The sequence below is a fragment of the Pandoraea apista genome, assembly GCF_001465595.2.
In the GTDB taxonomy this organism is placed as follows: Bacteria; Pseudomonadota; Gammaproteobacteria; order Burkholderiales; family Burkholderiaceae; genus Pandoraea; species Pandoraea apista.
In genome coordinates, this window is record NZ_CP013481.2 from 57,672 (window position 1) to 115,342 (window position 57,671).

Genomic DNA, 57,671 nt, shown 5'->3' on the forward strand with positions numbered 1-57,671 from the left:
CGCCGCCGAGCAGATCGGCATTCCCAGGACAGACGACTTCAATCGCGGCGATAACTTCGGCATTGGCTATTTCGAAGTGAACCAGCGGCGCGGTGTGCGCTGGAGCGCCGCGAAGGGCTTTTTGCGTCCTGCGTCGCAGCGGCCCAATCTGACCGTTATCACGGGGGCGAGTGTGAGCCGTTTGATGTTCGAAGGCACGCGCTGCACCGGCGTGGCCTATCGCGGTGGCAACGAAGACTTCACGGCGCTCGCGCTCGCCGAGGTGATTCTCGCGGCGGGCGCGGTGAATTCGCCGCATCTGCTGGAGGTCTCCGGCGTTGGCAATGGCGAGCGGCTGCGCGGTTTCGGTATCGATGTCGTGGCCGACCTGCCGGGCGTTGGCGAGAACCTTCAGGACCATTTGCAATTGCGCACGGTGTACAAACTGCGCGGCGTCACGACGCTGAATCTCACGGCCAATAGTCTGTTCGGCAAGCTCAAGATCGGCATGCAATACGCATTCGCGCAGCGCGGGCCGATGAGCATGGCGCCCTCGCAATTGGGGGCGTTTGCCCGCAGTCGCGAAGACATGGCACGCCCTGATCTCGAATACCACGTTCAGCCCTTGTCGCTCGATCGCTTCGGCGAGCCGTTGCACAAGTTCAATGCGTTCACGGCGTCGGTGTGCAACCTGCGCCCCACGTCGCGCGGGAGTGTGCATCTGACGTCGCCCGATGTGCGTGTCGCTCCGAACATTGCGCCGCATTATCTGTCGACGCAAGCGGACTTGCGCGTTGCGGCGGATGCCATCAAGTTGACGCGCCGCATTGTCGGCGCACCGGCATTTGCGCGTTACGAGCCGCGCGAGTATCTGCCGGGGCCTGCGTTTCAGAGCGACGAAGATCTGATGCGCGCGGCGGGCGAGATCGGCACGACGATTTTCCATCCGGTGGGCACTTGCCGCATGGGACGCGCCGACGACCCCGATGCTGTCGTCGATGCGCAACTACGTGTGCGCGGCGTGCAGAACCTGCGCGTGGTCGACGCCTCCGTCATGCCGGTGATCACGTCGGGCAACACGAACTCGCCGACGATCATGATTGCCGAGCGTGCGAGCGACATGATTCGGGCTGCACGAAAAGCGAGGCGATAACGAAGGCGCTCGGGCAGGTTTTCCTCTGGAAGGAATCGACGACGTCGATGCTAGTTGCTAAAGAAGGGAAACATAGATGCCGCTAGCGTCGTCTCTTCTTTTGCCGCTCGTTTCACCGGCAGGAATCGTTGCCTCGTGATTTCTAAGGATATTGAGCAGTGTGGATAACCCGGATCGTGCGACCAATTCTATGGCTTGCTCACGGGGTATCAGATTGTATGTTTCCCAAATGCGTGACAGGCCATCGGTACCAAGGAGAATGTGAGCAGGGGTGTGGATCGTCAGATGCTCTTCCGCGGCGTTTAGCGCACTTTTTGGATTTAACGTGAGTGCAGTACTGAATTCGTTTCGCTGCTGTTGGCGTCTTCGTTGTAGTAATTGCTCAAGTGGTTGTCCCTCGAACCCTGAGCAGGGCTTCCATGCGTCATAGGATAGACACTGTGGTACCGATGGTTTTTCCCTCTTTGAATGAGGCAGCGCCCCCTGATGAACCAGGTCAAAGCAGTCCGCATAACGATAAATGGAGACTGTCAATGTTGTTCCAACGCTGAAATCTGTCTCGACGATAGTTGCTGCTGCAACCGGCCAATTTTCCAACGGGGGGATATGTTTTGACATGGCGCAATACTCTTGCCGAAGTCTATCCAGGCCGTCATGAAAATTTGATTTGCGGAAGGCGGTGGTTTCGAGTTGCCGCAGCAAATCGGCCAGTCTGCGTGCAAACCACCCCGCGTCCGAGATGTAGTCAAATGTCGTGAATGGCGATTCGGTGAGGGTGGACGCGCCGTCGATGGCCCATGCAAGAATTGAGCGCTCACGCTGAAGGTATCCGACGACGTCCTCGGACGGAATATCCTTATAAATGCCTTGTGAAATCGATTCGACATTGACCCTCATCACGACCTCCCCTTGACCGACATGGCGATCTGCAAGGTGCGCAAGCCTCCGGAAATAACGAGGTCGTCCATGTACTCGCTATCAAGTGACTGCTCGATACGCTTCGCCTGATGTTCTTCGAGAATTCCATGCGCAACGAGTCGAGGCGAAAGTTGCTGAAATGACAGCTTTACAAGCGCCTTGTGCTCCTTTTTCCAGACGGTGGGTTGACTGAATCTGGCATCCCTGATTTGAACGTTCATCTTCGTGATGATTGACCAAATGTCCTCGATGCAGTTGTAGTTGACGCCCCTGCTTTCTCCATATGCGCTAATTGCCGCATTGGCTTGTTCGAAACCTGCCACATGGGGTATGCAGAATAAGCTCCCGAGTGACGGCTCTTCGACGACTAATACGCCGAGCGGCGTTAAAAGACCCAGTAGTGCTTCTACAACTGGGCGGCGTTGCCCGATATGCAGGAGGGTAAACCGGCAGGTAATGAGTTCGAATTTTCTCTTGAGTTGAGAGATACTCGCCAAATCACTCAGATCGCCGACTCGAAAGGAAAGATTGTTGATTCCGTGTGCCGATGCGGCCGATTTGGCCAGAGAGATTTGTTCAGCATCGTTGTCGAGACCGATGACAGTGGCTTCTGGGGCGTTGGCGGCAAGCCATTGAGCGATTTGTCCGTGGCCGCAACCGACCTCAAGGATACGACCGGTTTTCGGCAAGAACTTGCGGAGGAACTCGGTCGTGGCGGCGTTGTACACCTCCGCAGTGACCATGAGCCGTTGCCTGTCCGCTTCGCCTGTGTGTAGAGGGTATTCGGGCCGTGCCGCGGCAGCGTATTCCGATGCGTTGTGATCATTTCTCAACTGCGAGCAGAATTCCCAGTAGAAGCTCGGCATGTTGTGGGGCGGCTCGGCGTCGAGATCGACCCATTCGTAGGCGGTGTGCTCGTCACTCAGTACGAGGCGCCCTTCAGGGAGCGTGCAGTAAAAAAAAACTAGCAGAACACTCCTCCCGGGTACGATTTCGCAGGATTGACTTCCCATGTAAGTTGCCGAGGTGATGTTGAGGCCGCATTCTTCCTCTATCTCTCGAGTCAAGGCGAGCTCGAGCGTTTCTCGATGGTTAGGTCTGCCTCCCGGTAACTCAAGTTCGTTGCGTGGATTTTTTAGGAAAAGAATTCCTTGCGGTCCCCGAATGACAGCTTTAACGCTGACTGGATCCATATATGTTCAGCTCTTTACGGGCGCGTGGCCTCGTGCATAAGCAGGTTCAACGACCAGCTGCCGCTGCCTGGGCGTCAAATCCCTTGTTGAGAAGATCTGCGCTTCAGATGATGCGGAATGGTTCGGCGTGGGGGGGAGGGATGCGATATCGCGATGTGCCAGCGGTCTTCTGAAGTACGAGTGATTGTTCATGTACCTCGCGAACACGCTTCGCCGCAGGCCTGAGTTTGCGACTTTGAACGTTCCGTGAACGAGCGCTTCCGAGAAGACCACTGCGTCTCCGGCCTGGAGAAAGACGTGGCGTAGCAATAAATTGTCCGAGAGGCCGCGGTACCTGTCTGGAACCGGGAAGTTGGCCCGATGTGACCCGGGGATGCAGCAGAAGTGGTTCGTCGTTTCCCCGATGTCCGATATTGCGTACTGAACCGCGACAAGGCCGCTGTGAATGCGTCGATTTCGCACCCAGTAATAGATGCCTTCGTCGAACATGTCTGCCTGATGGTGCAGTTGACCGCCGCTGCTGACGAAGCGCTCGTCGACACAAAACATATGGTCCAGTCGAAATTTCGATCGGTAGACTATATCTAGGAACGAATAGACGGATTCAACATCGATAAGGCCTCGCCAATCGTCTCCCCAGTCGAAATTTACGTCGTGTAGTTGGAGCCCGATGAGGTTCGCGGACCAGTAGTCTTGTAGGCGTTGAAGATGCGGCTGCGATATCGCTGCGGGAATAACGACGTAGCCATTGATATCGAACTGATAAACGAATTCCTGGCTCATTTTCTTCTCTCCATGGATCGTTAGCCGAACACCGAATTTGTCATGCCGATGGCGGATGACAAATCGTGGCACGAGAATGGGGGAAGGGACTTTGGAGATTTTCTGATTTCTTGCCGTATTTGGGACCTGCGCCGGAAGACGAAGAAAAAAGCGGACTGGAACGACGATAGTGCTTTCCGGAATTCCAGACAGGTCGCTTAAAACTTACGTAGTAATACCTAATGTTGGATGCGCGAACGACGAAAGCTCATCGCCGAAAGCTATCGAACGCGCATTTGCGTGTGCCGCAAAAGCCTTGTGCCATAAGGGCTTCGGGCACGTTGGAAGCATGTGACAGAACGTTCTGCAACCCGTGTGAGCATGCGTGTTTCGGGGGCTGCGAAGCTAAGTGCAAATCCCAATGATCGCGTTGCAGCAAACCACACACAATAACGATTCCCTATGTGCGACCGAACCAAGAATTCGGCGCCACATGCGGGACGCGGGGCATTTCGCTGACGACGCAAACCAGAGCGTCATCTGCCTGCCTCGCGGTTGTCACAGACGATGGTGCCGTGGCGCATACCTGCCTCGCACCGCCAACCAGGAATGTGGCAGGAGACATGGCGAACAACGATTACATTCTCGAGACCCGCGGACTCACGAAAGAGTTTCGCGGCTTCACCGCCGTGAACGGGGTCGACCTGCGCGTTGCGCGCGGCACCATTCATGCACTCATCGGACCGAATGGCGCAGGCAAGACCACCTGCTTCAACCTGCTCACCAAGTTCCTGGTGCCCAGCGCGGGGACAATTACCTTCAACGGTGAAGACATCACCCGCGAAGCGCCTGCGCAAATCGCGCGACGCGGCATCATCCGCTCGTTCCAGATCTCTGCCGTGTTTCCGCACCTCACCGTGCTTGAGAACGTGCGCATCGGTCTGCAACGCAACCTTGGCACCGCGTTCCACTTCTGGAGCAGCAGCCGCACGTTGCGCAAGCTCGACGACCGCGCGATGGATCTGCTCGCCGAGGTCGGCCTCACCGAATTCGCCCATACGCTTACCGTGGAACTGCCGTACGGGCGCAAGCGCGCGCTCGAAATCGCGACCACACTTGCTATGGAACCCGAACTAATGTTGCTCGACGAGCCCACGCAAGGCATGGGGCACGAAGACGTCGATCGCGTGACGGCTCTCATCAAGAAGGTGTCGGCCGGTCGAACGATTCTGATGGTCGAGCACAACATGAACGTGATCGCGGGTATCTCCGACACCATCACTGTGCTTCAGCGCGGCGAGGTGCTCGCTGAAGGCCCGTATCACGAAGTTTCGAAGAATCCGCAGGTGATGGAAGCCTACATGGGCACCGCGGACGGTGAAATGCAGGGGGCCCACGGGTGAGGACGGCTATGTACGGGAATGGGGGCGGTAACGGTAACGGTAACGGTAACGGCAAGGGCGGTGCGAACATCCCGGCACTGGAAGTCGAGGGACTTCAGGCCTGGTACGGCGAATCGCACATCCTGCACGGCGTGGACCTGACGGTGGGCCGTGGCGAAGTCGTCACGCTGCTCGGGCGCAACGGCGCCGGGCGTACCACGACGCTGCGCGCCATCATGGGGCTGACCGGACAGCGTCAGGGTTCGATACGCATTGGCGGTGAAGAAACCATTCACTTGCCGACGTACAAGGTTGCGCACCACGGCGTGGGCTACTGCCCCGAAGAGCGCGGTATTTTCGCGAGCCTGTCGTGCGAGGAAAACCTGTTGCTGCCGCCGTATATCGGCATGAGCGGCAATCGTCGCGAAGACGGCGGACTCGGCATGTCGCTCGAAGAGATCTACGACATGTTCCCCAACCTGAAGGAGCGGCGCCACAGTCAGGGCACGCGTTTGTCGGGCGGCGAACAACAGATGCTGGCCGTGGCGCGCATTCTGCGCACGGGCGCCAATTTGTTGCTGCTTGACGAGATTTCCGAAGGTCTTGCGCCGGTGATCGTGCAGACGTTGGCACGCATGATTACCACGCTCAAGGCGCGGGGCTACACCATCGTGATGGTGGAACAGAATTTCCGTTTTGCGGCTCCGCTGGCCGATCGCTTCTATGTGATGGAGCACGGCAAGATCGTGGAGCGCTTCGGCGCTCAGGAGCTGGAAACGAAGATGCCGGTGCTGCACGAGTTGTTGGGCGTATGAGGTGAGCTACCCGGTGCGTACGCGTGCCGGGCGATGGACCCAGGCGATCAAATCCACGAAGGAGACGAAGATGACGATGCGGATGAAGGCGTTGGCCGTTGCGGCTGCGTTCGGTTTTGCGGCAATGGCCTCGCAGGCCCATGCCGATGGCAATACGGTGAAGATCGGTTTCATTACCGATATGTCGGGCCTTTACACCGACATCGACGGGCAGGGTGGTGCGGAAGCCATCAAGATGGCCATCGCCGATTTCGGCGGCAAGGTCCTCGGCAAGCCGGTCGAACTGGTCACCGCCGATCACCAGAACAAAGCGGACGTCGCAGCGTCGAAGGCGCGCGAATGGTTCGATCGCGGCGGCGTCGATATGCTCATCGGCGGTACCAATTCGGGTACCGGTCTGGCGATGAACAAGGTCTCGGCCGAGAAGAAGAAGGTCTACATCAACGTCGGCGCCGGTTCGGACGCGCTGACCAACGATCAATGCCAGCCGTATGGCGTGCACTACGCCTATGACACCGTCGCGCTCGCACGCGGCACGGGCTCGGCCGTCGTGAAGGCGGGCGGCAAGTCGTGGTTCTTCCTGACGGCCGACTACGCGTTCGGTCACGCGCTGGAAAAAGCCACGGCCGATGTGGTCAAGGCCAACGGCGGCACCGTGAAGGGGCAGGTACGTCACCCGCTCTCGGCGTCGGACTTCTCGTCGTATCTGCTTCAGGCACAGTCCTCGGGCGCGCAAGTGCTGGGTCTGGCCAACGCCGGTGGCGACACCATCAACGCGATCAAGGCCGCGAAGGAGTTCGGTATCAAGGGCAAGATGCAGATCGCCGGCCTGCTCGTGTTCATCAACGACATTCACTCGCTCGGTCTGGATAACACCGAGGGCATGTATCTGACCGATAGCTGGTACTGGGACAAGGACGAGAAGACCCGCGCCTTCGCCAAGCGCTACTTCGACAAGATGAAGAAGATGCCGTCGAGCCTGCAAGCCGGCGACTATTCGGCCACGATGACTTATCTGAAGGCCGTGCAGGCGGCAGGTACGACCGATGCCGACAAGGTCATGGATCAACTGCACAAGATCAAGATCGACGACATGTTCAGCAAGGGCTACATCCGGAAGGACGGCACGATGGTCCACGACATGTACCTGATGCAGGTGAAGTCGAAGGCGGAATCGAAGTCGCCGTGGGACTACTACAAGGTTGTCGCCACGATCCCGGGCGAGAAGGCGTTCACCACCGAGGCGGAATCGACCTGCAAGCTCCCGAAGTAATCGGCGCGATCTGAAAGCGATGCAACGAAAGCGGCGGGACGTGTGTCCCGTCGCGACCTTTCTCCCAGAGAATCGATTTCGATGGAATTTCTAGGCATCCCCCTGCCGGCGCTGTTGAGCCAACTGCTGCTGGGACTGGTGAACGGCTCGTTCTACGCCATGCTGAGCCTCGGCCTGGCGGTGATTTTCGGTTTGCTCAACGTGATCAACTTTGCGCACGGCGCGTTGTTCATGCTGGGTGCAATGCTCGCCTGGATGGGCGGCAATTATCTCGGCCTCAATTATTGGGTCATGCTGATTCTCGCCCCCGTTGTGGTGGGTCTCATCGGCATTGTCATCGAGCGCACCATGCTGCGCTGGATCTATAAACTCGATCACCTCTACGGCCTGCTGCTTACGTTTGGTATCACGCTGGTGCTCGAGGGGGTGTTCCGCTCGATCTACGGCGTATCGGGTCAACCGTTCGACGCTCCCGAAGCGCTGTCCGGCGCGACCAATCTCGGCTTCATGTTCATGCCGAATTACCGCGCGTGGGTCGTGGTGGCGTCGCTCATCGTGTGCTTTGCCACATGGTTCGTGATCGAGAAGACGAAGATCGGTGCGTATCTGCGCGCCGGTACCGAGAACCCGAAACTGGTGGAAGCGTTCGGTGTGAACGTGCCGCTCATGATCACGCTGACGTATGGCTTCGGGGTCGCGCTCGCCGCGTTCGCCGGGGTGCTCGCCGCGCCCGTCATCCAGATCTCGCCGCTCATGGGGCAGTCGATGATCATCACCGTATTCGCGGTGGTCGTGATCGGTGGCATGGGCTCCATCATGGGCTCGATCGTCACCGGTCTGATGCTCGGCGTGATCGAAGGCTTTACCAAGGTGTTCTACCCGGAAGCGTCTGCGACCGTGGTGTTCGTCATCATGGTGATCGTGTTGCTGCTGCGCCCGGCTGGGCTGTTCGGCAAACAAAAGTAAGGGGCAGAACCATGCAACAACAGATGCAACAACGGGTGCTTTATTCCCTTCTGCTTCTCGCGCTGATCGTGGCGCCGTTCGCGGGCGCCTATCCGGTCTTCGTCATGAAGGTGCTGTGCTTCGCACTGTTCGCCTGCGCGTTCAATCTGCTGCTCGGTTTCACGGGGCTGCTGTCGTTCGGTCACGCCGCGTTTTTCGGCAGCGCGGGCTATATCACCGGCTACGCCATCCGCAATCTGGGCTTTACGCCAGAGATCGGCATTCTCGCGGGCGTGATCGCCGGGGCCGTGTTGGGGCTCGTCATCGGCCTGCTGGCGATTCGGCGTCAGGGCATCTACTTCGCAATGATTACGCTGGCATTGGCGCAGATGCTGTACTTCCTCTGTCTGCAAGCGCCGTTCACGGGCGGGGAAGATGGCCTGCAAGGCGTGCCGCGCGGCAGTCTTTTCGGGGTCTTGCCGCTGGATTCGGACCTCACGCTGTATTACGTGGTGCTGGCCATTTGCGCGCTGGGCTTCCTGCTCATCATGCGTATCGTGCACTCGCCGTTCGGTCAGGTGCTCAAGGCGATCAAGGAGAACGAGCCGCGTGCGATTTCGCTCGGTTACGACGTCGATCGCTTCAAGCTGCTGGCGTTCGTGCTGTCGGCCACGCTGGCGGCATTGGCCGGATCGACCAAGACCGTGGTGCTGGGCTTCGAGACGCTCACCGACGTGCACTGGACAATGTCGGGCATGGTGATCCTGATGACGCTCGTGGGCGGTCTGGGGACGATGCTCGGGCCGGTCGTCGGCGCGGTGGTCATCATTGTGCTGGAGAACAAGCTCGGCGACATCGGCAACTGGCTGGCAACGGTCACGGGAGTGCCTTGGTTCCAGACGCTAGGCGAGTCGGTGACGATCGTGATCGGCGCCATCTTCATCATCTGTGTGCTGGCTTTCCGGCGCGGCCTGGTGGGTGAGTTGGTGGCGCGCAGCCGGTTCTTCCGGACCATGTCGCAAGCGTCGTGATCGCAGAGTGCGCGCACCGGTTTGGGGCGCGCACTCGTCACTCTGGCGCATGTATGTCGGAAAAAACCTAATTCATAGGGGTAAATGCTGACTTGTGGTGCATCGGGTGCTCCTTTATTCTCTCTCTCAGTTCGCGTCACGGCAGGATATAGGGGCGAGGAACGAGGAGACAATAAGCGCGATAACGCGCACCGCCAAAAAGGAAGCGCTGTTGGAGAATGCTCCAACAGCGCTTTTTATATTGCGCTTCGCCATCGCGCGAAGCCGCCTGCTGCCAAGGTCCGGCAGTCTGCACGACATCCCTTTGCCCAGTGTTTTCCGTGCGATTCTCGCCATGTTGCGAGAATCGCTTCGCTTAAATATGCGCAATGCGGCCTAAAAACGCTATGCTCGCCGTTTCATTCTGCGCATTCGATTGTTTCGTCCCATTCGGTCCATTCCGTCGATGTGCCAGTTTTATTCCGTCGGCCCGTTTTGTTCGGCCCTTTCGATGACCCGGTAGTCGCAGTCGTATGTCCAGCACGCTTTACATTTTGCAATGCGCGCCCTCGCGCTTTAAAGCCGGTGAGTTCGCCCGGTTGCCGTCACGGGTCCGACGGGGCTGTCTTGCGAAGACGGCCGGTTCGGCCCGGGCGGCATGTATGGGGAATGTATGTTGACGGGCTGGGCGATAACCGATTTGCTGATGCTCGCGGGCGGCGCGTTCCTCGCTGGTCTGGTCGACGCCGTGGTTGGCGGCGGCGGGTTGATCTCCGTGCCGACACTGTTTGCCGTTTTCCCGAACGCTGCGCCGCCGGTGCTGTTCGGCACCAACAAAATGGCCGGTATCTGGGGAACGGCGTCGGCCGCATTGCGCTACGCGCGCGGCGTCCAGCTTCGTTGGGCGATTCTGGTGCCGGCCACGATTGCGGCATTCGTGTTTTCGTTCTGCGGCGCTTATGCCGTCACGCATATTCCTGCCGACGTGCTGCGCAAGCTGTTGCCGTTCGTACTCGCCGGGGTCGCGGTGTACACATTGCGCAAAAAGGATTTCGGCACGGTTCACGCCCCTGTGAAGGGTGGGGCGGGGGTCACCCTCATGGCGATCGCCGTGGGCGGCGCCATCGGCTTCTACGACGGGTTCTTCGGCCCGGGCACGGGCAGCTTCCTCGTGTTTTTGTTTGTGCGGTTGTTCGGGCAGGATTTCGTCAACGCGTCGGCATCGTCGAAGATCGTGAACGTGGCAACCAATCTGGCCGCACTGCTGCTGTTCGGCATGGGCGGGCACGTGTGGTGGCAGGTCGGCATTGGCATGGCGGTCATGAACGTGCTTGGCAGTCAGGTGGGCAGCCGCCTCGCGCTCAAACATGGCGTGGGCTTCGTGCGGCGCATGTTTCTGGGGGTGCTTGCCGTGCTTATCGTGAAGACGGGTTACGACGCGTTCTTGCGCGTCTGAGTGGGGGCGTCGAGACGGATCGGGTGAGACAAGGCAGGGCAGGGCAGGGCAGCGCTGTGCGGGCCCGGTGATGACACATGCGGCTGAAACCACATGTGGGGAAACCGCACTTTACGAGAAGGTACAGGTGCCCGTAAGATGGGCGACAATTTACCGACTGAGCGGTCGGTTAATGTCAAAAAAACGAATTCGAAATTTTTGTGAGGAGACCCAAATGAAACTGAAGTTGCTGTGCATGGCATCGGCGATGATGCTGGCCGCGGGCGTCGCGAACGCTCAGGTGAAGATTGGCGTGTCGCTGTCGGCGACCGGTCCGGCGGCTTCGCTGGGCATTCCCGAGAAGAACACCATTGCGCTGATGCCGAAGACGATCGGCGGTCAGTCCGTGCAGTACATCGTGCTCGACGACGCCACCGATACCACCACGGCCGTCAAGAACATGCGCAAGCTGATTACCGAGGATCACGTCGACGCCGTGCTCGGCTCGACCGTCACGCCGAACTCGCTGGCGATGGTCGACGTGGCTGCCGAGACGCAGACACCGGTGATTTCGATGGCCGCAGGCGCCGCTATTGTCGAGCCGGTCGACGCCAAGCGCACGTGGGCGTTCAAGACGCCGCAGAACGACATTCTGATGGCGACCGCCATTGCCAAGCACATGGCCGATCATGGTGTGAAGACCGTGGCGTTCATCGGTTTCTCGGATGCATACGGCGAAGGCTGGTACAAGGAATTCCAGAAGGCTGCCGATCTGAACAAGATCAAGATCGTGGCGAATGAGCGCTTCAACCGTGCCGACACGTCGGTGACGGGCCAGGCGCTCAAGATCATGGGCGCGAACCCGGATGCCGTGCTGATCGCCGGTTCGGGCACGCCGGCAGCATTGCCGCAGCGCACGCTCAAGGAGCGCGGCTACAAGGGCAAGCTGTATCAGACCCACGGTGTGGCCAACAACGACTTCCTGCGCGTTTGCGGTAAGGACTGCGAAGGCACGTATCTGCCGGCCGGCCCGCTGCTCGTGGTCGAGCAACTGCCTGCCGACAACCCGGTGAAGAAGTCGGCGGCTGTCTACAAGGCGGCATACGAGAAGGCGTACGGCGCAGGTTCGATCTCGACCTTCGGCGGTCACGCCTGGGACGGCGGCCTGCTGCTGCAGGCGACGATTCCGGTCGCGCTGAAGAAGGCCAAGCCGGGCACCGCCGAATTCCGTGCCGCGTTGCGCGATGCGCTCGAGAACGTGAAGGACATGCCGGGTACCGCCGGTATCTTCAATATGAGCAAGAACGACCACAACGGTCTGGACCAACGCTCGCGCGTGATGGTGCAAATCGTCGACGGCAAGTGGAAATTGGCGAACTGATACGCGCCGGGGCTGCCTATAGCACCTGTAGTCCACAGGCATGCCCCGTTGTCGTATCTGCGGTATCTGGCCCGGTCGGTTTCGGCCGGGCAGGAAGAACGGGCGTTCACGCCCGTTTTTTTTGAGCGCGTGGTAGTTTGGCGCTTCGCAAAGAGACGGCAGGACATGCGATGCGAGCGGCACATGAGAGGCCGCACTGTCCCAACCTGATTGCCGCAGCCGGGGGGCTGACCGGGCAATCCTTTCGAGCGTAAATCCATGACGGGTGAATTCGAACACCGCAACCTATCTCTGGTGTTGCTGCAGTCGCGTGAGGCGGTGATGGGGCTGTTCCGGCCGCTGCTCAATTGTTACGACATCACGGAACAACAATGGCGTGTCATACGGGCCGTCAACGATAGCGAATCCGGGGAAATGGAAATCGGACAGGTCGCGCGCGAGTGCTGCATTCTCAGCCCGAGCCTGTCGGGCATGCTCGAGCGCATGGAGGCCTCCGGTCTAATCTTGCGCCGTCGTGTGGTCGCCGATCAGCGTCGCGTGATGGTGTCGCTCACGGCGTCGAGCCGCGCGCTGTGCAAGAAGCTCGGCCCCCTGGTCGAGGAACGTTATCGCTATCTGGAAGACAAGGTCGGGCGCGATACGCTCGCCGAAATCTACCGATTGCTCGACGTGGTGCGTGAGGCGTTACCGCCTGAAGTCGTGGCGGAAGCGCCTTCGTTGCCGGCCAAGCCGCGCCGTCGTCGCAAGTCGGCCGCGTAAGGCGGCGGCAGGCCACGCGAAGGCTGCTGAGGGCCGTTGAAGGTTCGCGAAGGGTCAGCCTGATGCTTGTCGACAAGGGTGTCGTGAAGCGCGGGCAGCAAGCTTGAGCAGGCGCGGGCGATAGGTGTGCGCCGAGTCGGGCGCGGCACGCGGGACAGTGCAGATGGCGAAGTGGCAGGAGACAAGATTTCGCCAACTCAGTAGTCGCCCGGGTTTTACCAATGCATAACGATTTATACAATTCATAATTCGCTGCGCTGCGTCACGGGGAACGTGCGGGGTGTATCGATGTGAAGGGGAACGGGGCGGCGGCGCGCCGCACCGTGCATCACACCGGCTGTCTCGCCAGCCGGTTCAAGAAGTACTCAAACGAAGTGAGAGGAGCATGGATCTTTCGATTGCAGCCATCCTGGCGCAGGACGGCATCACCACGGGTGCGATTTATGCCTTGCTGGCATTGGCGCTCGTGCTGGTGTTCTCCGTTACCCGCGTCATCTTCATTCCGCAGGGCGAGTTCGTGTCGTATGGCGCGCTCACGTTAGCGGCACTGCAAACCCAGAAGTTTCCGCTTACGAGCTGGTTGCTCGTGGCGATGGGCGTCTGCACGTTCGTCGTGGAGACGGCTAGCGTGCTGCGCCATAGCGAGCGCCGCAAACTGGCGGGCCGTCTGGTACCAGTGTTTGCGGGCAAATATCTGGTCTTTCCGATCGCCGTGTTCTTCGTCGTCAAGGCGCTTGCCCCGATGACGTTGCCGATGCTCGTGCAGATCGCCGTCACGATGCTGTTGGTCGTGCCGATGGGGCCGATGCTCTATCGTCTGGCCTATCAGCCGTTGGCCGAGGCCAGCACGTTGCTGCTGCTCATCGTCTCGGTGGGGGTGCACTTCGCGCTGACCGGGCTTGGGCTGGTGATGTTCGGCGCCGAGGGTTCGCGCACGCAGCCGTTCTCGGACGCGAGCTTCAACATCGGGTCCGTGATGGTGTCCGGTCAGAGTCTGTGGGTGCTTGGCGTGTCGATCGTGATGATTCTGGCGCTGTATTTCTACTTCGACCGCTCGCTCTCGGGCAAGGCCTTGCGGGCCACGGCCGTGAACCGGCTGGGCGCGCGTCTGGTGGGCATCGGCACGGTGCAGGCCGGGCGTCTGGCCTTCACGCTGGCGGCCGTGCTGGGGGTGCTGTGCGGCATTCTGATCGCACCGATCACGACCATCTATTACGAGTCGGGCTTCCTGATCGGCCTGAAGGGTTTTGTGGGCGCGATCATCGGCGGGCTGGTGAGCTACCCGGTCGCAGCGTTGGGCGCCATTCTGGTGGGCCTGCTGGAGTCGTACTCGTCGTTCTGGGCGAGTGCATACAAAGAGGTCATCGTCTTCACGCTGATCCTTCCTGTGCTGCTGTGGCTCTCGCTCACAAGCAAGCATGTCGAAGAAGACGAGGAATAAGCCGGGGCGGACCACAGAATGAAAAACAAATACTTCCTGATTTTCCTGGTGGTGCTGGCCGTGTTGCCGGTATTGCCTGCACCGGTGCGTTTGCCTGAGTACTGGGTGACGCTGCTCAACTACATCGGTCTGTACAGCATTGTGGCTATCGGTCTCGTGCTGCTCACAGGCGTGGCCGGCATGACCTCGTTCGGGCAGGCGGCGTTCGTCGGTCTGGGCGCGTATGCGACCGCGTATCTGACGACTGCCTACGGGGCTTCGCCGTGGCTGGGCCTGATCGTCGGCGTGGCCATCACGGCCGCCGCGGCGCTCGTCATCGGCGCGATCACCATGCGGTTGTCCGGGCACTTCTTGCCGCTGGGCACGATTGCCTGGGGGCTGGCACTGTATTACCTGTTCGGCAACCTTGAGTTCCTCGGCAAGTACGATGGCCTGAACGACATCCCGACGATCAACCTCTTCGGCATCGAGTTGGCGAGCGGACGTCAGATGTTCTATCTGATCTGGATCGTGGTGGTGCTGGCGGTGGTGTCGATCAAGAACCTGCTCGATTCGCGTCCGGGCCGCGCCATTCGCGCGCTCAAGGGTGGTGGCGTGATGGCCGAGGCCATGGGCGTGAACACCGCGTGGATGAAGGTCGTGGTGTTCGTATATGCCGCCGTGCTTGCGTCGATTTCGGGCTGGCTCTATGCGCATTTGCAGCGTGCCGTGAACCCGACGCCGTTCAATCTGAACCACGGCATCGAATACCTCTTCATGGCGGTGGTCGGCGGGGTGTCGCATGTGTGGGGCGCGGTGCTCGGCGCGGCGATCCTGACGGTGCTCAAGGACTACCTGCAGAACATTCTGCCGGTGCTGCTGGGGGCCAACGGCAACTTCGAGACCATCGTGTTCGGCGTGCTGCTCGTGCTGCTGCTGCAATATGCCCGTGACGGCGTGTGGCCGTTCTTCGGCAAGATCTTCCCGGCACGACGCGTGGCGAAAGCGCCCGAGCAAGCCGAGCCGCTGGGGCATCGTGTGAAGCCGGCGGTGGGTGAAGTCGTGCTCAAGCTCGAGAAGGCACGCAAGGAGTTCGGCGGTCTGGTGGCGGTGAACGACGTGTCGTTCGAGGTGAAGGCTGGCGAGATCGTGGGCCTGATCGGTCCGAACGGTGCGGGCAAGTCGACCACGTTCAATCTGGTGACGGGGGTGCTGCAAGCCACGCGCGGCGAGATTTCATTCCTCGGCGAGCGCATCGATCGCCTGGCTTCGCGCGAGATCGTCAAGCGCGGCATTGGCCGCACTTTCCAGCACGTGCGCCTGATGCCGCATATGAGCGTGCTCGAGAACGTGGCGATTGGTGCGTATCTGCGTGACAAGAACGGGCTGCGCCGCCGTCCGCAAGGCGGTGTGTGGTCGAGTGTGTTGCGTCTGGATCGTCGAGAAGAAGCGATGCTGCTGCATGAAGCAAAGATGCAGATCGAGCGCGTGGGTCTGGGTGCGCACATGTACGACGAAGCGGGCAGCCTGGCGCTGGGGCAGCAACGTATTCTGGAAATTGCGCGCGCGCTGGCGTGCGACCCGACGCTGTTGCTGCTCGACGAGCCGGCGGCAGGCCTGCGTTACAAAGAGAAGCAGGCGCTGGGCGATCTGCTCAGAAAGCTCAAGGACGAGGGAATGAGCGTGCTGCTGGTTGAGCACGACATGGACTTCGTGATGAATCTGACCGATCACCTGGTGGTGATGGAGTTCGGCACCAAGATCGCTGAGGGGCTGCCCGAAGACGTGCAGAAGAACCCGGCGGTGCTCGAAGCGTACCTTGGAGGAGTGGAGTGATGGCGGACGCGATTCTTGAGGTCAAAGACCTCGCCGTTGCATACGGCAAAGTCGAGGCGGTGCATGGCGCGCATCTGCGGGTAGGGGCGGGCCAGATCGTCACGGTGATTGGTCCCAATGGGGCGGGCAAGTCGTCCATGCTCAACGCGATCATGGGGGCGCTGCCGCACAATGGTTCCAGCCGTGGGAGCGTGGCGTATCTCGGTCAGGAGATGTCGGCGCTGACCATCGAAGCGCGCGTGTCGCGTGGTATGTGTCTGGTGCCGGAGAAGCGCGAACTGTTTTCCACGATGACGGTGGAGGATAACCTGCTGCTTGGCGCCTATCGTCGCAAGCGGGCTGGCGAGAAGAACTTCCTGGACCAGATGGAAGTCGTCTACGAGTTGTTCCCGCGCCTCAAGGAGCGTCGTGTACAGCAGGCGGGTACGCTTTCGGGCGGTGAGCGTCAGATGCTGGCGGTGGGGCGAGCGCTGATGGCTAAACCCCAGTTGTTGATGCTCGACGAGCCGAGTCTTGGGCTGGCGCCGCTGATCGTGAAGGAAATCTTCCATATCATCAACGACTTGCGTAAGACGGGCGTCGCTACGTTGCTGATTGAGCAGAACGCACGTGCAGCGTTGCAGGTGGCCGACTACGGCTACGTGATCGAGACTGGCGAACTGGCACTGGAAGGCCCGGCGCAGGAGCTGGCGAGCAATCCCAAGGTTATCGAGACCTATCTGGGGTTGGCGAAGAAGGCTGCCTGAGGGACGTTGCTCGTCAAGTTTGTTGTTACGGAAAAGCCTGCCAGTATGGCGGGCTTTTTCTTTTGTCTGGGGACATGACGGTGGTGCGGTTGGTCGGTATCCGTCCCCAATTTTCTGGGATGACATCGACTTGTTTCCACGGGGTGGGTGAACTCACTTATTCACAGTTGCTTGTGGATAGTTGTGGATATCCAAAATCTATGGCGCACTGCCGCAATAAGGGGTTGCGCGATTTTTTGCAAAATCTCTCGAAATTTCTGCCTGAGGTTATCCACAGAAAAGCAAATTCCCGAATGCAGTTGATCGCCATGACGTGGGTGTGTGGATAAGCTGATTTCCGTGCGGTTCGATGCGGCGTGTTTCGGGTTTCGTGGCCTTGGCTTTTGTTTTTTGGTTTCACGTGGAACGTAGGTTTTTTTGGGGGGCGTTGGAACGCCACGTCCTTCGAATCAGGCGACGTGCTTTCATCCGTCCGGGCAGTGGGGGTTGGCGGTGCCCTGACTGCGCTCCAGCTAAAAGTCGCTCCGTCAGGGCACCACCAACCCCCACCCATCGAATGCCCCAGTTTCCCGCCCAGGTTTGGCTCGCCCATCCCCAGAGAATCCTTCCACATTCATCTGTTATGTCCGCGTCGGCAATGCACCGCCGCGGGGCATCGAGCGTTAGCGCTTGAGGGCAGGCTTATGGCGGGGGAGACAGGCTCAAGCAGAGAATGCCGCACCTCGTAGGCTAGCGATCAACGCCAAGGGATGCGGTGCAGTCTGGTGTTCCGCTAACGCTGCCTGTTCGGAATCATCTGGATCTGTTTGCCGCGCGCGTCGAACCTGTTTCGCGTGAAATGCACGCCAGTACGCATTCGTGATCTTCGCCGCCCGGAAGCGTGGGAGGGCGTGGCGGGAATGTCTAGGGGTTGGTTGTGGAGATGTCCGCTCCGTCGAGGTCAGACGAGGCATCGATCGTCACTCGCCAGCGTTTCACTTGAAACACGTCCGTCGATCTTGCGAAGGCCATCTCGGGCATAAACTTGGCAGAGATTGCCGATGCATCGACGTAACGACCTCCAGGTGGAGCGCAGTCAGGGCGCTGATGATCTTTGCTGCCCGGAATGACGAGAGGGCGAGGGGGTGTCACGGGGTTTGGTTGGGGGGGATGATTGATCCGTCGTGGCGACCCGAAGTTCGATACTCCGCGACAGGCGTTTCACGTGAAACACGCCGTCGATCTTGCGAAGGTTATTCCGGACATAAACTTGGCGAAGATTGCCGGTGCATTGACGGAACGACTTCCAGGTAGGAGCGCAGTCAGGGCACTGATGATCTTCGCTGCCCGGGATGACGAGAGGGTGAGGGAATGTCTCGGGGCGTGGTTGGTTGGGGAGATGATTGCCCCGTCGTGGCGAATCGAAGCCCGATACTCCGCCGCCGGCGTTTCACGTGAAACACGCCCGTCGATCTTGCGAAGGTTATTCCGGACATAAACTTGGCGAAGATTGCCGGTGCATTGACGGAACGACTTCCAGGTGGGAGCGCAGTCAGGGCACTGATGATCTTCGCCGCCCGGAATGACGAGAGGGCGAGGGAATGTCTCGGGGCGTGTTGGGGAAGATGATTGATCCGCCGTGGCGACCCGAAGCTCGATACTCCACCGCCAGCGTTTCACGTGAAACACGCCTGTCGATCTTGCGAGGGTTGTCTCAGGTATTAACTTGGCGAAGATTGTCGGTGCCCTGACGGAGCGACTTCCAAGTGGAGCACAATCAGGGCGCAGGTGATCTTTGCTGCCCGAAAGGAGGCGAGAGCGACGGGGATATGTGGGGAAATGATTGTGGGCGGTGGGGGTGACCCGTTGTGGTGAGTCGAAACATCGCTCGTCCTCGTCAAACGTTTCACGTGGAACAGTCTCCAAAACCGTAGTTTTCCACTCATGTTCCACGTGAAACACCAGGCGGTTACAAATGATGCACCGCAATGCCGCTATAATTCCGCATTACCGAATCCAGAGAGTTTGCCCGCGCGGCAAAATTGCGATGCTTTATCCAACCGAGTTCGACGTGATCGTGGTGGGTGGCGGCCATGCCGGCACCGAGGCTGCGCTCGCCTCGGCCCGCATGGGCTGTAAAACACTTCTGCTCACCCACAACATCGAGACGCTCGGCCAGATGAGCTGCAATCCCTCCATCGGTGGGATCGGCAAAGGTCACCTCGTCAAAGAAGTCGATGCGCTGGGCGGTGCCATGGCAGCGGCAACCGACGAGGGGGGAATTCAGTTCCGTATTCTGAATTCGTCCAAGGGCCCGGCTGTCCGTGCCACCCGGGCACAGGCCGATCGCCTTCTGTACAAGCAAGCCATTCGCCATCGCCTCGAGAATCAACCCAACCTTTGGTTGTTCCAGCAGGCCGTTGAGGACCTCATCGTTGAAGGCGAACGCGTTGTCGGTGCCATCACGCAGGTGGGACTGCGCTTCCGTGCCCACGCCGTTGTTCTGACCGCAGGTACCTTCCTCGACGGTAAGATTCACGTCGGACTGAACAACTATGTGGGCGGTCGTGCCGGAGATCCGGCTGCCGTTAGTTTGTCTGCTCGCCTGAAAGAGTTGAAGTTGCCGCAAGGCCGGTTGAAGACAGGTACGCCACCGCGTATCGACGGTCGCTCCATTGACTTCTCTGTCCTCGAAGAACAGCCCGGCGATCTCGATCCGGTACCCGTTTTTTCGTTCCTCGGTCGCCCCGAACAGCATCCGCGCCAGGTGCCATGCTGGGTCACGCACACCAACGAGCGTACGCACGACATCATCCGTGGCGGGCTCGACCGATCACCGATGTACACCGGCGTCATCGAAGGGGTGGGGCCGCGTTACTGCCCGTCCATCGAGGATAAGATCCATCGCTTCGCTGATAAGACGTCGCACCAGATCTACCTTGAGCCGGAAGGTCTCACGACCAACGAGTTTTACCCGAACGGCATCTCCACCAGCTTGCCCTTCGACGTACAGCTGGCACTTGTTCGCTCGATGAAAGGCATGGAGAACGCCTACATCCTGCGTCCGGGTTACGCCATCGAATACGATTACTTCGATCCGCGGGGGCTGCGCAGCTCACTTGAAACCCGCGTGATCTCCGGGCTTTTCTTCGCGGGGCAGATCAACGGTACGACCGGATACGAAGAAGCCGCCGCACAGGGGCTGCTCGCCGGTATCAATGCGGCACTGCAAGTGCAGGGGCGCGAGGCCTGGTGCCCGCGCCGCGATCAGGCATACCTCGGCGTGCTGGTCGACGACCTGATTACACGCGGCGTATCCGAACCGTATCGCATGTTCACCAGCCGGGCCGAGTATCGCCTGTCGCTGCGCGAAGATAATGCCGACATGCGCCTGACGGAAATCGGTCGCGAACTCGGGGTGGTCGACGATATCCGTTGGGAAGCCTTCTGCCGAAAGCGTGACGCTGTTTCACGTGAAACAGAACGTCTCAAATCGACGTGGGTGAACCCGAAGACCTTCCCCGCCGAGGATGCCGTGCCATTGCTCGGCAAAGCCATCGATCACGAGTATTCGCTCGCTGATCTGTTGCGACGTCCGGAAGTCGGGTACGACGCGCTGATGGCGGTGCAGGGTGGTCGCCTCGCGCCGGAAGGGCCTTTGGCCGACGATGCGCTGCAAGCCAGCCAGATTCGCGAGCAGATCGAGATTGCGGTCAAGTATCAAGGCTATATCGACCGTCAGGCCGACGAAATCGGGCGCAAGGAAGCCAACGAGAACACTGTGCTGCCCGCCAGCATCGACTACAACGATGTCAGGGGCTTGTCGATCGAAGTGCGTCAGAAACTCAACGCGCAGCGGCCCGAGACCCTTGGGCAGGCATCGCGCATCTCCGGCGTTACGCCCGCTGCGATCTCGCTGCTGATGATCCATCTCAAGAAGGGACTCGGACGCCGTCGCGCGTCGGAGGACACGACTGCCGACGCCGCTGCCACCGATGCCGGTGGGCAGCACGCTGCCTGACGCGGAGACCTCATGACCGATCCGCGAAGGACTGCCGCTGGCGGCGGCAACGATCTGGCTACGCTATTGGCCGACGGCATCCGGCAACTGGGCCTGTCCATTAATGATGAACAGCAAGCGCGCTTGCTGGATTTTCAGGCACTGCTGGCCAAATGGAACGCCTCGCTGCAGATGACCTCGATCCGCGACCCAAGGCAGATGGTCATCAAGCATCTGCTCGATTCCCTCTCGATACTGCCGCGCCTCGATCGTGAGCCGATTTCACGTGTTCTTGACGTCGGCTCAGGTGGCGGGTTGCCCGGTGTAGTGCTCGCCATGGTGCGTCCGGACTGGCAGGTGACGGTCAACGACATCGTACACAAGAAGACCGCGTTCCTCACGCAGGCCCGTGCGACCTTCAAGCTTACCAACCTGACGGTCGTGACCGGTCGGGTCGAGTCACTTGTCGTTGGTAAGGAAGTGCCGGCACCGTTCGATGCCATCGTCTCGCGCGCCTTCGCAGAATTGTCCGACTTCGTCACGTTGGCGGGCAATTTACTCGCCCCGGGTGGCAGTTTCTGGGCGATGAAGGGCGTAGCCGCCGAGAATGAGCTGACCTTGCCGGCTGGCTACGAGCTGGTCGAACGTCTACCGTTGAGTGTCCCGTTTCTTGACGCAGAGCGTCACTTGCTCCGCGTGAAGGTCACGGCATGAATACGGTAACGCGTTGGATGGGTGCCGCGATGGTCGGCTTGTCGGTAGTGGCCGCCGTGGCCTGGGCGCAGTCCGGACAGGAATCGCTGACGACGCGTGTGCGTCCGGTGCAGAAGATCGACAAGGAACGCTATGTCGGCACCTGGTACGAAATAGCACGCTACCCGAATTTCTTCGAGCGAAAATGTGTGTCGGACGTGACCGCGGAATACGTGGCACGGGCGGACGGCAGGATCGACGTCACAAACAAGTGCCGCAAAGAAGACGGTACCTGGGTTAGCGACGCCGGCCTGGCTCGCACCGACGGGCAGGGCACCGGCACCGCTCGCTTCAAAGTCACCTTCGCACCCGACTGGTTGCGCTGGATTCCCTGGCTTTGGGCGAACTACTGGGTTATCGTGCTCGACGGTGACTACCAGTTTGCCGCTGTCGGAGAGCCTGGCCGAGAGTATCTCTGGATTCTCGCTCGTACGCCGACGCTCGACGAAAATGCACTGAATCAAATCCGTGCCCAGTTGCGCAAGCAAGGCTACGACACCGACAAACTGGTGTTGACGCCGCAAAAGGCGAGCACCCCCTGAGCACAGGGCGCCGGCGCTTCTTACGCCGGCCAGCAGGCGCAATAACTGAGCTTTGCTCAGAAAATCGAATTTGCGGGATGTCCCGGTAAGCAGGCAGCAGACCCGCCGTGGCGGGTGGTACGGCGAGTGCGCATTACCGGACTTATCCCGGCATCATCTGCATCAATTGCATCAACACGGCAGCATTCGGAGGACTACATCGGCATGGCGAAAATTTTCTGCGTGGCCAATCAGAAGGGCGGCGTTGGCAAGACGACCACCACGGTGAACCTCGCTGCCGGATTGGCGTCGCACGGGCAGCGGGTCTTGTTGGTCGACCTCGATCCGCAGGGCAATGCGACGATGGGCAGCGGTATCGACAAGGCAGCACTCGAGTCGAGCGTGTACGAAGTGCTGGTCGATGGTGCCGATGTGACAACGAGCTGTCAGCGCTCGGAGTCGGGCAGTTACGATGTGCTGCCCGCGAATCGCGAGCTGGCCGGGGCGGATGTGGAACTCGTCTCGCTCGAGAATCGCGACACGCGGCTCAAGCAAGCGCTTGCCAAGGTCGACGACGCTTACGATTTCGTCCTGATCGATTGCCCGCCGACGCTTTCGCTGCTGACCCTGAACGGGTTGTGCGCGGCGCACGGTGTGATCATTCCGATGCAGTGCGAGTATTTCGCACTCGAAGGTCTGTCGGATCTCGTCAACACGATCAAGCAGGTGCACGCGAATCTGAACCGTGACCTGAAGGTGATCGGGCTGCTGCGCGTGATGTTCGATCCGCGTATCACGCTGCAACAACAAGTCTCGGAGCAGCTCAAGGAGCACTTCGGCGACAAGGTTTTCAATGCGATCATTCCGCGCAATGTGCGACTTGCCGAAGCGCCGAGCTATGGCATGCCGGGCGTGGTCTTCGATCCCGCGTCGCGCGGAGCGAAGGCGTATCTGCAATTCGGCGCGGAAATGATCGCGCGTATTCAAACTATGTAAGGCGCAATCGCGCAGGAACGCATTGTCATGGCGACCAAGACCAACGCACTGAAAAAAAAGGGCCTGGGCCGCGGCCTCGAAGCGCTGCTCGGCGCGCACGCCGATAACCACAACGGCGCGACCGAAGCGAGTGCCGACGGCGCGCCGTCGGTGATGTCGCTCGAGCGCCTTCAGGCCGGTAAGTATCAACCGCGCACACGCATGGATGAGGGCGCTTTGCAGGAACTCGCCGCGAGCATTCGCGCGCAGGGCCTGATGCAGCCGATTCTGGTGCGTCGTGTCGATGGTGAGAAGTACGAAATTATTGCGGGTGAACGGCGCTTTCGCGCCGCGCGCATCGCCGGGCTGTCCGAAGTGCCGGTGCTCGTGCGCGATGTCCCTGATGAAGCCGCCGCCGCTATGGCGCTTATCGAGAACATTCAGCGCGAAGATCTGAATCCGCTCGAAGAAGCGCAGGGCATTCAACGCCTGCTCGGCGAATTCAATTACACGCATGAGCAGGCCGCCGAGTCGCTTGGCCGGTCGCGCAGTGCGGTGTCGAATTTATTGCGTCTGCTCAACCTCGCGCAGCCGGTGCAGACCATGTTGCTGGCCGGCGATCTCGACATGGGGCACGCTCGCGCGCTGCTCGCGGTAGACGCTGCCACGCAGATTACGCTCGCCAATCAGGTGGTGAACAAGCGTCTGTCGGTGCGCGACACTGAACGGATCGTCAATGCTTCGCTGAAGCCCCAGGGTGATGGCATTCGTCGCCGCTCGGCGGAAGAGGGCGGTCGCGATGTGACGCGACTTGAAGAGGAGTTGTCGGATCTGCTCGCCTCGAACGTCAAGATCAAGGTCGGCCGAAAGGGCGCCGGACAACTCACGATCGAATTCGGCAGCCTCGATGCGCTCGACGGGATTCTCGCGCGCATTCGTGCCGAGTAATGTCGGTATCCTGATTATCTTTCCGTGAACGAACCCGCCGGGTCGCCGACGCCGGGCAGCACGCCTGCCACGCCGCCGTTGCGAGATGCTGCCAAGGCGCGCGTCTGGCACACGTTGCGTTCGATCTACCAGCGTGTGCGCGGCGACAGCGTGCTGCTTATGCTGCTGGCCGGCTTTATCGTGCTACAGGTCGTTCGCCCGGCAAGTGTTGGCGAACTTTTCTCGCGCATCGATCGACACACGATTCTCACGCTCGCGGGATTATTGATGCTCACGCGCGCCATCGATCAGAGCGGTTTCCTCGATTGGCTGGCGCAGCGATTACTGCGGGCGTTTCGCACGGAGCGGCGTCTCGCGTTGCTGATGGTGACGTTTGCCGCCGCACTCTCCACGCTGCTCACTAACGACGTGGCGTTGTTCGCCGTCGTGCCGCTTGCGCAATCGCTTGCCCGGATTGCCCCCGTGAGAATCGAGCGCCTGATCATCTTCCTCGCATTGGCCGTCAATGCCGGTTCGAGCCTCACGCCGCTGGGCAACCCGCAAAACCTCTTTCTTTGGCAACAGAGCGGCATGGGCTTCGGCGCCTTCGTCATCATGATGACGCCGCTCACGCTCGCTCTCATGGCCGTACTGCTGCTGACGTGCGCGGCTGCGTTCGATTCGCGCGCCCTGCATTTTCAGCAGCGCGGCCCGAGGCATGACGTGCGCTGGGCGCTGCTGTGGATCGCCTTGACGCTGTTCGTCGCTTTCGTCGCACTCGCGGACCATGGGTATGCGGCCTGGGCCTGCGCCGGCGTGGCGGCGGTGCTCCTGGTGGCGCGACGTAGCGCGGTGCTCGGCATCGACTGGCTGTTGCTGGCGATTTTCGTGCTGATGTTCGTTGTGCTAAGGGGCGTGGCAGGCATGCCGGAAGTGCGCGCGGCCCTGGGGCATGTGGATTTCTCCGGCACCGGGATGGCCTATGTGGGGGCGGCGGTGCTGTCCCAAATCATCAGCAATGTGCCGGCGGCGATTCTGCTCGCCGAGTACAGTCACAACTGGCCGGCGCTCGCACACGGCGTGGCGGTTGGCGGCTTCGGACTGGCGATCGGTTCGTTGGCCAACCTGATTGCATTGCGCATGGCGAAATCGGGAAAGATCTGGTGGCACTTTCATTGGCTTTCCATCCCGTTTTATCTGATAGCACTTTTCCTTGGGTTTCTGGCCCTGAAATGGGTATGATCACGCACCGAACCCCGCTGTGGTGCAGCGATCATGCAGCGTTCGCCGGGAATGCCGCGCTGCACCATGAGCAAAATCGCGCTCCATGAGAGTTGGCGCCAAATCGAAGCATGCACTGCACAATTTCGGCGAATTTGTTGCGCGTTTCGATTGACTGGGGTTCGTAATGTCCCGTAAAATCTCGCGGATTTATCTGCTTGAAGAGCCCATTCGTTTTGCACGAGTCGGGCGGGGAGGCAACGAGATGACCGACGATAAACGGTCGAACTTGGAACCGAAACCGCAAGCGCCGGCACGTGCAACATCAGAGGTTTGGGACGACGAGCAGGAGCAAGAAACAATCGTTCCGCTCACGCGTGCGCAGGCCGAGCGCCTGTTCGGTCCCGAAGTGGGGCGCGCATCCCGTGTGACTCCATTCAGGGTGGTGGGAGCCCAGGTACTGCTGTCGCTGATAGCGACATTGGCCTGGTGGTTACTCTCGGCATCGCCACGAGACGCGGCGGTGTCTGCATGGCTGGGCGGAATGATCGGATGGATACCGGGCGCATTGTTTGCGCTGCGGCTAAGGATGTCAGGTGATCGCCTCTCCGTCAGTTCGTTAGTGATGGGAGAAGCGGTCAAGGTAGTAACGACGATTGCGTTGTTGACGGCGGTAGCGTTCGGTTATCCAGGAATTCACTGGGTCGCGTTCCTCGTCACCTTCGTGCTGACGCTGAAAGCTTATTGGCTGGCGATGGTACTGAAGTAGCGGTGGGAATACCGCTCACGCGTCGACACGCTACCGTGTGCGGATTTTCATAATTGGGTGTTTGATCGCTATGTCAGTAGAAGCCGGCCACGCTCCGAACCCGTCGGAGTACATTTCGCACCACCTGCAAAATCTCGCGAGTTCGACGCAGACTAGCATTGTCGATTTTTCGATCATCAACTGGGACACCATGTTCTGGTCGATCGCGATGGGCGTTCTGGGCTGCTTCGTGCTGTGGATGGCTGCCCGTAAAGCCACGTCGGGCGTGCCGGGCCGCTTCCAGGCTGCGGTCGAAATGCTCGTCGAGATGGTGGAAGACCAGTCGAAGAGCATCGTGCACGGCAATCGTGCCTTCATCGCTCCCCTCGCGTTGACCGTGTTTGTCTGGGTCGCGCTCATGAACTCGCTGGACTTGCTGCCCGTCGATCTGCCTTCGAAGGTGATCGAGTGGGTCGGTCTGGGTTCGATCATCACGCACCACCGTATTGTGCCGACGGCCGATCTGAACGGCACGCTCGGTATCGCTGTCGGCGTGCTCATTCTGATGCTGTACTACAGCTTCAAGATCAAGGGCGCGGGCGGTTTCATGCATGAGCTGTTCACCGCACCGTTCGGCAACCACTTCCTGCTGTGGATTCCGAACCTGCTGCTCAACCTCATCGAATTCTGTGCCAAGACCGTGTCGCTCGGTATGCGACTGTTCGGCAATATGTACGCCGGCGAACTGGTGTTCCTGCTTATCGCTCTGCTGGGCGGTATCTGGAGCTTTGGCGCGGATGCGTCGGTGCTGGGTTTTGTCGGTCACGTCATTGCCGGCACCGCATGGGCGATTTTCCACATCCTGATCGTGTTGCTCCAGGCGTTCATCATGATGATGCTCACGCTGGTGTATATCGGTCAGGCGCACGACCATCACTGATCGGTCGCTGCGGGTAGTTAAGGGTTTCCCGGTTTTTCAGTTTTTCAAATTTAAAGTTTCAAGTCTCTAACCAAAAGGAGTAATCATGCAAGCTTTCATCGCCAACATCCAGGGTCTGACCGCCATCGGTATCGGCATCATCATCGGTCTGGGTGCTATCGGCGCCTGTCTGGGTATCGCGTTGATGGGCGGTAAGTACATCGAAGCGTGCGCCCGTCAGCCCGAGCTGATGAACCCGCTGCAAACGAAGATGTTCCTGCTGGCCGGCCTGATCGACGCTGCATTCCTGATCGGCGTGGGCGTTGCCATGCTGTTCGCGTTCGCGAACCCGCTGCTGTCGAAGCTCGCTTAAGTTTCTTTCGGCCGGTCGCGCATTGATCCGCGCGGCCAACTGGACATGAACGGCGCGCCCAAGCCAGCAGGCACAATGGGGCGCGCTGTTTTGCCAATCGACTCGCATCACCGAAAGGAAACACCGTGAACATAAACGCAACTCTGTTCGCGCAAACCGTCGTGTTTCTGATCCTGGCATGGTTCACGATGAAGTTCGTGTGGCCGCCGCTGATCAAGGCTATCGACGAACGCGCGAAGAAAATCGCTGACGGTCTGGCTGCTGCCGATAAGGGCAAGGCTGAACTCGATGCCGCCAACAAGCGCTCCACGCAAGCCCTCGCGGAAGCCCGCGACGAAGGCGCGAAGCGTATTGCCGACGCCGAGAAGCGCGCACTGGCCGTGGCCGACGAGATCAAGGCCCAGGCGCAAGCCGAAGCCGCCCGTATCATCGCCAACGCCAAAGCCGAAGCCGAGAACCAGGCCGTTAAGGTCCGTGAATCGCTGCGCGAAGAAGTTGCTGGTCTGGCTGTCAAGGGCGCCGAGCAGATCCTGAAGCGTGAAGTTGACGCCAAGGCCCACGCCGACCTGCTGAACCAACTCAAGGCAGAGCTCTGATCATGGCCGAACTCGCAACCATCGCTCGTCCGTATGCCGAGGCGTTGTTCCGCGTGGCCAAGTCCGGCGACCTGAATCGCTGGTCTGAGCTGGTGCGCGAACTGGCGCAAGTGGCAGCGCTGCCCGAAGTGGCCAACCTGGCCGACGATCCGAAAGTCACGCCGGCGCAAGTCGTCGACGTGCTGACCGCAGCCGTGAAATCGACCGACGCCGAAGTGCGCAACTTCGTCGCCGCTGTGGTCGAAAACGGCCGTCTGGCCGCAATGCCGGAAATCGCCGGACAGTTCGAAGTGTTGAAGAACACTGCCGCCGGTTCGGCGGACGCCACGATCGAAAGCGCCTTCCCGCTCGAAGGTGAGCAACTGACCTCGCTGGTCAAGGGCCTCGAGCACAAGTTCGGCCGCAAGCTCAACCCGAGCGTGACGGTAGATCCGTCGCTCATCGGTGGCGTGCGTGTGGTGGTTGGCGACGAGGTGCTGGACACTTCGGTGCGCGCCCGCCTGGCAGCTATGCGGACGTCGCTGACGGCCTGAGCCCGGCGCGATAGCCTGCGACGGCAAGAATTGAATATCAGGAGCACATATGCAACTCAATCCCTCTGAAATCAGCGAACTGATCAAGAGCCGGATTCAAGGTCTCGAGAGCGGCGCCGAAGTCCGTAATGAAGGCACCGTGATTTCGGTGACTGACGGTATCTGCCGCATCCATGGCCTGTCGGACGTGATGCAGGGCGAAATGCTGGAATTCCCGGGCAACACGTTCGGTCTGGCACTGAACCTCGAGCGCGACTCCGTCGGCGCCGTGATTTTGGGCGAGTACGAGCACATCTCGGAAGGCGACACCGTCAAGTGCACGGGCCGCATTCTGGAAGTGCCGGTCGGCCCGGAACTGAAGGGCCGCGTCGTTGACGCACTGGGCCAGCCGATCGACGGCAAGGGTCCGATCAACGCCAAGCAAACCGACGCCATCGAAAAGATCGCCCCGGGCGTGATTTGGCGTAAGTCGGTGTCGCAGCCGCTGCAAACGGGTACCAAGGCTATCGACGCCATGGTGCCGATCGGCCGTGGTCAGCGTGAGCTGATCATTGGTGACCGTCAGACGGGTAAGACCGCCGTGGCCGTCGACACGATCATTTCGCAGAAGGGCAAGGGCGTGACCTGCGTCTACGTCGCGATCGGCCAGAAGGCTTCGTCGATCATGAACGTGGTGCGCAAGCTCGAAGAGCACGGCGCGATGGAGTACACGATCATCGTGACCGCCACCGCTTCGGACTCGGCCGCCATGCAGTTCATCGCACCGTACTCCGGTTGCACGATGGGCGAATACTTCCGCGATCGTGGCGAAGACGCGCTGATCATTTACGACGACTTGACCAAGCAAGCCTGGGCCTATCGTCAGATCTCGCTGCTGCTGCGCCGCCCGCCGGGCCGTGAAGCTTACCCGGGTGACGTGTTCTATCTGCACTCGCGTCTGCTCGAGCGTGCGGCTCGCGTCTCGGAAGAGTACGTCGAGAAGTTCACCAACGGCGCAGTCAAGGGTCAAAGCGGTTCGCTGACGGCACTGCCGATCATTGAAACGCAAGCCGGTGACGTGACCGCGTTCGTTCCGACGAACGTGATCTCGATTACCGACGGCCAGATCTTCCTGGAAACCGACCTCTTCAACGCAGGCATCCGCCCGGCAATCAACGCCGGTATCTCGGTGTCGCGTGTGGGTGGTGCGGCGCAGACGAAGGTCATCAAGAAGCTGTCGGGCGGTATCCGTACCGACCTCGCACAGTACCGTGAGCTGGCTGCGTTTGCGCAGTTCGCCTCGGATCTGGACGAAGCGACCCGCAAGCAGCTCGAGCGCGGCCGCCGCGTGACGGAACTGCTCAAGCAGCCGCAATTCGCGCCGCTGCAAGTGTGGGAACTGGCCGTTTCGCTGTTTGCCGCCAACAACGGCTATCTGGACGACCTCGAAATCGCTCAGGTGCTGCCGTTCGAAAAGGGTCTGCGCGAAGTTCTGAAGACCAGCCACGGCGCGCTCATCGGCCGTATCGAAGAGACCAAAGATCTCTCGAAGGACGACGAAGCCGCCCTGCACGCTGCGATCAAGGACTTCAAGAAGACCGGCGCTTACTAATCCGGTTGAATCGGTAACTATTCAACGGACCCGGGAAGGCGCGATGTTCAGGCAAGAACGAATGTCGCGCCGAGACAAGGAGTAAGCAATGGCTGGAATGAAGGAAATTCGCGGCAAGATCAAGAGCGTGCAAAACACGCGCAAGATCACCAAGGCCATGGAAATGGTGGCCGCGTCGAAGATGCGCAAGGCGCAGGAACGCATGCGTCATGCCCGGCCGTACGCTGACAAGGTACGCCAGATCGCCGCGCATATGGGCCAGGCGAATCCGGAATACCACCACCCGTTCATGGTGAAGCATGCCGACGCGAAAGCGGCCGGTGTCATCGTGGTGACGACGGACAAGGGCTTGTGCGGCGGCTTGAACACCAACGTGCTGCGTGCCGTGGTGACCAAGTTGAAGGCCATCGAAGCGCAAGGTCTGAAGGTCGAAGCCACCGCCATCGGCGGTAAGGGTTTCGGTTTCCTGAACCGTATCGGCGCCAAGGTGGTTTCGCACGCCGTGCAACTGGGCGACACGCCGCATCTGGACAAGCTGATCGGTGTGGTGAAGGTTCAGCTCGACGCGTACGCCGAAGGCAAGCTCGACGCCGTGTACCTGGCCTACAACCGCTTCGTCAACACGATGAAGCAGGAAGCTGTGGTCGAACAACTGCTGCCGCTGCCCGAGAAGTTCGAGGGTGCGTCGGAAGACGCGAGCGCAGTGCCGGCACAGCATTCGTGGGACTACATCTACGAACCGGATGCGAAGACGGTCGTCGATGCCCTGCTGGTGCGTTACGTCGAAGCTGTCGTGTATCAGGCAGTCGCTGAGAACATGGCGTCGGAACAGTCCGCCCGCATGGTGGCCATGAAGGCCGCATCGGACAATGCAAAGACCGTGATCGGTGAATTGCAGATGGTCTACAACAAGGGCCGTCAAGCAGCGATTACGAAGGAACTGTCCGAAATCGTGGGTGGCGCCGCCGCTGTGTAAGCGGTGGCACGGGCCGATGCGCCGTAAGGCGAAATGAATTTGAGTATCTAAAGGAAAAGCGATGAGTACTGCTTTGATTGAAGGCAAAATCGTACAGTGCATCGGCGCCGTTATCGACGTGGAATTCCCGCGCGACAGCATGCCGAAGATCTACGACGCGCTCACCATGGAAGGGTCGGAACTGACGCTCGAAGTCCAGCAACAACTGGGCGACGGCGTGGTTCGTACCATCTGTCTGGGTTCCTCCGAAGGCCTGCGCCGCGGTATGACGGTGCAAAACACCGGTCTGCCGATCACGGTGCCGGTGGGTCCGGCAACGCTGGGTCGCATCATGGACGTGCTTGGCCGTCCGATCGACGAAGCCGGTCCGATCGCCAAGGATCACACCCGTTCGATTCACCAGAAGGCGCCGGCATTCGACGAGCTGTCGCCGTCGACGGAACTGCTCGAAACCGGCATCAAGGTTATCGATCTGATCTGCCCGTTCGCCAAGGGCGGCAAGGTGGGTCTGTTCGGTGGCGCCGGTGTGGGCAAGACCGTGAACATGATGGAACTCATCAATAACATCGCCAAGGCACACGGCGGTTATTCGGTGTTTGCCGGCGTGGGCGAGCGTACCCGTGAAGGGAACGACTTCTACCACGAAATGAAGGACTCGAACGTTCTCGACAAGGTCGCGCTGGTGTACGGCCAGATGAACGAGCCGCCGGGCAACCGTCTGCGCGTGGCGCTGACCGGTCTGACGATGGCGGAGCACTTCCGTGACGAAGGTCGCGACGTGCTGTTCTTCGTGGACAACATCTACCGTTTCACGCTGGCCGGTACCGAAGTGTCGGCACTGCTCGGCCGTATGCCGTCGGCCGTGGGCTATCAGCCGACGCTGGCTGAAGAAATGGGTAAGCTGCAAGAGCGTATTACGTCGACCAAGACCGGCTCGATCACGTCGGTGCAAGCCGTGTACGTGCCTGCCGATGACTTGACCGACCCGTCGCCGGCAACCACCTTCGGTCACTTGGACGCCACCGTCGTGCTTTCGCGTGACATCGCTTCGCTGGGTATCTACCCGGCCGTCGATGCCCTCGATTCGACCTCGCGTCAGATCGACCCGAACGTGATTGGCGAAGAGCACTACACGGTGACCCGTCGCGTGCAATCGACGCTGCAGCGTTACAAGGAACTGCGCGACATTATCGCGATTCTGGGTATGGACGAACTGTCGCCGGACGACAAGCTCGCCGTGGCCCGTGCGCGTAAGATCCAGCGTTTCCTGTCGCAGCCGTTCCACGTGGCAGAAGTGTTCACGGGTTCGCCGGGCAAGTACGTTCCGCTCAAGGAAACGATCCGCGGCTTCAAGATGATCGTCGACGGCGAATGTGACCACCTGCCGGAACAGGCGTTCTACATGGTTGGCACGATCGACGAAGCGTTCGAAAAAGCCAAGAAGATGCAGTAAACGGTTGAGTGCCGGGCGACGGCGGTGTCTCGCAAGAGGCGCCACCGCACGCCGGCAGGTGACTGTTGCGGGGCGGGGTAGCGGAGCGAGGACAGCCATGTCCGGACTGGCGCGCCTGCCGCTTCATCACACTCAACGGGAGCGATTATGGCAACCATTCACGTAGACGTCGTCAGCGCGGAAGAGCAGATCTTCTCCGGTAAGGCGCGCTTTGTGGCGCTGCCCGGCGAAGCCGGCGAGCTGGGCATTCTGCCTGGCCACACGCCGCTGATCACGCGTATCAAGCCGGGCGCGGTGCGTATCGAGGACGAAGCAGGTAACGAGGACTTCGTCTTCGTGGCCGGTGGTATTCTCGAAGTGCAACCGGGCACGGTCACCGTGCTCGCCGACACCGCCATTCGCGGCAAGGATCTGGACGAGGCGAAGGCTGCCGACGCCAAGCGCCGCGCGGAAGAAGCACTGGCGAACAAGGATTCCAACATCGAGTACGCGACTGCCCAGGCCGAACTGGCCGAAGCCATCGCCCAACTCGCTGCGATCCAGAAGTTCCGCAAGGTGAAGTAAATCGGCACGGCGGTTGCAGCGGCGTTCTCGTCGGTGCAACACGTCACGCCAGCCGTCGCACGGTGATCGGTGCCGTCAAGACACCCATCGCCGCGTAGCGGCAGAAAGCCCCATGCATGCAAGTGCGTGGGGCTTTTGTTTTGTCTGTCGAGCCCGGCCCGGGACCCTGCCCATGTCCGGGAGCCTACTCAACTCAGGGCCATCCCCACTCGTTCCGTCACTCGAATTACGTTAACGTAAACGTCAACCTAGCGTGACGCGCTATTGTTATGAAGAGAAGACCGCCGTCGTTCGATACAGCGACAGGCGGGCCATTCACGCGTGACTGCCACGCGACAGCATTTCGCCATTTCAGCATTGCTTCAGGAGACAAAAGCATGGAAAGCCGGGAAGGTGCGGGCGTTGTACCTCGTAATGGACTGTCGTATGTGAAGGGCGATACCACCGTGCCGCTTTCGACGTTGACGGTGTTCGGTCTGCTTGCCGAGACGGCGGCGAAGTTTCCCGAGCGGCAGGCGGTGGTGTTTCGCGAGCAGGGCGTGGACTGGACGTGGCGCGAGTTCATCGCACACGTGGACACCTTTGCCGCGGGTCTGATTTCGTTGGGGCTGAAGAAGGGCGATCGCGTGGGTATCTGGTCGCCCAACCGTGTCGAATGGCTGGTCACGCAGTTCGCCACGGCGCGCGTGGGCCTGATTCTGGTGAACATCAATCCGGCGTACCGCCTCGCCGAACTCGAGTATGCGATCAACAAGGTCGGCTGCAAGGCGCTTGTCGCGGCGGAGTCTTTCAAGACGTCGCGCTACCTCGAGATGCTCAATGTCCTGGCGCCCGAGCTGGCAACGTGTGCGCCCGGCGAACTGAAGTCGGCGAAGCTGCCGTCGCTGCGCACCATCATCCGCATGGGCGAGGGCATTACGCCCGGCATGATGAATTACACCGACGTGGTGACCCTCGGCGCCGACGCCGATCTGGTTCGACTGCGCGAGATCTCCGACGGGCTCGATTGCTTCGACGCGATCAATGTCCAGTTCACGAGCGGCACGACCGGCAGCCCGAAGGGCGCCACGCTGACCCACCACAATATCGTCAACAACGGACGCTTCATCGCCATGGCGATGCGCTTCTCCGAGCACGACAGCCTGTGCATTCCCGTGCCGTTCTATCACTGCTTCGGCATGGTGCTCGCGGTGCTGGCTTGCGTGTCGACGGGCGCGACAATGGTGTTTCCGGGCGAGGCCTTCGATCCGAAGGCCACCATGGCCGCCGTCTCCGAGGAGCGTTGCACGGCGTTGCATGGCGTACCGACGATGTTCATCGCGCAACTCGATCACCCGGATTTCGGTAACTATCAATTCGATTCGCTGCGCACGGGGATCATGGCGGGTTCGCCGTGCCCCATCGAGACGATGAAGCGTGTGATCAACGAAATGCACATGAGCGAGGTGACGATCGCCTACGGCATGACGGAGACGAGCCCCGTGTCGTTTCAAACCACCACGACCGACCCGCTGGAGAAGCGCGTGACGACCGTGGGGCGCGTGCAACCGCACCTCGAAGTGAAGCTTGTCGACGCCGCCGGCGAGATCGTACCGGTAGGCGAGAAGGGCGAGCTTTGCACGAAGGGCTATTCGGTGATGCAGGGCTACTGGGATGACGAACCCCGCACGCGCGAAGCAATCCGCGACGGCTGGATGCATACGGGTGACCTCGCCACGATCGACGAAGACGGCTATTGCAACATTGTCGGCCGGGTGAAGGACATGCTCATTCGTGGCGGCGAGAACATCTACCCACGCGAGATCGAGGAATTTCTGTTCCGTCACCCGAAGGTGCAGGCCGTGCAAGTGTTCGGCGTGCCCGATCCGAAGTATGGCGAGGAAGTTTGCGCCTGGATCGTCCTCAAGCCGGGCCAGAGCGCAACGGAAGACGACATCCGAGCCTTTTGCAAGGATCAGATCGCCCACTACAAGATTCCACGCTATATCCGCTTCGTCGACGAAATGCCGATGACGGTCACGGGCAAGGTGCAGAAGTTCATCATGCGCGAAAAGATGGTGGAAACGCTCGGCCTGTCCGAAACGAAGACGGCCTGAGCGGGCGTTCGGGTTCCGGGCACCGGGCACAGAGTGCAGGGTGAAGGGTGCACAGTGCAGAGGTAAGGCAGGGCTCGTCCAGGCGGCGAGCCTCTGCTTATTTTTTGAGCGGGGCCGGGGGCAATGCCGTATCATTCGGGATTACCCTAGGCTTTTGTCATGCCCGCCCATACTTTTCGCACCGTCTTCGTACTAGGCATTTTGTCGGCGATCGGCTCGCTGTCGATCGACATGTATCTGCCTGCGCTGCCGAGCATTGCGCGTGAACTGAACACGACGGACGCTGCCGCGCAATTCTCGCTGGCATCGTTCTTCATCGGGCTGGGTCTGGGACAACTGCTGCACGGGCCGCTGGCCGACCGCTATGGGCGCAAACGTCCTCTGTATGCGGGTCTCGCACTCTATACGCTCGCGTCGGCAGGCTGTGCGCTGGCGACCAATATCGAAACGCTGATCGTCTGTCGTTTCATTCAGGCCGTGGGCGGCTGCGCCTGCTTCGTGATCGCGCGTGCCATGGCACGCGACTTGTTCGATACGAGCACGGTCGCCCGCGTGCTTTCGCGCATGACCCTCATCATGGGCGCTGCACCGATTCTTGCCCCGCTCATTGGCGGGCAAGTGCTGCTCTTCGTTGGCTGGCGCTGGATCTTCTGGGGGCTGACGGCCTTCGGGGCAGTCTGCTTTGCGATGTCCGTCTACTGGTTGCCCGAGACACGCGCGGCCGCCCGGCAGGCCCGCCATTGGCTCTCGACGGCCTGGCATAACTACGGCGCGCTGGTGCGCGACCGCGAGTTCATGGGCAACGCGCTCGCGGGTGGGGTTTCGCAGGCAGGCATGTTCGCCTACATCACGGGCTCGCCCTTCGTGTTCATCAACCTGTATGGTGTCGACCCGGCGCATTACGGCTGGCTGTTCGGGCTGAATGCCTGCGGCATCATTGCCGGCTCGCAGATCAACGCCCATTTGCTGCGCAAACGGCGTCCCGCCGATGTGTTGCGCCGCACCAACAATCTGGTCGCCATTCTCGGATTGCTGATGCTCGCAGTGGCGGCGCTGCCAGTGGGCGGCCTGATCGGATTGATGGTGCCGCTCTTTGCCTATGTCACCAGCCTCGGCTTTTCTCAGCCGAATGCGGTGGCCGAAGCCCTGAATCGCCAGCATCAACGTGCGGGCGCCGCGTCGGCACTCCTTGGTGCGCTGCAATTTCTCGCGGCGGCGAGCGCCGGCGCGGCTGTCGGGCTGATGCACGCGCATTCGGCAGTGCCAATGGCAGCCGTCATGGCGGTGTGCGGCACGCTGTCGTGGTGCTTCCACACCGTGTTGATTCGTCGCGCGAAGCCGGCGGCCCCGCCTGCCGCCGGAACCGTGTGAGTCCCTTCAACGCCACGTCAATACCCAGAAATGAGGAGCGCCTCGCGCTACCGGGCGTCTGAAATCTGCAACACGGAAAGGTGCCGTAAGACAAAACGGCGCCGTCAGCGGTGAATTTTCGGGAACTGACGTTCGAGCCTACCTTCCAAACCTGAAATTTGGCGAGCGACACTACATCTGTAACAGTTTGTAATTGCACTGTTCCGGCGTCAGCGCGATTGGCAAAGTGCAATTCAGCGCCCTTGCAAAGTCCCCCGAAATTTTTTGCGAGGATCGCTAAAGTTCGGCAAAACCCCGCCGAAATACAGTCAAGTAGTAGAGCGCAGCTTCGTGACACTTTCATGAAGTCGTCGCCTGTGTGTCACCGATCGTTCTCCCCGAACGCGTCGTTGGGGCCGTTTGCGCCCTTCGTGTAGGAAAAACTCCTACAAAAAACTTCCGCTTTTCTTGCCCTCCCATGTAGTTTTTCTCCGATTTCTTTCTCTTTCGCCCTTGTCCACAATGCGGGGGAATAGACAGTAGTACCGCCAGATTCATCCATTGCGCCGGGGGGGTGCATGCGAAACAGCGAAACACTGAATGAGATTCGTGAATTGAATCTCTCCTACCTTGTCCTGGCTCAGCGCCTGATCCGTGAGGATCGCGCCGCAGCCATGTTCCGCCTGGGGATCAGCGACCAGCTTGCCGACGTGCTCGGCAGTCTCACATTGGCTCAACTCGTCAAATTTGCGGGGTCGAACCAGCTTTTGTGCCGATTTCGATTCGACGACCACGTGATTCTTTCGACCCTTACGCATGGGGCGAAAGACGTGGGTATGCAGCAGTCGCATGCATCGATCCTGCTCGCGGGGCAACCCGTCGAGCAGATCGGCTAAGCGTACGCACACGCGACACGTGCGGTGCCGTCCCGAGGGGGCGGCGCTCTGCGTGACTTGCCAGGAAGCCTGTATATGCGTACCAAAAGCGTCGTTCTTGAGGCCCGTGAGATTCAACTGGCCATCGAGCTGATCGAACTCGGCGCCCGCCTCCAATTGTTGGAAGCAGAAACGAGCCTGAGCCGCGACCGGCTCATCAAACTTTACAAAGAGCTAAAAGGGGCGTCGCCGCCCAAAGGCATGCTGCCGTTCTCGACCGATTGGTTCGTGACGTGGCTGCCGAATATCCACTCGTCGCTTTTCCACAACATCTACCGTCATCTGGTGCAGCACGGCGGATGCCAGGGCATTGAAGCGATCGTCAAGGCGTACCGGTTGTATCTGGAGCATGTGGAACTGCATGGCTGGGAAGCCGTGCTCGGGTTTACGCGTGCATGGACGCTGGTTCGCTTCTTCGACAGCAAGATGCTGCAAATGACGCCCTGCACGCGCTGCGGCGGACATTTCGTTACGCACGCACACGAACCGCATGGCCAGTACGTTTGCGGACTGTGCCAACCGCCGTCGCGCGCCGGTAAGACCCGGAAAGCAAAACACGCGCACGCCGCCGATCTGGCGCCGGCCGTGGCGCCGCCCGAGACTGGCACGGATATTTCCCCGCTGGCAGCCTGAACGAGCCCACTTCACGAGGTCGCACCCCCTACAGTTTCCCTGCGTGTCTGCCGTTAAGCCCTCTGAACAGGAAGGACATTTTTCCGTAGACGTATTTTTGCGAGAGGTATCCGGCAGTGCTTGTCGTCATTGGTTACATCATCGTTCTGGCATCGGTCTTTGGCGGCTTCGTCATTGGCGGGGGCCACTTGGGCGCGCTGTTTCAGCCGACCGAGCTGCTGATCATCGGTGGCGCGGGCGTCGGCTCGTTTGTCGTGGGCAACAACAGCAAGGCGATCAAGGCGACGATGAAAGCGCTGCCGATGCTGTTCAAGGGCTCGAAATACACCAAAGAGCTGTACATGGAGCTGATGGCGCTCCTGTACGTGTTGCTCGCGAAGGCGCGCAAGGACGGCATGCTCGCCATCGAAGGGGATGTGGAAGACCCGGCGTCGAGTCCGGTGTTCTCACAGTACCCGCGCATTCTCGGCGAGCCGCGCATCATGGAATTCCTCACCGACTATCTGCGCCTGATGGTCAGCGGGAATATGAATGCGTTCGAGATCGAGAACCTGATGGATCACGAAATCGAAACGTACCGTCACGAGGGCGAAGTCCCGGCGCACTGTCTGCAAAAGACGGGCGATGCCATGCCGGCCTTCGGTATCGTCGCCGCCGTGATGGGCGTGGTGCACACGATGGCCTCGGCCGACCAGCCGCCTGCCGTGCTGGGGGCATTGATTGCCCAGGCGCTCGTGGGCACGTTCCTCGGCATTTTGCTGGCTTACGGCTTCATTTCGCCGCTGGCCCAACTCATCGAGCACCGTATCAACGAGTCGGTCAAGCTCTACGAGTGCATCAAGGTCACGCTATTGGCCAGCCTGAACGGTTATGCGCCGGCACTCTCGGTCGAATTCGGCCGCAAGGTGCTGTATTCCACGGTACGTCCGTCGTTCGCCGAGCTCGAAGAGCACGTGCGACAGGTCAAGGCACGTTGACGGGCGGCAGCAATGAGCGAGAAAGAAGAGCGGCCCATCATCGTCAAGCGCCGCGCACGCGGTGCGCACGGCCATCATGGCGGCGCGTGGAAGATTGCCTACGCCGACTTCATGACGGCCATGATGGCGTTCTTCCTGCTGATGTGGCTGCTCAGTTCGGTGAGCAGCAAGGAACTGACGGGCATCGCGGAGTATTTCCGCACGCCGCTCAAAGTTGCGCTCACGGGCGGCCGTAACGCCGCAGACAACAGCGGCGTGATTCCCGGTGGCGGCACCGACACCACTCGCACCGACGGCCAGAAGTCGCGTGGCGATCAGGTCAAGTCACGCCAGGCGACCACGACCGAACTGGCCGAGCGCGCCGATGCGCAGCGTTTGCGCGAACTCAAGGCGCGCATCGAGAAGGCCATCGAAAATAACCCGACGCTCAAACAGTTTCGCAAACAACTGCTCATCGATGTGACCACGGAAGGGTTGCGCATCCAGATCGTCGACGATCAGAACCGGCCGATGTTCGCCAACGCGAGCGCGCAGGTCCAGCCGTACATGCGCGACATTCTGCGTGAGATCGGCAAGTCGCTCAACGACGTGCCGAACCGAATCAGCCTGTCCGGCCACACCGACGCCACGGCTTACGCGCAGGGTGACAAGAGCTACAGCAACTGGGAGTTGTCCGCCGATCGCGCGAATGCTTCGCGTCGCGAACTGATTGCGGGCGGACTCGATGGCGACAAGGTACTGCGCGTGGTGGGCCTGGCGTCTACCGTGCCGCTCGACCGTGACGACGCGTACAACCCGATCAACCGTCGCATCAGCATCATTGTGCTCAACCGCCGCGCAGAGCAGTCGGTCAAGCACGAAGGCGACCAACCGACAATCGACGCCGCGAACGTACGCGGCGCAGGAAGTGACGCGGTGAACGCCGCCATCAACGGCACGTTGCCTGCCGTGCCGGGCCTGCCCACGCCGCCCGCACCGCCCACGGCACCGGCGGCGCCGGGTGCGACCGCGCGATAACCGACAAGAGGAGACGCATGCAAGCCCTTCGTAACACGATTCTCGCCGTCGACGATTCCGCGTCGATGCGTCAGATTCTGGCGGCAACGCTCGACGAAGCCGGCTACGCCGTGACGACCGCCCGCGACGGGCAGGAAGCCCTGGCGCTGGCGTCGAACGCGAGCTTCGATCTGGTGCTGACCGACCAGCACATGCCCGGCATGGATGGTTTGTCGCTCATTCGTGCACTGCGCGAACTCGATGCGTTTGCCCAGACGCCCATTCTGGTGCTCACGACGGAAGTCGATGGCGCGTACAAGACGGCAGCCCGCGAAGCGGGCGCCAGCGGCTGGCTGATCAAGCCGGTCGACCCCGAAGCATTGGTCGACGTGGTGGGCTCGCTCGTCGGCGAAGGCGCATGACGATGGCGTCGATGGCACAACCAAGTTAGGACGAGGAAATCGGTGGATATCACCCAGTTCTACCAGACCTTTTTCGATGAAGCGGAAGAGTTGCTCGCAGAGATGGAGCACCTCCTGCTCGCGCTCGATATCAATGCGCCGGACAACGAGCAGCTCAACGCGATTTTCCGTGCGGCTCATTCGATCAAGGGCGGCGCCGCTACGTTCGGTTTCACTGCGCTCACCGAGACCACTCACCTGCTGGAAAACCTGCTGGACCGCGCGCGTCGCGGCGAATTGCAGTTGCGCACCGAGATGGTCGACACCTTCCTGGAAACCAAAGACGTGTTGCATCAACAGTTGAATGCCTACCGCGCCTCCAGTGAGCCTGATGTCGAGGCGATGACGCGCATCTGCGCGATTCTTCAGCAACTGGCCGCCGAAGAAGGCGGTGCGCCGGCCTCTGCCGCGCCGGTCACGCCCGCTGCGGCGGCACCCGCGCCGGCCGCCCCGGCCGCGCCCGCAGCAACAGCAGCAACCCCAGACACCGGTGCCGGCACTACCGATGCAAGCGGCGCACCCGCGAGCCCCGTGCCGCCGGGTCAGACGCGTCTGAAAGTCACGCTCACTGGCGTGGGCGAAAAGGACCAGGCGTTGCTTGCCGAAGAGCTGGGTAACCTCGGTCAGGTTGCCGGCCGTCAGTCCACGCCCGACGCGCTGCACCTGTGGCTCGACACGACCTGCGGCGCCGACGACATTCTCGCCGTGTGTTGCTTCGTGATCGAGCCGTCGCAGATCGATGTGCAGGACGCATCTGCCGCCCCCGCTGCCCCCGCTGCACCGGTACAAGCCCCGGCCGCAGCACCGGTCCAGACTGCCGAGATCTTCACGCAAGCGCCCGCGGCTTCGGCGCCCATCGAAGTGCCCGCAGCACCGGCGCCGGTGGCTGCGCCGCCTGCGCCAGAGCAGATCGTCGTGCCCGCCGCGCCTGTGGCGCAGGCAGGTGCCGGCGGCAATGGCGCGCATCATCCGCCGGAAAAGCGCGCGGCGGCGGCACCTGCCGGCGGCGCTGCCGGACACGAGAACAGCTCGATTCGCGTGGGTGTGGAAAAGGTCGATCAGCTCATCAATCTCGTAGGCGAATTGGTGATTACGCAGGCCATGCTCGCGCAAACCGCGAGCAGCCTCGATCCGATGCTGCACGACCGCCTGTTCAATGGCATGGGCCAGCTCGAGCGCAACGCGCGCGATCTGCAAGAGGCGGTGATGTCCATCCGCATGATGCCCATGGACTATGTGTTCTCGCGTTTCCCGCGTCTGGTGCGCGATCTCGCAAGCAAGCTGGGCAAGCAAATCGAACTGGTCACGTTCGGTCAGGCGACCGAGCTGGACAAGAGCCTGATCGAGCGCATTATCGATCCGCTCACGCACCTGGTGCGTAACAGTCTGGACCACGGTATCGAAACATCGGAAGCGCGTCTGGCTTCGGGCAAGGACCCGGTCGGTCAACTGGTGCTGTCCGCCGCGCATCAGGGCGGCAACATCGTGATCGAAGTGAGCGACGACGGTGCGGGTCTGCGTCGCGAGAAGATTCTCGCCAAGGCGCAGCAGCAGGGCATGAACGTGTCCGACTCGATGACTGACGAGGAAGTCTGGCAACTGATCTTCGCGCCGGGCTTCTCCACGGCCGAAGCGGTGACCGACGTATCGGGCCGCGGCGTGGGCATGGACGTCGTCAAGCGAAACATCCAGCAGATGGGCGGCCATGTGGAGATTCTGTCCACGCGCGGCAAGGGCACCACGATCCGCATCGTGCTGCCGCTCACGCTCGCGATTCTCGACGGCATGTCCGTCAAGGTCGGCCCCGAGATCTTCATCCTGCCGCTGAACTTCGTGATGGAGTCGCTGCAACCACGCCGCGATGACATTCGCGCCGTGACCGGCGAAGGTCAGGTCGTGCTGGTGCGAGGCGAATACCTGCCGCTCGTGGAGCTGTACCGCGCCTTCGACGTGCCGGACGCACGCCTCGACCCCACGCAGGGCATCATCGTGATCCTTCAGGCCGAAGGCCGCCGCTTTGCGTTGCTGGTGGACGAGCTGGTCGGACAGCAGCAGGTCGTGGTGAAGAACCTCGAAACCAATTACCGCCGTATTCACGGTATTTCCGCCGCCACCATCATGGGTGACGGCAGTGTGGCCTTGATCGTCGACGTGGCGGCGCTTCAGCGCGGTCAGCGCTCGGCGTCGGCCACCATCTTCAACTGAAGTCGGAGACGCGTTAGATGGACAACCTTTCGCAAGAGCATGCCGTGTCGCGCCAGGGCGGCGCCATGCAGACCGATGGCGACGGTCAGGAATTTCTGGTCTTCACGCTGGGTGAAGAGGAATACGGTATCGATATTCTGAAAGTGCAGGAGATTCGCGGTTACGACGCGGTCACCCGCATCGCCAACGCACCGGACTTCATCAAGGGCGTGATCAACCTGCGCGGCATCATCGTGCCGATCGTGGACATGCGCATCAAGTTCCGTCTGGGCCGTGTCGAGTACGACACGCAGACGGTCGTCATCATTCTGAACGTGGCAGGTCGCGTGGTCGGCATGGTGGTCGATGGCGTGTCGGACGTGCTCACGCTCGCGCGCGGTGAAATCAAGCCCGCGCCCGAGTTCGGCGCCCAACTGGCCACCGAGTACATCACGGGTCTGGGCACGGTCGAAGGCCGCATGCTGATCCTGATGGACATCGAGAAGCTGATGACCAGCGACGACATGGCGCTCATCGAGCGTCTGGCGAGCTGAGTTCCGGCGGACCGGACGCCGAGCGCAAGGCAGCGAGCGCCGATGTGAACGACGGGCCGAGACACCCGCAGCATTACCCCATAGACCATAACCCATTTACCGCAGTCCACGGAGACCGAGCACGTGCGCGATAACCAGCCCGTCACCCAAAACGAATTCGTCATCGGCGAGCATCAGTACCTGATCTCGCGAACGGATCTCAAGGGGCGGATCACGTATGCCAATCCCGCCTTCGTCGAGGTGAGCGGTTATACGCGTGATGAACTGCTGGGCGCGCCGCACAACATCGTGCGCCATCCGGACATGCCGTCGGAGGCATTCGGCGATCTGTGGGAGACGATCCAGCGTGGCGACACCTGGACCGGGCTGGTGAAGAATCGCCGCAAGAACGGCGATTACTACTGGGTGCTGGCGACGGTAACGCCAACGCTGGAGAACGGTGCGGTGGTGGGCTACACGTCGGTGCGCGTGCGTCCGGCGCCGGGCGCGACTGCGCAAGCGGAAGACATCTACGCGCGCTTTCGCAACGGGCAGGCCGGTAATCTGCGCATTCGCGGCGGGCAGGTCGAGCGCGGTGGTATCGCGGCGCTGGCGCGCAAGGTGCGGCTCGACACGCTGCGCGCGCGGCTGACCGGCATTATCGTGCTTGGCGCGATTCTCCTCGCCGTGGTCGGCGGGCTGGGCCTGTGGGGCGTGTCGAGCAGCAATCAGAAGCTGTTGCAGGTGTATCAGAACGGCATGGTGCCGGTCAGCACGCTGGGCGTGATCGGCCAGAAGCTCGACCGCGACGTGTTGCTCGTGGCGGAAGCCGTGGGTAACCCGAACCTCGACGCGATGAAACGCGCGGGCGATGAAATTGCGGGCAGCCTCGACGAGATCAATCGTCAGTGGGCGGAGTACATGAAGTCGGTCGACCCGGCAACGCAGGCGCAGGCGGAGCGTTTCAACGTGATTCGTCAGCGCTTCACGACCGACGGTCTGCAACAGACGGTCGAGATGCTCAAGGCCGGCTCGGCCGAAGGGGCACAGCAGACGTACCTCGAAAAGGTGAAGCCGGCCTACGGTCCGATGCGCGACGAGCTGAACGTGCTCACGCGTCTCGAACTCACGCAGGCGACCGATCTGTATCAGCAGTCGCAGAAGGAACACACGCTCGTGCGCGGCGCCACGGTGGTGGCGGTGCTCGGCGGGATTGTCGTGCTGTTCGTGCTCGGCAGCATTCTGCGCCGCGCGATCAACCATCCGCTGCGGGTTGCCCTGTCGATGTCGAAGCAGATCGCGGCGGGCGACCTGACCGGCAAGGCGGAAAGCACCGGCCGCGACGAAATCGGCCAGTTGCTGTTCGGCCTCACGGTGATGAAGAACAGCCTGCTGTCGATTGTCTCCGACGTGCGCGAAGGTATCGAATCGATCAACGTGGCCTCGCGTGAAATCGCCGCAGGCAACACCGATCTGTCGGCACGCACCGAGCAACAGGCCGCCTCGCTCGAACAGACGGCGTCGTCGATGGAACAGCTTACCGCCACGGTCAAGCAGAACGCCGACAACGCGCGGCAAGCGAGCGCAATGGCCGTGAACGCGTCGGAAATTGCTGCGCGAGGCGGCCAGGTGGTCGGCAACGTGGTCGACACCATGGACGGTATCTCGACAAGCTCGCACAAGATCGTCGACATCATCAGTGTGATCGAAGGCATTGCCTTTCAGACCAACATCCTTGCGCTGAACGCCGCTGTGGAAGCGGCTCGTGCGGGCGAGCAGGGCCGTGGCTTCGCGGTGGTGGCGGGCGAAGTGCGCACGCTGGCGCAACGCAGTGCGGCGGCCGCGAAGGAAATCAAGGTGCTGATCGAAGACTCGGTCGGACGCGTGGAAAACGGTTCGGCGCTCGTGGCGCAGGCCGGTCAGACCATGAACGAGATCGTGCAGGCGGTCAAACGCGTGACCGACATCATGGGCGAGATCTCGGCAGCCTCGGCGGAGCAGTCGAGTGGCATCGAACAGGTCAACCGTGCCGTGACGCAGATGGACGAAGTCACACAGCAGAACGCGGCACTCGTGGAAGAAGCGGCCGCGGCGGCGGGCTCGCTCGAAGATCAGGCACATCGCTTGCGCGATGCCGTCTCCGTGTTCCGCGTCGGCGACAGTCTCAAGGTGGCCGGGGCGCCCGGCGCCACCGTGAAACGTACAGCCTCTGCCGTGCGGCAGTCGGGCGGGGTTGCGCCGGCAGTCTCGACGGCATCGACGGCATCGGCGGCAACGGGCAAAGCCACGGCATCGGCGGCCGGTGCTGCACCGGCACGCGCCAGTGCTGGCGGGGGCGCTACGCGCACCGTTACGCGCCGTCCGCAGTCGCCCGCCCCTGCGGCCGTGAGCCCGCAGGAAGACGCACAGGTACTGCAACTGGCAGCACGACGGGGTAAGGCACCGGCGGCCGGATCGACGGGGACAACGTCGACGGCGAATTCAAGCGATCCGGGTGACTGGGAAGAATTTTGACGTTTCGATGATTCAGATGGGTATGCCGGCCACGGGCCGGTCTTCACGGGGTAGAGGTCGTTATGTTTAAGAATGTCACCATCCGGGCCCGGCTGACGCTGGCGCTAGGACTCTTCATGGTGCTGCTGGTCGTAGGCGCCGCTGTGGGTCTCGTCTCGCTGCGACAAAGCAACGCGTCGTTGCAGGAGATTTACTCGAACGACATGGCGTCGGCGCGCTCGCTCGCGCAAACGACGATCTCGACACTGGGCGCACGCGTGACCCTCTCGCGCATCGAATTCATTGCCGATCCGACCGAAATCAAGACCGCGATCGAGAGCGTTCGCAATAACCTGAAGAAGGCCGACGACGCCTGGGCCGCCTACGCGGCACTGCCGATGAGCGATGGCGAGAAGAGCATCGCCGACGCCGTGATCGTCGCACGCGGCAAAGTGGTCAACGACGGCATTCTGCCCGCCCTGAAGGCCATTGAATCCGGCGATATTCCCGACTTCCACGCCAAGACGGTGATGGACGTGCCGCGCCTGTTTGCCGATTACACGAAGGCAATGACGGCGCTGGCCGATTTGCAGGTCAAGAACGCCGAAGACCGTTACCTCGCTGCGCAGAGCCGTTACACGATGGTGATGTGGATGGTCGGCATCGGTCTGGTCGTGGGCTTGCTGGTCGGTATCGTGACGCAGATCACGCTCACACGCGCCATCGTCGGCCCGATCGACGACGCCATCAAGCACTTCGAGAAGATTGCCGGCGGTGACCTCACGCAGCGCATCGACGTGTGGAACGAGACCGAGACCGGGCGTCTGTTCAAGGGCGTGAAGCACATGCAGGAAAGCCTGGTGCGCACCGTGGCGGAAGTTCGCTCGGGTACCGAGTCGATTACGTCGGCTGCGCAGCAGATCGCCGCAGGCAACACCGATTTGTCGGCGCGTACCGAACAGCAAGCCGCGTCGCTCGAAGAGACCGCTTCGTCGATGGAGCAGCTCACGGCGACCGTGCGTCAGAACGCCGACAACGCACGTCAGGCCAGCCAGCTTGCCGTGAACGCGTCGGAAATCGCCACGCGCGGCGGCGAAGTCTCCGGGCAGGTCGGCGAAACCATGGACGGCATTTCGGCCAGCTCGAACAAGATTGTCGACATCATCAGCGTGATCGACGGCATTGCCTTCCAGACCAACATTCTCGCGTTGAACGCCGCCGTGGAAGCGGCCCGTGCGGGCGAGCAGGGCCGTGGCTTCGCGGTAGTGGCCGGTGAAGTTCGCACGCTGGCGCAGCGCAGTGCGGCCGCCGCCAAGGAAATCAAGGCGCTGATCGAAGAGTCGGCGCGCCGCGTGCAAGACGGCACGGCACTCGTGGCCCAGCAGGGGCAGACGATGGGCGAGATCGTGCAGGCGGTCAAGCGCGTGACCGACATCATGGGCGAGATTTCGGCAGCCTCGGCAGAGCAGTCGAGCGGTATCGAGCAGGTCAACCGCGCGATCACGCAGATGGACGAAGTCACGCAACAGAACGCGGCGCTCGTGGAAGAAGCGGCCGCTGCCGCCGGCTCGCTGGAAGAGCAGGCCAATCGTCTGAAGTCGGTGGTGTCGGTGTTCCGTCTGGATGCCAGCCAGGCAGCGACAAGTCACGCGGCCCCGGCGCTGGCGGCGCTGCCGCCGGCGGCACGCCCGGCAGTGAAGAAGGTGGCGGCGCCTGCTGCTGCGGCGCCAGCGGCCAAGGCGGCATCGGCACCGTTGCGCAAACCGGCGCCGGCCGCAGCCGCTCCGGCGGCCAGCGCCCGCACCGGCACGGACGACGCGAGCGGCGATTGGGAAACCTTCTGATCGCCCAACGCGCGCTTCGAAGCAACACGGTGAAACCTACTGGAACGGTGCACGCGTCTTTCCCCGAGTCGCATGAGAAGGAATCGGGAAAGCGCGTGTCTGCAAGTGGCAACAATCGGTAAGACAGAACGCCGTCGCGAGCCTCGCGCCGCGACGTGCAGCAGGTGGAGGTCACATCATGAAGCAGTTGAGTCTCAAAGCAAAACTCTGGTCCGCGCTCGCGCTGATGTGGCTGGGGCTTTTGATTCTCGGCGGCTGGGCTGCCTGGCATGAACGCGGCACGATGATGTCGGAGCGGCGCACGGCGGTGGAGAACGTCGTCACCAGCGCCGACGGTATCGTGCGCGACTACGCGGCGCAGGCCGCAGCGGGCAAGATCTCCCTGGACGAGGCGAAACAGCAGGCCATGGCCCGCCTGAAGACCATGCGTTACGGGGATAGCGGCTATGTGGTCATCTTCGACACGAAGCCCACCGTACTCATGCACCCGACGCTCGCCGATCTGGTGAACAAGGACGTCTCCAACTACAAGGACTCGAACGGCAAGCTGCTCTATGTCGAGATGGCGCAAGTCGCCAAGGGCAAGGGCGCGGGCTTTGTCGACTACTACGGCCGCGTGGCCGGCAGCGACAAGCGCCTCGCAAAGCTGTCGTTCGTGAAGTACTTCGCGCCCTGGGACTGGGGCATGATGAGCGGCGTGTACGTGCAGGACATCGACGAAGCGTTCTACAGTACGCTGGTGCGCCTGGGTATTGCGCTGCTGGTCATTGGCGCCATCGTCACGACCGCCATGGTCGCGATTATCCGCAACGTGCAACGCAGCCTCGGCGGCGAGCCCGAATACGCGGCCGAAATCGCACAACGTATCGCCAGCGGCAACCTTCACAGTCATGTCAACGTGGCGCCGGGCGACACCACAAGCCTGGTCTACGCCATGCAGCGCATGCAGCAAACACTCGCCGAGACCATCGGACAGATTCGGCAGGGCACCGAGTCGATCACAACCGCCGCGCGCGAGATCGCCGCAGGCAACACCGATTTGTCGGCGCGCACCGAACAGCAAGCCGCGTCGCTCGAAGAGACGGCCTCGTCGATGGAGCAGCTCACGGCGACCGTCAAGCAGAACGCGGACAATGCGCGCCAGGCCAGCCAGCTTGCCGTGAACGCGTCGGAAATCGCCACGCGTGGCGGCGAAGTCTCCGGGCAGGTCGGCGAAACCATGGACGGCATTTCGGCCAGCTCGAACAAGATTGTCGACATCATCAGCGTGATCGACGGCATTGCCTTCCAGACCAACATTCTCGCGTTGAACGCCGCCGTGGAAGCGGCTCGTGCGGGCGAGCAGGGCCGTGGCTTCGCCGTGGTGGCAGGCGAAGTGCGCACGCTGGCGCAGCGCAGTGCGGCCGCCGCCAAGGAGATCAAGGCGCTGATCGAAGACTCGGCGCGTCGCGTGCAAGACGGCACGGCACTCGTGACGCAACAGCGTCAGACGATGGACGAGATCGTGCAGGCGGTCAAACGCGTGACCGACATCATGGGCGAGATTTCGGCAGCCTCGGCGGAGCAGTCGAGCGGCATCGAACAGGTCAATCGTGCCGTGGCGCAAATGGACGAAGTGACGCAGCAGAACGCGGCGCTCGTGGAAGAAGCGGCCGCTGCTGCCGGTGCACTGGAGTCGCAGGCGCACGAGCTGCGCGAAGCGGTATCGGTGTTCCAGACGAGCGGTGCGGGTGGCGCGAGTGTGCATGCCGTGAGCGCCGCGCGCCGCGAACCAACGCCGCAACCGTTGGCTCGCGCGGCATGAGTGCGAGCACGCAGCGAGCATGACGCAAGCCAACTGACGCCGTAGCAAAGTGAGAAACCATGACTGATTCGCGCAATACCTCGCAGCTCTCGCGCCGTGGTGCCGCCAGCAATGCCGGCGCAGACGGTGGCGGCAGCTCGCGCAGCGCGGATTTCGCGCGCGCCAGCGGTGCGGCCCTCTCCGGGGAGCGCGATTTCGCGTTCTCGCTGGCCGATTTCAGCCGCATCCGCAACCTGATCTATCAACGTGCCGGCATTGCGCTGGCCGAACACAAGCGCGAGATGGTGTACAGCCGTATTGCGCGGCGTTTGCGCGCGCTCGGCATGACCAGCTTTACGGAATACCTCGATATGCTCGAGGCCGATACGGGCGACAGCGAGTGGGAAGCGTTCACCAACGCGCTGACGACCAATCTCACGTCGTTCTTCCGCGAATCGCATCACTTCCCGCTGCTCGCCGACTTCGTGCGCCAGCGTGCCAAGCCGATCTCGGTCTGGTGCTGTGCGGCGTCGACCGGCGAGGAGCCGTATTCGATTGCGATGACGCTCGTTGACACGCTCGGCTCGCGCCCCAACGCGAGCGTGCTGGCCACCGACGTCGACACGCAGGTGCTCGCACGCGCCTCGGCGGGTGTCTACAACGGGGAGCAGACCGGCAAGCTCACGCAAGAGCAATTGCGCCGCCACTTCCTGCGGGGCACCGGTGCGAACGCGGGCAAGATCAAGGTGCGCCCGGAGTTGCAGCAACTCGTGACGTTCGAGCCGCTGAACCTGCTGGCGCCGTCGTGGCAAATCGGCGGGCCGTTCGACGTCATTTTCTGCCGTAACGTCATGATCTATTTCGACAAGGCGACGCAGGCGCGCATTCTCGAGCGCTTCGTGCCCTTGCTCAAACCTGACGGACTGCTCTTCGCCGGGCACTCCGAGAACTTCACCTATGTGAGCCGGGCGTTCCGACTGCGAGGGCAGACGGTGTACGAACTGGCCGGAACGAGTGCACGGGGAGCCTGATATGTCCCAGCCATTGGCCGAAGCCCTCGCGACCAACCACTACTTCGACAACGCGTTCAATACGCAGGCGGTGAAGCTGCTGCCCTCGGAGTATTACGTCACGACCGAGGACATCATGCTCGTGACCGTGCTGGGTTCGTGCGTGGCGGCGTGTGTGCGCGACAGTGTCACCGGTATTGGCGGCATGAATCATTTCATGCTGCCGGACGATGGCGAAAGCGAGCGCGACCGTATACTCTCGGCGTCCATGCGCTATGGCGCATACGCCATGGAAATGCTCATCAACGAGTTGATCAAGCTCGGTGCGAAGCGCGAACGTCTCGAAGCGAAAGTCTTCGGCGGCGGCGCGGTGCTGGCGGGCATGACCACATTGAACATCGGCGATCGCAACGCGAATTTCGTGCTGCGCTATCTCGAGATGGAGCAGATTCGCGTGACCGCGCAGGATCTGCTCGGACCGCATCCGCGCAAGGTGTGCTTTTTGCCGCGCACCGGGCGGGTGATGGTCAAGAAGCTGGGCGACCGGGGCGATCCGGCTATCGTTCAGCGCGAACAGGCGTACGCGCAGCGTTTGCGCGCACGCGAAGTACGGGGCTCCGTAGAACTCTTTGCGCCACCGGCCAGAAATGCCAAGCCTCGGCCGGGGCCTGACAACCGACAAATGGAGGAGGCTTGAGCGAACCAATCAAAGTCCTGTGCGTGGACGATTCCGCACTCGTGCGAAGCCTGATGACCGAGATCATCAATGCACAACCGGACATGACCGTCGTGGCGACCGCACCCGATCCGCTCGTGGCGCGCGACCTGATCAAGCAGTACAACCCGGACGTGCTTACGCTCGACGTCGAAATGCCGCGCATGGACGGACTGGACTTCCTCGAGAAGCTCATGCGCTTGCGTCCGATGCCGGTGTTGATGGTGTCGTCGCTGACCGAGCGTGGCTCGGAGGTCACAATGCGCGCGCTTGAACTCGGCGCAGTGGACTTCGTGACCAAGCCGCGTCTGGGCATTCGCGACGGCATGCTCGAATACGGCGAGATGATCGCCGACAAGATTCGCGCGGCCGCCCGCGCCCGTGTGCGCAGCGCCCCGCCCAAGAGCGCGGTGCCCGTGCCGGTCGAAGCGGCGCCAATGTTGCGCAACCCGCTCGTGTCGACGGAGAAGCTGATTATCATTGGCGCGTCGACCGGGGGGACCGAAGCGATTCGCGAGGTGCTCGTGCCGATGCCGCCGGATGCGCCGGCGATTCTGATCACGCAGCATATGCCGGCGGGCTTCACCAAGTCGTTTGCGCAGCGCCTGAACGGGCTGTGCCGCATTACGGTGAAGGAAGCCGAGCATGGCGAGCGGGTGTTGCCGGGACACGCGTACATCGCACCGGGCGGCGACACGCATTTGCAGCTCTCGCGTAGTGGTGCAAACTATGTGGCCTTGCTCGACCCGGCGCCGCCGGTGAATCGACATCGGCCGTCGGTCGATGTATTGTTTCGCTCCGCAGCGGTGCATGCCGGACGTAATGCCATCGGGGTGATTCTCACGGGCATGGGCCGGGACGGTGCGGCCGGTCTCGTGGAGATGCGCCGGGCCGGCGCGTACACCTTCGCGCAGGACGAAGCGAGCTGTATCGTGTTCGGCATGCCGCGCGAGGCCATTGCGATGGGTGGCGCGGAAGAGGTGGTGCCGCTGCACGAGATGGCCCGCAAGGTGCTGCATCAGGTCTCGAAATTTGGCGAACGCACCCAACGGGTATAGTAAAGCGCTTTTTGGCGTTTTTTCGCCGTATGGTTCGTAACGATTTGCGGACACACTCAGGGCACTGAGTGATGGCGGAATTTGCCCATGAATATCGCCGGCCCCCCGAGGGGCGCCGGCCGAATTGGAGTAATGATGGTAGACAAGAACATGAAATTCCTGGTCGTCGACGATTTTCCGACGATGCGCCGGATTGTGCGAAACCTGCTCAAGGAGCTGGGCTTCTCCAATGTCGACGAAGCGGAAGACGGTGCGGCGGCGCTGGCCAAGTTGCGCGGCGGTAGCTTCGAATTCGTGGTGTCGGACTGGAACATGCCGAACATGGACGGGCTGACGATGCTCCAGCAGATCCGCGCCGACCCGAACCTCTCGAAGCTGCCGGTGCTGATGGTGACGGCCGAAGCGAAGAAGGAGAACATCATCGCCGCCGCCCAGGCCGGTGCGAGCGGTTACGTGGTCAAGCCGTTCACAGCGGCGACCCTGGATGAAAAGCTGGGCAAGATCTTCGAGAAAATGGAAAAAACGGGGGCCTGAGCGTGACCCACGAGGCGAGCACTGAATGGCCGGGTGAGCCCAATGGCGCTTACGTGACCGGCGAGGCGGACCCGGCCGAGCGCATGCTGATGCGCATCGGCCAGTTGACACGCATGCTGCGCGACAATCTGCGTGAGCTGGGTCTGGACAAGCAACTCGAGCAAGCTGCCGAGGCGATTCCCGATGCGCGCGACCGGCTGAACTACGTCGCGACCATGACCGAGCAGGCGGCGGTGCGGGCGCTCACGGCCATCGAACTGGCCAAGCCCCTTCAGGATCGCCTCGAAGCGGACGCCAACGCACTCGACGCGCGCTGGGCCAAGTGGTTCGACGAGCCGCTCGAACTCGAAGATGCGCGCAAGCTCGTGGTCGAGACACGCACCTATCTGCGCCGCGTGCCCGAAGACACGCGCGCGACCAACAACCATCTGATGGAAATCATGATGGCGCAAGACTTCCAGGATCTGACCGGCCAGGTCATCAAGAAGATCATGGATGTCGTGCAGGAAATCGAGAAGCATCTGCTCCAGACGCTGCTCGACAATATGCCTCCGGAGAAGCGCAAGGAGGCCGAAGACTCGCTGCTCAACGGGCCGCAGATCAAGAAGGAAGGCCGTACCGACATCGTGGCCGATCAGGGGCAGGTCGACGATCTGCTCGCCAGTCTCGGCTTCTGAGCAAGCCCCCTCGCCAGCCGGTTGACCGGCTCGGCGGGCGTGGCGAACGCGGCTTTCCGGCGCTTGCACCGTCGCCGTTGGGCCGCTGTCACGAAATACCGCCCAATCCCGCCTCTATTCCCCCCTTTGTGACTTGACGGTTACGGCCATAATCGGTCGCGATAGGGTGGGTTCGTCCGCCCGCTGTGGATAGGGCATGGCAGAGGAAAGCGATCTCGAAAAGTCGGAACCTGCGTCCCCCCGGCGCCTTGAAAAGGCGCGCGAGGAGGGACAGGTTGCGCGTTCGCGCGAGCTTTCCACGTTCGCCTTGCTGGCGGCCGGGGTCGCCGGCCTGTGGATGACCGCCGACCGGATCTCGCAGGGCTTCGCGCAGCTCATGCGCCACGGCATGGCGTTTGAGCCGGGCACCGCCCTCGACACCCATCGCATGCTGTCCTACGCCGCCCACTCGGGCGCCGACGCCCTCGTCGCCATTGCCCCGCTGCTTGGCGTGCTGGTGCTCGCAGCGATCGCCGCCCCGATGGCGCTTGGCGGCTGGCTCTTCACGACCCAATCGCTGGCCCCCAACTTCGGTCGCCTGAATCCGCTCAAGGGGCTGGGCCGCATGTTTTCCACGCAGGGCCTGATCGAATTGATCAAGGCGGTGGCGAAGACCCTGCTGGTCGGCGCCGTGGCCTACTGGGCGATCGCGCGCGACAAAGACGCCGTGATGGGGCTGATGACTCAGTCTCCGCGCGCCGCGCTGCCGCATGTGGGCGAGATGATCGTGGTGTGCTGCGCGTTCATCGTGTCTTCGCTGTTGCTCGTGGCGGCCATCGATATTCCTTACCAGCTCTGGCAGCACTACAAGAAGCTGCGCATGACCAAAGAGGAAGTGCGTCAGGAAAACAAGGAGTCGGAAGGCGATCCGCACCTCAAGGCGCACATTCGCCAGTTGCAGCGCCAGACCGCGCGCCGCCGCATGATGCAGGACGTGCCCAAGGCCGACGTGATCGTGACCAACCCGACGCACTTTGCCGTCGCGCTCGAATACAAGGACGCCATGCGCGCGCCGCGTGTGCTGGCCAAGGGTACCGACCTGGTGGCGCAGCGCATCCGTGAAATGGGTGCCGAGCACAACATCCCGATTCTCGAAGCCCCGCCGCTCGCGCGCGCGCTGCACGCGCACGTGGAGATCGGTCAGGAAATTCCGGCCACGCTGTACACGGCCGTAGCCGAAGTGCTGGCGTGGGTCTTCCAGCTTCGCCGCTGGCGTGCCGAAGGGGGCGTGGAACCGAACGTTCCGTCGGACCTGCCGGTGCCGGCCGAACTCGACGCGCCGCGGCGCGCCGGGTCGAAACGAGTGTAACGAATGAACCTCAACCCTCGCGCGAACCAGTTGCTGCGCTCGTCGCAATTGCTCCTCGGCGGCAGTCTGAAGTCGCTCGCCGCGCCGGTGCTGATCATCATGATTCTGGGCATGATGATCCTCCCGTTGCCGCCGTTCATCCTGGATCTGCTGTTTACCTTCAACATCGCCCTCGCGGTGATGGTGCTGCTCGTGAGCATGTACACGCAAAAGCCGCTCGACTTCGCGGCGTTCCCGAGCGTGCTGCTGTTCTCCACGCTGTTGCGACTGTCGCTGAACGTGGCGTCCACCCGCGTGGTGCTGCTCGAAGGGCACACCGGCCCGGACGCCGCCGGTAAGGTGATCGAGGCGTTCGGCCACTTCCTCGTGGGCGGCAATTACGCCGTCGGTATCGTGGTGTTCATCATCCTCGTGGTCATCAACTTCATGGTGATTACGAAGGGTGCCGGCCGTATTGCGGAAGTGGGTGCGCGCTTCACTCTCGACGCCATGCCCGGTAAGCAGATGGCCATCGACGCCGACCTGAACGCCGGCCTGATCGGCGAAGAGGAAGCGCGCAAGCGCCGCTCGGTGATCGCACAGGAAGCCGACTTCTACGGTTCGATGGACGGTGCGTCGAAGTTCGTGCGCGGCGACGCGGTGGCCGGTCTGCTCATCATGGTCATCAACATCGTTGGCGGCCTGATCGTCGGCGTGGTCCAGCACGGGCTCGACATCGGCCTGGCCGCCAAGAACTACACGCTGCTGACGATCGGCGATGGTCTCGTTGCGCAGATCCCGGCACTGGTGATCTCGACGGCCGCCGGTGTCGTGGTCTCGCGCGTGGCGACCGACGAAGACGTCGGCCAGCAGGTCGTCTCGCAACTGTTCAGCAATCCGCGGGTGCTGGGCATCACGGCGGCGATTCTCGGCCTGATGGGTCTGATCCCGGGCATGCCGCACTTCGCCTTCCTGCTGCTGGCGATCGGTCTCGGGGCACTCGCCCGCTGGCAGTTCCGCAAGGCCGAGGCCGCCAAGCAACAGGCGACGCGCCCCACGCCGGTGGCCGCGACTGCGCCGGCCGAAGTGGCCGAAGCCTCGTGGGACGATGTGGCGCTCGTCGACCCGCTGGGGTTGGAAGTCGGCTATCGCCTGATTCCGCTCGTCGACCGCAATCAGGACGGCGAGTTGCTCAAGCGCATCAAGGGCATCCGCAAGAAGTTCGCCCAGGAAATCGGCTTCCTCGCGCCGGTGGTGCACATCCGCGACAATCTGGAACTGCGTCCGAATCAGTACCGCATTACGCTCAAGGGCGTGATCATCGGCGAGGGCGAAGCATATCCGGGCCAGTTGCTCGCGATCGATCCGGGGCAGGTCACGGCGCCGTTGCAAGGCACGCCGACGCGCGACCCGGCTTTCGGCCTGCCGGCCATCTGGATCGATGTCGGGCAACGCGATCAGGCGCAGGCGTACGGTTACACGGTGGTCGATGCCGGCACCGTCGTCGCCACGCATCTGAATCACCTGATCAATGCCCACTCGCACGAACTGCTGGGGCGTCAGGAAGTGCAGCAGCTCATCGAACGCATTGGCAAAGACGCGCCCAAGCTCATCGAAGATCTGGTGCCGAAGACCATTGCGCTCACCACGTTGCAAAAGGTGTTGCAGAACCTGCTCGAGGAGCGGGTGCCGATTCGCGACATGCGTACGATCATCGACACCATTGCCGAACACGGCGCGCGCGTGCAGGACCCGCACGATCTCACGGCGCTGGTGCGCCTGTCGCTGGGCCGCGCGATTACGCAGAGTGTGTTCCCGGGCAGCGGCGATCTCGAAGTGGTGGGGCTCGACGCCAATCTCGAACGAATTCTCACGCAGGCGCTGTCCGCGGGTGGAGGCACCGGTCTCGAACCGGGCCTCGCGGACACGTTGTTGCGCGAAACACAGGCAGCCGTGGCGCGTCAGGAGCGCCAGGGCCTGCCGCCGGTATTGCTGGTTCAACATCCGCTGCGCTCGCTGCTCTCGCGCTTCCTGCGCCGCAGCCTGCCGCAGCTCAAGGTTTTGTCGTATGCGGAAGTGCCTGACACACGGAACGTGAAAATGACGGCACTCATCGGAGGTCAAGCGTGAAGATTCGGAAATTCTTTGCGGGCACGTGCCGCGATGCACTGCGCCAGATTCGCGAGGAAATCGGACCCGATGCGGTCGTGTTGTCCAACCGCTCGGTGGCCAATGGCGTGGAAATCGTCGCGTTGGCGGAAGAGGATCTCGACGCGCTGGCGGGTGGCGATATGCCGACGCACCGGCCGCGTCCGCGCCCGGCGGCGCCTGCGCCGGCTGCCACGACGCACGCGCTCGGCACACATGACGCGGCGGCGGCAAGCGCGTTCGCCCAGACCATGATGGGTGAACTTCAGAGCATGCGCGGTTTGCTCGAAGAACAGGTCGCGGGGCTGGTCTGGAACGACAAACAGCGCCGTTCGCCGGCGCAGGGCGAGATTCTGCGCACACTGCTCGCTGCCGGATTTTCGGCGCAACTGGGCCGCGCGCTGCTGGAACATCTGCCGGAAGGGAGCGACCGTGAGAGTGGGCTCGAATGGGTGAAGAACGCGCTCAAGCGTAACTTGCCCATCATGCCGAACGAAGACGAACTGATGGACCGCGGCGGCGTGTATGCGCTGATGGGCCCGACCGGCGTGGGCAAGACCACGACGACGGCCAAGCTTGCGGCGCGCTGTGTGATGCGCCATGGCGCCGAGAAACTCGCGCTGCTCACGACCGATAGCTATCGTATTGGCGGACACGAACAGCTTCGCATCTACGGCAAGATTCTCGGGGTGACGGTGCATGCGGTGAAAGACGCCACGGATCTGCGTCTTGCGCTGACCGAGTTGCGCAACAAGCACATGGTGCTGATCGACACGGTCGG

General features: G+C 61.6%; 50 protein-coding genes (2 of these 50 cut by a window edge). 47 read left to right on the forward strand and 3 right to left on the reverse strand.

Going from position 1 to position 57,671, the window contains the following annotated elements:
* Window positions 1–1,132 carry the 3' portion of a GMC family oxidoreductase gene (locus AT395_RS00225; protein WP_048628388.1) on the forward strand. It extends 503 nt beyond the left edge of the window, so only the last 1,132 of its 1,635 coding nucleotides appear in the window; its start codon lies off the left edge, out of view; the stop codon is at window positions 1,130–1,132.
* A gap of 57 nt (window positions 1,133–1,189) precedes the next feature.
* Here AT395_RS00225 and AT395_RS00230 read toward each other — a convergent pair whose 3' ends face one another.
* From AT395_RS00230 to AT395_RS00240, 3 genes are read right to left on the reverse strand one after another with little or no spacing between them, the layout of a single operon-like run.
* On the reverse strand, window positions 1,190–2,029 hold the full coding sequence (locus AT395_RS00230) for a hypothetical protein (RefSeq protein ID WP_231606091.1): 840 nt from the start codon (window positions 2,027–2,029) through the stop codon (window positions 1,190–1,192).
* Window positions 2,029–3,243, reverse strand: a complete 1,215-nt coding sequence (locus tag AT395_RS00235) for a methyltransferase domain-containing protein (protein WP_072632728.1) — start codon at window positions 3,241–3,243, stop codon at window positions 2,029–2,031. The genes AT395_RS00230 and AT395_RS00235 overlap by 1 nt, the downstream gene beginning before the upstream one ends.
* Before the next feature lie 6 nt (window positions 3,244–3,249).
* Window positions 3,250–4,026 carry a phytanoyl-CoA dioxygenase family protein gene (locus AT395_RS00240; RefSeq protein WP_042113644.1) on the reverse strand — a complete coding sequence of 259 codons (777 nt, stop codon included), beginning with the start codon at window positions 4,024–4,026 and terminating at the stop codon, window positions 3,250–3,252.
* 602 nt (window positions 4,027–4,628) lie between these two features.
* Here AT395_RS00240 and AT395_RS00245 point away from each other — a divergent pair.
* The 46 genes from AT395_RS00245 to flhF all read left to right on the forward strand — a co-directional run.
* A complete protein-coding gene (locus AT395_RS00245; protein WP_042113643.1) occupies window positions 4,629–5,408 on the forward strand; it encodes an ABC transporter ATP-binding protein in 780 nt (259 codons plus the stop codon).
* Window positions 5,409–5,416: 8 nt separating this feature from the next.
* A complete protein-coding gene (locus AT395_RS00250) occupies window positions 5,417–6,202 on the forward strand; it encodes an ABC transporter ATP-binding protein (RefSeq protein ID WP_048628387.1) in 786 nt (261 codons plus the stop codon).
* A gap of 76 nt (window positions 6,203–6,278) precedes the next feature.
* Complete coding sequence (locus tag AT395_RS00255) at window positions 6,279–7,475, forward strand: ABC transporter substrate-binding protein (protein ID WP_042117579.1); 1,197 nt, start codon at window positions 6,279–6,281, stop codon at window positions 7,473–7,475.
* A gap of 81 nt (window positions 7,476–7,556) precedes the next feature.
* The gene (locus tag AT395_RS00260) at window positions 7,557–8,441 is read left to right on the forward strand and encodes a branched-chain amino acid ABC transporter permease (protein WP_042113640.1); all 885 of its coding nucleotides are present in this window, start codon (window positions 7,557–7,559) and stop codon (window positions 8,439–8,441) included.
* An 11-nt stretch (window positions 8,442–8,452) separates the two neighbouring features.
* On the forward strand, window positions 8,453–9,451 hold the full coding sequence (locus AT395_RS00265; protein ID WP_042113639.1) for a branched-chain amino acid ABC transporter permease: 999 nt from the start codon (window positions 8,453–8,455) through the stop codon (window positions 9,449–9,451).
* Between the two features lie 652 nt (window positions 9,452–10,103).
* Window positions 10,104–10,886, forward strand: a complete 783-nt coding sequence (locus AT395_RS00275) for a sulfite exporter TauE/SafE family protein (protein WP_048628386.1) — start codon at window positions 10,104–10,106, stop codon at window positions 10,884–10,886.
* 214 nt (window positions 10,887–11,100) lie between these two features.
* Complete coding sequence (locus AT395_RS00280; RefSeq protein WP_048628385.1) at window positions 11,101–12,246, forward strand: ABC transporter substrate-binding protein; 1,146 nt, start codon at window positions 11,101–11,103, stop codon at window positions 12,244–12,246.
* 258 nt (window positions 12,247–12,504) lie between these two features.
* Window positions 12,505–13,005 (forward strand): homoprotocatechuate degradation operon regulator HpaR, encoded by a 501-nt coding sequence (hpaR, locus tag AT395_RS00285; protein ID WP_042113633.1) that lies wholly within the window; start codon window positions 12,505–12,507, stop codon window positions 13,003–13,005.
* A 385-nt stretch (window positions 13,006–13,390) separates the two neighbouring features.
* Window positions 13,391–14,446, forward strand: a complete 1,056-nt coding sequence (locus tag AT395_RS00290; protein ID WP_048628384.1) for a branched-chain amino acid ABC transporter permease — start codon at window positions 13,391–13,393, stop codon at window positions 14,444–14,446.
* 18 nt (window positions 14,447–14,464) lie between these two features.
* Entirely contained in the window at window positions 14,465–16,261 is a 1,797-nt protein-coding gene (locus AT395_RS00295; protein WP_042113629.1) for a branched-chain amino acid ABC transporter ATP-binding protein/permease, read from the forward strand.
* On the forward strand, window positions 16,261–17,007 hold the full coding sequence (locus AT395_RS00300; RefSeq protein ID WP_042113627.1) for an ABC transporter ATP-binding protein: 747 nt from the start codon (window positions 16,261–16,263) through the stop codon (window positions 17,005–17,007). Before AT395_RS00295 ends, AT395_RS00300 begins: the two co-directional genes overlap by 1 nt.
* Window positions 17,008–19,033: 2,026 nt before the next feature.
* Entirely contained in the window at window positions 19,034–21,007 is a 1,974-nt protein-coding gene (mnmG, locus tag AT395_RS00305) for a tRNA uridine-5-carboxymethylaminomethyl(34) synthesis enzyme MnmG (RefSeq protein ID WP_042113626.1), read from the forward strand.
* 12 nt (window positions 21,008–21,019) lie between these two features.
* A complete protein-coding gene (gene rsmG / locus AT395_RS00310; RefSeq protein ID WP_048628383.1) occupies window positions 21,020–21,700 on the forward strand; it encodes a 16S rRNA (guanine(527)-N(7))-methyltransferase RsmG in 681 nt (226 codons plus the stop codon).
* Window positions 21,697–22,281 carry a lipocalin family protein gene (locus tag AT395_RS00315; protein WP_048628382.1) on the forward strand — a complete coding sequence of 195 codons (585 nt, stop codon included), beginning with the start codon at window positions 21,697–21,699 and terminating at the stop codon, window positions 22,279–22,281. Before rsmG ends, AT395_RS00315 begins: the two co-directional genes overlap by 4 nt.
* A 204-nt stretch (window positions 22,282–22,485) precedes the next feature.
* Window positions 22,486–23,256, forward strand: coding sequence for a ParA family protein (locus AT395_RS00320; protein ID WP_010807767.1), 771 nt, complete (start codon window positions 22,486–22,488; stop codon window positions 23,254–23,256).
* Window positions 23,257–23,283: 27 nt separating this feature from the next.
* Entirely contained in the window at window positions 23,284–24,183 is a 900-nt protein-coding gene (locus tag AT395_RS00325; RefSeq protein WP_042113623.1) for a ParB/RepB/Spo0J family partition protein, read from the forward strand.
* A 159-nt stretch (window positions 24,184–24,342) separates the two neighbouring features.
* On the forward strand, window positions 24,343–25,404 hold the full coding sequence (locus AT395_RS00330; RefSeq protein ID WP_082164720.1) for an SLC13 family permease: 1,062 nt from the start codon (window positions 24,343–24,345) through the stop codon (window positions 25,402–25,404).
* A gap of 244 nt (window positions 25,405–25,648) precedes the next feature.
* On the forward strand, window positions 25,649–26,152 hold the full coding sequence (locus AT395_RS00335; RefSeq protein ID WP_042113622.1) for an ATP synthase subunit I: 504 nt from the start codon (window positions 25,649–25,651) through the stop codon (window positions 26,150–26,152).
* Between the two features lie 70 nt (window positions 26,153–26,222).
* Window positions 26,223–27,071 (forward strand): F0F1 ATP synthase subunit A, encoded by an 849-nt coding sequence (gene atpB / locus AT395_RS00340; protein WP_042113621.1) that lies wholly within the window; start codon window positions 26,223–26,225, stop codon window positions 27,069–27,071.
* 85 nt (window positions 27,072–27,156) lie between these two features.
* The gene (gene atpE / locus AT395_RS00345; RefSeq protein WP_010807762.1) at window positions 27,157–27,423 is read left to right on the forward strand and encodes a F0F1 ATP synthase subunit C; all 267 of its coding nucleotides are present in this window, start codon (window positions 27,157–27,159) and stop codon (window positions 27,421–27,423) included.
* 125 nt (window positions 27,424–27,548) lie between these two features.
* Entirely contained in the window at window positions 27,549–28,019 is a 471-nt protein-coding gene (locus tag AT395_RS00350; protein WP_042113619.1) for a F0F1 ATP synthase subunit B, read from the forward strand.
* A gap of 2 nt (window positions 28,020–28,021) precedes the next feature.
* Complete coding sequence (locus AT395_RS00355; RefSeq protein ID WP_042113618.1) at window positions 28,022–28,552, forward strand: F0F1 ATP synthase subunit delta; 531 nt, start codon at window positions 28,022–28,024, stop codon at window positions 28,550–28,552.
* Window positions 28,553–28,601: 49 nt separating this feature from the next.
* Window positions 28,602–30,143: a F0F1 ATP synthase subunit alpha gene (gene atpA, locus AT395_RS00360; RefSeq protein WP_039366365.1), complete on the forward strand. Its 1,542-nt coding sequence runs from the start codon at window positions 28,602–28,604 to the stop codon at window positions 30,141–30,143.
* Between the two features lie 88 nt (window positions 30,144–30,231).
* The gene (gene atpG, locus AT395_RS00365; protein WP_042113617.1) at window positions 30,232–31,119 is read left to right on the forward strand and encodes a F0F1 ATP synthase subunit gamma; all 888 of its coding nucleotides are present in this window, start codon (window positions 30,232–30,234) and stop codon (window positions 31,117–31,119) included.
* Between the two features lie 61 nt (window positions 31,120–31,180).
* Window positions 31,181–32,572 (forward strand): F0F1 ATP synthase subunit beta, encoded by a 1,392-nt coding sequence (gene atpD / locus AT395_RS00370; protein ID WP_039366371.1) that lies wholly within the window; start codon window positions 31,181–31,183, stop codon window positions 32,570–32,572.
* Window positions 32,573–32,719: 147 nt separating this feature from the next.
* Entirely contained in the window at window positions 32,720–33,136 is a 417-nt protein-coding gene (locus AT395_RS00375; RefSeq protein WP_042113616.1) for a F0F1 ATP synthase subunit epsilon, read from the forward strand.
* Between the two features lie 377 nt (window positions 33,137–33,513).
* A complete protein-coding gene (locus tag AT395_RS00380; protein ID WP_048628381.1) occupies window positions 33,514–35,232 on the forward strand; it encodes an AMP-binding protein in 1,719 nt (572 codons plus the stop codon).
* A 159-nt stretch (window positions 35,233–35,391) separates the two neighbouring features.
* Window positions 35,392–36,603: a Bcr/CflA family multidrug efflux MFS transporter gene (locus tag AT395_RS00385; RefSeq protein ID WP_042113614.1), complete on the forward strand. Its 1,212-nt coding sequence runs from the start codon at window positions 35,392–35,394 to the stop codon at window positions 36,601–36,603.
* A 557-nt stretch (window positions 36,604–37,160) separates the two neighbouring features.
* Entirely contained in the window at window positions 37,161–37,478 is a 318-nt protein-coding gene (gene flhD / locus AT395_RS00390) for a flagellar transcriptional regulator FlhD (RefSeq protein WP_010807753.1), read from the forward strand.
* A gap of 75 nt (window positions 37,479–37,553) precedes the next feature.
* Window positions 37,554–38,150 carry a flagellar transcriptional regulator FlhC gene (flhC, locus tag AT395_RS00395; RefSeq protein WP_048628380.1) on the forward strand — a complete coding sequence of 199 codons (597 nt, stop codon included), beginning with the start codon at window positions 37,554–37,556 and terminating at the stop codon, window positions 38,148–38,150.
* A 116-nt stretch (window positions 38,151–38,266) separates the two neighbouring features.
* On the forward strand, window positions 38,267–39,127 hold the full coding sequence (motA, locus tag AT395_RS00400; RefSeq protein WP_023598342.1) for a flagellar motor stator protein MotA: 861 nt from the start codon (window positions 38,267–38,269) through the stop codon (window positions 39,125–39,127).
* Window positions 39,128–39,139: 12 nt separating this feature from the next.
* A complete protein-coding gene (motB, locus tag AT395_RS00405; protein WP_048628379.1) occupies window positions 39,140–40,144 on the forward strand; it encodes a flagellar motor protein MotB in 1,005 nt (334 codons plus the stop codon).
* 17 nt (window positions 40,145–40,161) lie between these two features.
* Window positions 40,162–40,545: a response regulator gene (locus tag AT395_RS00410; RefSeq protein ID WP_042113611.1), complete on the forward strand. Its 384-nt coding sequence runs from the start codon at window positions 40,162–40,164 to the stop codon at window positions 40,543–40,545.
* Between the two features lie 42 nt (window positions 40,546–40,587).
* Window positions 40,588–42,789, forward strand: a complete 2,202-nt coding sequence (gene cheA, locus AT395_RS00415) for a chemotaxis protein CheA (protein ID WP_058375265.1) — start codon at window positions 40,588–40,590, stop codon at window positions 42,787–42,789.
* A 17-nt stretch (window positions 42,790–42,806) separates the two neighbouring features.
* The gene (locus AT395_RS00420) at window positions 42,807–43,322 is read left to right on the forward strand and encodes a chemotaxis protein CheW (RefSeq protein ID WP_010807747.1); all 516 of its coding nucleotides are present in this window, start codon (window positions 42,807–42,809) and stop codon (window positions 43,320–43,322) included.
* Between the two features lie 123 nt (window positions 43,323–43,445).
* Window positions 43,446–45,815: a methyl-accepting chemotaxis protein gene (locus tag AT395_RS26255; RefSeq protein WP_048628377.1), complete on the forward strand. Its 2,370-nt coding sequence runs from the start codon at window positions 43,446–43,448 to the stop codon at window positions 45,813–45,815.
* A gap of 62 nt (window positions 45,816–45,877) precedes the next feature.
* Window positions 45,878–47,638, forward strand: a complete 1,761-nt coding sequence (locus tag AT395_RS00430; protein ID WP_048628376.1) for a methyl-accepting chemotaxis protein — start codon at window positions 45,878–45,880, stop codon at window positions 47,636–47,638.
* 178 nt (window positions 47,639–47,816) lie between these two features.
* Window positions 47,817–49,442, forward strand: coding sequence for a methyl-accepting chemotaxis protein (locus AT395_RS00435; RefSeq protein ID WP_048628375.1), 1,626 nt, complete (start codon window positions 47,817–47,819; stop codon window positions 49,440–49,442).
* Window positions 49,443–49,501: 59 nt separating this feature from the next.
* Window positions 49,502–50,452, forward strand: a complete 951-nt coding sequence (locus AT395_RS00440) for a CheR family methyltransferase (RefSeq protein WP_094068041.1) — start codon at window positions 49,502–49,504, stop codon at window positions 50,450–50,452.
* Window position 50,453: 1 nt separating this feature from the next.
* The gene (gene cheD / locus AT395_RS00445) at window positions 50,454–51,128 is read left to right on the forward strand and encodes a chemoreceptor glutamine deamidase CheD (protein WP_042113606.1); all 675 of its coding nucleotides are present in this window, start codon (window positions 50,454–50,456) and stop codon (window positions 51,126–51,128) included.
* 53 nt (window positions 51,129–51,181) lie between these two features.
* Window positions 51,182–52,204: a protein-glutamate methylesterase/protein-glutamine glutaminase gene (locus AT395_RS00450; RefSeq protein ID WP_042117571.1), complete on the forward strand. Its 1,023-nt coding sequence runs from the start codon at window positions 51,182–51,184 to the stop codon at window positions 52,202–52,204.
* A gap of 135 nt (window positions 52,205–52,339) precedes the next feature.
* Complete coding sequence (gene cheY / locus AT395_RS00455; RefSeq protein WP_042113604.1) at window positions 52,340–52,738, forward strand: chemotaxis response regulator CheY; 399 nt, start codon at window positions 52,340–52,342, stop codon at window positions 52,736–52,738.
* Window positions 52,739–52,821: 83 nt separating this feature from the next.
* The gene (gene cheZ / locus AT395_RS00460; protein WP_042117570.1) at window positions 52,822–53,415 is read left to right on the forward strand and encodes a protein phosphatase CheZ; all 594 of its coding nucleotides are present in this window, start codon (window positions 52,822–52,824) and stop codon (window positions 53,413–53,415) included.
* A 196-nt stretch (window positions 53,416–53,611) separates the two neighbouring features.
* Window positions 53,612–54,763, forward strand: coding sequence for a flagellar biosynthesis protein FlhB (gene flhB, locus AT395_RS00465; protein ID WP_048628374.1), 1,152 nt, complete (start codon window positions 53,612–53,614; stop codon window positions 54,761–54,763).
* A 3-nt stretch (window positions 54,764–54,766) separates the two neighbouring features.
* The gene (flhA, locus tag AT395_RS00470; protein WP_042113601.1) at window positions 54,767–56,872 is read left to right on the forward strand and encodes a flagellar biosynthesis protein FlhA; all 2,106 of its coding nucleotides are present in this window, start codon (window positions 54,767–54,769) and stop codon (window positions 56,870–56,872) included.
* On the forward strand, window positions 56,869–57,671 hold the 5' portion of the coding sequence (flhF, locus tag AT395_RS00475) for a flagellar biosynthesis protein FlhF (RefSeq protein ID WP_048628373.1). It continues 460 nt past the right edge of the window; 803 of the gene's 1,263 nt are visible here — the first part of the coding sequence; its start codon is at window positions 56,869–56,871; its stop codon lies off the right edge, out of view. Before flhA ends, flhF begins: the two co-directional genes overlap by 4 nt.

Coding starts and splice junctions, on each gene's coding strand:
- rsmG (WP_048628383.1), top strand. CDS start 21,020: ATGACCGATCCGCGAAGGACTGCCGCTGGCGGCGGCAACGATCTGGCT.
- cheD (WP_042113606.1), top strand. CDS start 50,454: ATGTCCCAGCCATTGGCCGAAGCCCTCGCGACCAACCACTACTTCGAC.
- AT395_RS00440 (WP_094068041.1), top strand. CDS start 49,502: ATGACTGATTCGCGCAATACCTCGCAGCTCTCGCGCCGTGGTGCCGCC.
- AT395_RS00265 (WP_042113639.1), top strand. CDS start 8,453: ATGCAACAACAGATGCAACAACGGGTGCTTTATTCCCTTCTGCTTCTC.
- AT395_RS00450 (WP_042117571.1), top strand. CDS start 51,182: ATGACCGAGATCATCAATGCACAACCGGACATGACCGTCGTGGCGACC.
- AT395_RS00295 (WP_042113629.1), top strand. CDS start 14,465: ATGAAAAACAAATACTTCCTGATTTTCCTGGTGGTGCTGGCCGTGTTG.
- atpD (WP_039366371.1), top strand. CDS start 31,181: ATGAGTACTGCTTTGATTGAAGGCAAAATCGTACAGTGCATCGGCGCC.
- AT395_RS00430 (WP_048628376.1), top strand. CDS start 45,878: ATGTTTAAGAATGTCACCATCCGGGCCCGGCTGACGCTGGCGCTAGGA.
- mnmG (WP_042113626.1), top strand. CDS start 19,034: ATGCTTTATCCAACCGAGTTCGACGTGATCGTGGTGGGTGGCGGCCAT.
- AT395_RS00300 (WP_042113627.1), top strand. CDS start 16,261: ATGGCGGACGCGATTCTTGAGGTCAAAGACCTCGCCGTTGCATACGGC.
- AT395_RS00335 (WP_042113622.1), top strand. CDS start 25,649: ATGACCGACGATAAACGGTCGAACTTGGAACCGAAACCGCAAGCGCCG.
- AT395_RS00240 (WP_042113644.1), bottom strand. CDS start 4,026: ATGAGCCAGGAATTCGTTTATCAGTTCGATATCAATGGCTACGTCGTT.
- cheZ (WP_042117570.1), top strand. CDS start 52,822: ATGCTGATGCGCATCGGCCAGTTGACACGCATGCTGCGCGACAATCTG.
- AT395_RS00280 (WP_048628385.1), top strand. CDS start 11,101: ATGAAACTGAAGTTGCTGTGCATGGCATCGGCGATGATGCTGGCCGCG.
- hpaR (WP_042113633.1), top strand. CDS start 12,505: ATGACGGGTGAATTCGAACACCGCAACCTATCTCTGGTGTTGCTGCAG.
- AT395_RS00355 (WP_042113618.1), top strand. CDS start 28,022: ATGGCCGAACTCGCAACCATCGCTCGTCCGTATGCCGAGGCGTTGTTC.
- atpB (WP_042113621.1), top strand. CDS start 26,223: ATGTCAGTAGAAGCCGGCCACGCTCCGAACCCGTCGGAGTACATTTCG.
- atpG (WP_042113617.1), top strand. CDS start 30,232: ATGGCTGGAATGAAGGAAATTCGCGGCAAGATCAAGAGCGTGCAAAAC.
- AT395_RS00325 (WP_042113623.1), top strand. CDS start 23,284: ATGGCGACCAAGACCAACGCACTGAAAAAAAAGGGCCTGGGCCGCGGC.
- AT395_RS00275 (WP_048628386.1), top strand. CDS start 10,104: ATGTTGACGGGCTGGGCGATAACCGATTTGCTGATGCTCGCGGGCGGC.
- AT395_RS00410 (WP_042113611.1), top strand. CDS start 40,162: ATGCAAGCCCTTCGTAACACGATTCTCGCCGTCGACGATTCCGCGTCG.
- cheY (WP_042113604.1), top strand. CDS start 52,340: ATGGTAGACAAGAACATGAAATTCCTGGTCGTCGACGATTTTCCGACG.
- AT395_RS00420 (WP_010807747.1), top strand. CDS start 42,807: ATGGACAACCTTTCGCAAGAGCATGCCGTGTCGCGCCAGGGCGGCGCC.
- AT395_RS00320 (WP_010807767.1), top strand. CDS start 22,486: ATGGCGAAAATTTTCTGCGTGGCCAATCAGAAGGGCGGCGTTGGCAAG.
- AT395_RS00385 (WP_042113614.1), top strand. CDS start 35,392: ATGCCCGCCCATACTTTTCGCACCGTCTTCGTACTAGGCATTTTGTCG.
- AT395_RS00235 (WP_072632728.1), bottom strand. CDS start 3,243: ATGGATCCAGTCAGCGTTAAAGCTGTCATTCGGGGACCGCAAGGAATT.
- flhC (WP_048628380.1), top strand. CDS start 37,554: ATGCGTACCAAAAGCGTCGTTCTTGAGGCCCGTGAGATTCAACTGGCC.
- AT395_RS00230 (WP_231606091.1), bottom strand. CDS start 2,029: ATGAGGGTCAATGTCGAATCGATTTCACAAGGCATTTATAAGGATATT.
- AT395_RS00375 (WP_042113616.1), top strand. CDS start 32,720: ATGGCAACCATTCACGTAGACGTCGTCAGCGCGGAAGAGCAGATCTTC.
- AT395_RS00255 (WP_042117579.1), top strand. CDS start 6,279: ATGCGGATGAAGGCGTTGGCCGTTGCGGCTGCGTTCGGTTTTGCGGCA.
- flhA (WP_042113601.1), top strand. CDS start 54,767: ATGAACCTCAACCCTCGCGCGAACCAGTTGCTGCGCTCGTCGCAATTG.
- motB (WP_048628379.1), top strand. CDS start 39,140: ATGAGCGAGAAAGAAGAGCGGCCCATCATCGTCAAGCGCCGCGCACGC.
- AT395_RS00250 (WP_048628387.1), top strand. CDS start 5,417: ATGTACGGGAATGGGGGCGGTAACGGTAACGGTAACGGTAACGGCAAG.
- atpA (WP_039366365.1), top strand. CDS start 28,602: ATGCAACTCAATCCCTCTGAAATCAGCGAACTGATCAAGAGCCGGATT.
- AT395_RS00435 (WP_048628375.1), top strand. CDS start 47,817: ATGAAGCAGTTGAGTCTCAAAGCAAAACTCTGGTCCGCGCTCGCGCTG.
- atpE (WP_010807762.1), top strand. CDS start 27,157: ATGCAAGCTTTCATCGCCAACATCCAGGGTCTGACCGCCATCGGTATC.
- flhB (WP_048628374.1), top strand. CDS start 53,612: ATGGCAGAGGAAAGCGATCTCGAAAAGTCGGAACCTGCGTCCCCCCGG.
- AT395_RS00245 (WP_042113643.1), top strand. CDS start 4,629: ATGGCGAACAACGATTACATTCTCGAGACCCGCGGACTCACGAAAGAG.
- AT395_RS00315 (WP_048628382.1), top strand. CDS start 21,697: ATGAATACGGTAACGCGTTGGATGGGTGCCGCGATGGTCGGCTTGTCG.
- flhD (WP_010807753.1), top strand. CDS start 37,161: ATGCGAAACAGCGAAACACTGAATGAGATTCGTGAATTGAATCTCTCC.
- AT395_RS00380 (WP_048628381.1), top strand. CDS start 33,514: ATGGAAAGCCGGGAAGGTGCGGGCGTTGTACCTCGTAATGGACTGTCG.
- AT395_RS00290 (WP_048628384.1), top strand. CDS start 13,391: ATGGATCTTTCGATTGCAGCCATCCTGGCGCAGGACGGCATCACCACG.
- AT395_RS00260 (WP_042113640.1), top strand. CDS start 7,557: ATGGAATTTCTAGGCATCCCCCTGCCGGCGCTGTTGAGCCAACTGCTG.
- AT395_RS00330 (WP_082164720.1), top strand. CDS start 24,343: ATGCTGCTGGCCGGCTTTATCGTGCTACAGGTCGTTCGCCCGGCAAGT.